Source organism: Pseudomonas sp. TWRC1-2 (assembly GCF_049896685.1).
Lineage (GTDB): Bacteria > Pseudomonadota > Gammaproteobacteria > Pseudomonadales > Pseudomonadaceae > Aquipseudomonas.
The window spans coordinates 853,268-910,938 of the sequence record NZ_JAFCUU010000001.1 but is presented as its reverse complement, the minus strand read 5'-3'; the positions used below and the strand labels follow the sequence as shown (position 1 = coordinate 910,938).

The following is a 57,671-nucleotide window of genomic DNA, read 5'->3' as shown; positions in this document are numbered from 1 at the left end:
TCTCGATTTTCTGCGTGCTGTGTGTGGAGCTGCCGATGGCGTATGTGCTCAATGCGCACTTCGGCCTGCAAGGTGTGTGGATGGCGTTTCCGGTGACCTACCTGGCGATGCTGGCGCTGCAGACTGCGTATTACCGGCTGGTGTGGCGGCATAAGCAGATCAAGCGGCTGGTGTAGCGCGGGCTTATTGCTTCAAGCCGCGCAGCAGTAACTCCAGACCCTGCAAGCCTTGCTCCAGACGGTCGCCCGGGTGTTCATCGCGGGCGATCCACAGCGCGGTGTTGACCAGGCTGCCATTGATCAACTGCGCCAGCGCGACGCTGGGGCCCTGTTCGATGGCACCGGCCTGCATCAAGCCCTCAAGCAACTGGCACAGCGACGCGACGCAGTGTTGCTGCGACCCGGTATCGCCGAGCACGGCTGGCGCATCCTGCAAAACGATGCGTTGGATTTCGTCGTCCTGGGCCATGCGCAAATACGTTCGGCAGCGTTCGCGAAAACCTTCCCACGGGTCCTGGGCCTGATCGGTGATGTGCTGCAGTCGCGCGTCCATTTCGCTGTCGAGTTGGGCGACCACGGCGGCCAACAGGCCTTTCTTGTCACCAAAGTGATGGTACAACGCACCACGGGTCAGGCCGGCGCGCGCGGTGAAGTCGTCCATCGACGTGTTGGCATAGCCCTGTGTGGCGAAGGCTTGGCGGGCGCTGGCGATCAGGCGGGCGCGGGTTTCTTCGATTATTTCGGCACGGGCTCGGCTCATGGGGTGGGCTCGCGAGGGTGTTTGAGGGTTTGACATACGCTGCGTATGTTACGCATGATTTGCCACATACGCACCGTATGTATATTGCCTTGATGCCTGCCGATAGCAAGCTTCAAGGTCTTGAGGAAGAGGTCAAGCAGGATGGCAAATCCCTACGCCGAGTTGTTCCACGCCCCTGGCAGCCGGGCTTTTGTACTGGCCGGCATGCTTGCGCGCATGCCGATATCGATGACCGGTATCGGCCTGATCACCATGCTGTCGCAAGTGCATGGCGGCTTTGGCCTGGCGGGCGCGGTGGCGGCGGTGTTTGCCTTGGCCACGGCGTTTTGTGCGCCGCAGGTTTCGCGGTTAGTGGACCGCTACAGCCAGGGCAGGGTGCTGCCGATAGCGGCGCTGATTGGCGGTGGGGCGTTGTTGCTGTTGCTGTTGTGCACCTGGTTGCAGGCGCCAAGCTGGACGTTGTTTGTGTTCGCCGGCCTGGCCGGTTGCATGCCCAATATGTCGGCCATGGTGCGGGCGCGCTGGACCGAGTTGTACCGCGGCCAGCCCAAGTTGCAGACCGCGTTTGCCCTTGAATCGGTGCTCGACGAGGTGTGTTTCATCATCGGCCCGCCGATCTCGGTGGGCCTGAGTGTGGTGCTGTTCCCGGAAGCCGGGCCCTTGGTGGCAGCGCTGCTGTTGGCGGTGGGGGTGACCACCTTCGTGCTGCAACGCGCAACTGAGCCGCCGGTGCATGAACATCAGGACCATCACGGCCGCTGGCTGATCGCCTCACCGTCGGTACTGATCCTGATGATCCTGTTGCTGGCCATGGGCGTGATTGTCGGCGTGGTGGACGTGGTCAGCGTCGCGTTCGCCCAGCATCAAGGCCAACCGGCGGCGGCGAGCATCGTGCTTTCGGTGTATGCCATTGGCTCGTGCCTGGCGGGGTTGGCGTTCGGCACGCTCAAGCTCAAGGCGCCGTTGCCCCGCCAGTTTCTGTTCTGCGGCGTGGCGACGGCGTTGACCACCTTGCCGTTGTTGCTGGTGACAAATATCCCCGGGCTGGCCGTGGCCATCTTCATCTCAGGCTTGTTCTTTGCCCCGACGCTGATCGTGTCCATGGCCCTGGTGGAGCGGATCGTCCCGCCCAGCCGCCTGACCGAAGGCATGACCTGGTTGATCACCGGCCTGAGTATCGGGGTGGCCATTGGGGCCGCCAGCTCGGGTTGGATGATCGACCATTTCGGCGCCACCAGCGGGTTCTGGGTGGCGCTGGTGGCGGGTGCGGTGGTGCTGGGCTCAGCGCTGCTGGGCTATCGAAGGTTGGGCTGATCAGCCGATCGCCGGAGAAGGTTCTGCGCAATGATGTTGCAAAAACTCATTCAGCGCCTGGCGCGTCAGGTCATTGAGCGTCACTTTCTTACGGGTCGCTGCCAGGGCTGCGGCCAGATGCAGGTCATGGCCGACCCGCACGTTGAAGGAACCCTTGCACGGTTTCTCCGGTGTTTGCCCGAGGGTGTGGCACGTCGCGAGGTAGTCTTCCACGGCCTCTCGAAAGGCCACGTCCAGCTCCGCGACGGTTTTGCCCTCATAGCTGACCAGCGCCTTGATAAACAGCACTTTGCCAAACAGGCAATTGTCTTCGAGGCTGGCTTCGATAGAGCCGATGTAGCCGTTGTGTTTCAGTTGGTTGTTCACTGAATCAGTTCTCCTGATTTCAATTGTTCGATGATCTGGCGCCGAATGTAGTGTTTCAGTTCGTTGCCGGGGTGAGGCTTGTGCAAGGTGATCATTGCACTGGGGTCGCCGATGTCGAATTTGACGCGGCTTCCAGCCCCTTCAATCTGTGTGTAGCCAAGACGCTTGAGTAGCGTTTCGAGCTCTGGCCAGGTAAAGGCCATGCGCTCGTTGAGCAGTTTGGCGAGCAGCTTTTCATTTTTGGACACGGCGTTCCCTGCGTGTAACTAAATGTAGTTGCAAAAAGTGGTGTTCGTCAATGCTAGCCCGGCTTCGTGTGTCTTTGCTGAGATTGATGTAACCCTTGATGACACCGCGCCTCACGCCCTTCATCCCCCGCTAATTTTTCCCCGCCCGGTTCGTTTTATAGGGACGACGTGCCTTTGTGCTTCCTGCCTATTGCTCCGGACTCCAAGAAATGAATGCTGAAGACTCCTTGAAACTTGCTCGCCGGTTTATCGGGTTGCCCCTGGAAAAACGCCAAGTATTCCTGCAGGCCTTGCAGAAAGAGGGCGTGGATTTTTCCCGGTTTCCGATTCCGGCGAGTGTGGAGGCAGAGGATCGCCAGGCGCTCTCGTACGCGCAGCAGCGCATGTGGTTTCTGTGGCAATTGGACCCGGCCAGCGGCGCCTACAACCTGCCCGGCGCGGTGCGGCTCAAGGGCGCGCTCAGCCTGCGTGCGCTGGAGCAAGCCTTCGCCAGCCTGGTGGCGCGGCATGAAACCTTGCGCACAGTCTTCCAGCGCCAGGCCGATGAACGCCTGACCCAGGTTTCGATAGAGCCCTCGCTTGTCGTCGAGCACCTGGACTTCAGCGCCATGGCCGCCGTTGAGCAGGAGCAGGCCGTCAACGACGCGGCGACGCGTCAATCGCTGTTGCCGTTCGATTTGGAACACGGCCCTTTGCTGCGCGTGCAGTTGCTCAAGCTCAACGCGCAGGAGCATGTGCTGCTGCTGACCCTGCACCACATCGTCTCCGACGGCTGGTCGATGAACGTGCTGATCGACGAGTTCATCCGCTGCTACGACGCCCATGAGCGCAACGAGGCGCCGCAATTGCCGGCGCTGCCGATCCAGTACAGCGACTACGCTCTGTGGCAGCGCCGCTGGTTGGAAGCAGGGGAGCAGGCACGTCAGCTCGCGTACTGGCAGGCGCGTCTGGGCGACGAGCATCCGGTGCTGGAACTGCCAACCGATCACCCGCGTCCAGCGATGCCGAGTTATCAGGGCACTCGCCATCATTTCGCGATTGACCCAAGCCTGGCCGCGCAACTGCGAACCTGCGCGCAAAAGCACAACGTCACGCTGTTCATGCTGTTGCTGGGTGCTTTCAATGTGCTGCTGCACCGTTACACCGGGCAGGCAGACATTCGCGTCGGCGTGCCGATCGCCAATCGCAACCGTACCGAAGTCGAAGGGCTGATCGGCTTTTTCGTCAACACGCAAGTCCTGCGCACCGAACTGACCGGGCAAACCCGCGTTGGCGAACTGCTGCAAGGCATCAAGGAACACGCGCTGGGCGCCCAGGCTCATCAGGAGTTGCCCTTTGAGCGCCTGGTGGAGGCCCTCAAGGTCGAGCGCAGCCTGAGCCATACGCCGCTGTTTCAGGTGATGTACAACCACCAGCCGGTGGTGGCCGACATCGCCAGCGTCAGCACCGCTTCAGGCCTTGAGCTTTCGCTGGTGGAATGGCAAGGGCGCACCACCCAATTCGACCTGACCCTCGATACCTATGAGAAGTCCGGCACCCTGCATGCTGCGCTGACCTATGCCAATGACCTGTTCGAGGCGCCTTCCATTGCGCGCATGGCCCGTCACTGGATCAGCCTGTTACAGGCCATGGTGGCCGACGGCGAACAGCGCATTGGCGAATTGCCGATGCTCGGAGCCGATGAGCAGCACGTACTGACCCATGCGTGGAACCAGACTGACGAAGCCTACCCAACCGAGCGCGGTATCCATCAACTGATCGAGGACCAGGTGCAGCGCACGCCGGATGCACCCGCGCTGGTATTCGGCGAAACCGCGTTGACCTACGCCCAACTCAACGCCCGCGCCAACCAACTGGCGCATGCTTTGCGCGAGCAGGGCGTAGGCCCGGACGTGCTGGTGGGGCTGTGCGTCGAGCGCTCCGTCGAAATGGTCGTGGGTCTGCTGGCGGTCCTCAAGGCCGGTGGCGCCTACGTGCCGCTGGACCCGGAATATCCTCAGGAACGCCTGGCCTACATGATCGAAGACAGTGGCATCACGCTGCTGCTCAGCCAGCAAAGCCTGCTGGCCATCTTGCCTGTCGAAGGTATTCAGGTGATTGCCCTCGACCAGCCGGCCAGTTGGCTGGATGGCTACAGCAGTGCCTCGCCCGACAGCGGCGTTCACGCACTCAACCTGGCCTACGTGATTTACACCTCCGGCTCGACCGGCAAGCCCAAGGGCGCAGGCAACAGCCATCGCGCCTTGGTCAACCGCTTGTGCTGGATGCAGCAAGCCTACGAATTGACGGCCAGTGATGCGGTGCTGCAGAAAACCCCGTTCAGTTTTGACGTGTCCGTGTGGGAATTTTTCTGGCCGCTGATGACCGGCGCGCGCCTGGTGGTCGCGGCCCCCGGCGAACACCGCGAGCCGGCCCGGCTGATCGAAACCATTGGCCGCCACGCCATCACCACGTTGCACTTCGTGCCGTCGATGTTGCAGGCGTTTATCCATGAGCCGGGCGTGCAAGCCTGTGCCAGCCTCACACGCATCGTGTGCAGCGGTGAAGCCTTGCCGCTGGATGCGCAACGGCAGGTCTTTGCCAAGCTGCCAGCAGCCGGGTTGTTCAACCTCTACGGCCCGACCGAAGCGGCCATCGACGTGACCCACTGGACCTGCATCGATGAAGGCGCCGACAGCGTGCCCATCGGGCGGCCCATCGCTAACCTCGCCACCTATGTGCTCGACGCTCAACTCAACCCGGTGCCCGCCGGTGTGTCCGGCGAGTTGTACCTGGGCGGCACTGGCCTGGCGCGCAGTTATCATCGGCGCCCGGCGCTGACTGCCGAGCGTTTTGTGCCGAGCCCGTTCGTCAACGGCGAGCGCCTTTATCGCACCGGCGACCGCGTGCGTCAGCGCACTGACGGCGTGATCGAATACCTCGGCCGTCTTGATCACCAGGTTAAATTGCGCGGCTTGCGCATTGAGCTGGGCGAAATCGAAACGCGCCTGCTCCAACACCCTTCGGTGCGCGAGGCGGTGGTGCTGGTGCAGGGTGGCAAGCAGTTGGTCGCCTACCTGGTGCTCGACAGCGAGGAGCCAGCGGACCTCAAGGCCTGGCTGCTCAGCAGCTTGCCGGAATACATGGTGCCGACCCATTTCGTCGTGCTCGCCCAGTTGCCGGTCACCGCCAACGGCAAGCTCGATCGCAAAGCCTTGCCACTGCCGGAGGCTGCGCCGCAACAGGCATTTATCGCGCCTTCGAGCGACCTGCAAAAAGCCCTTGCGGCGATCTGGAGTGATGTACTGGGCGTTCCACACGTGGGTGTGGACGACAACTTTTTCGAGCTGGGCGGCGATTCGATCATCTCCATCCAGGTGGTCAGCCGTGCCCGTCAGGCAGGCATTCGCCTGAGCCCGCGGGACTTGTTCCAATACCAGAGCGTGCGCAGCCTGGCGCTGGTGGCGAGCTTTGAGCAGGCAGTGGTTATGGATCAGGGGCCGGTCTCCGGTGAGGTGATTCTGACCCCGGTGCAACAGGCGTTTTTCAGCCAGGCAATTGCTGCGCGCCACCACTGGAACCAATCACTGTTGCTGACCCCGCGCGAGGCGCTGGAACCTGCGCAGTTGGACGCCGCCCTCACACAGTTGATCAACCACCACGACGCCCTGCGCCTGAGATTCACCCGGCAGGCCGATGGCTGGCAGCAAGCCCACGCCGCGCCGGCCGCTGAATCTGTGCTGTGGCAATTCAGCGTCGGCACCGAGGCTGAATTGGCCGCGTTGTGCGATGAAGCCCAGCGCAGCCTGAACCTGGAACAAGGCCCGATGCTGCGCGCAGCGTTGGTCACCCTGGCTGACGGCGCCCAGCGCCTGCTGCTGGTGGTCCATCACCTCGTGGTCGATGGCGTGTCCTGGCGCGTGCTGCTTGAGGATCTGCAACAGGCTTACCGCCAGGTCGCATTGCCCGCCAAAACCAGCAGCTACCAACAGTGGGCGCAGCAGTTGCAGGCTCACGCGCATACGCTGGAAGCGCAACTGCCTTTTTGGCTGGCGCAGTCCAGCGACGCCGAGCTGCCGTGCGACAACCCCCACGGCGGCCTGCAAAACCGCCTGGGCACGAAGCTCGAAACCCGCCTCGATGCCGAGCTGACCCGCCAACTGCTGCAAGACGCGCCAGCGGCTTATCGCACCCAGGTCAACGACCTGCTGCTGACGGCGCTGACGCGCGTGATCAGCCGCTGGAGCGGCCAGGCCGCCGCACTGATCCAGCTGGAGGGCCATGGTCGCGAAGACTTGTTCGACAGCCTCGATCTGAGCCGCACCGTCGGTTGGTTCACCAGCCTGTTTCCGGTGCGTTTACAGGCCGCAGGCGAACTGTCGGATGCAATCAAGTCGATCAAGGAGCAACTGCGCGCGGTTCCGCAAAAGGGCCTGGGCTACGGCCTGCTGCGCTATCTGGGCCAACCGCAATCGCGTGAAGCCCTGGCCGATTTGGCTGCGCCGCGTATCACCTTCAACTACCTGGGGCAGTTCGACCGCCAGTTCAACGAGGCAGCGCTTTTCGTCCCGGCCAGCGAAGGCGGCAGCCAGGCGCAGGACCCTCAAGCACCGTTGGCCAACTGGTTGACGGTGGAAGGGCAGGTGTATGGCGGTGAGTTGTCGCTGCAATGGGGTTTCAGTCGCGAGATGTTCAACGCTGCAACTATTCAGCGCCTGGCGGATGACTACGCTACGGAACTCAAGGCGTTGATCGAGCATTGCTGTGCAACGCCTGCCGGGCAGGTCACGCCATCGGACTTCCCGCTGGCGCGTATCACCCAGCAGCAACTGGATGCACTGCCCGTGGCCGGGCCGGACATCGCCGATCTCTACCCGCTGTCGCCGATGCAGCAGGGCATGTTGTTCCACACCCTGTACGCGCCCCAGGGCCAGGCCTATATCAACCAACTGCGCCTTGATATTGAAGGCCTTGACCTGCTGATTTTCGGCCGCGCCTGGCAAGCGGCACTGGACCGCCACGACATCTTGCGCAGCAGCTTCCACTGGCTGGGCCTGGACAGCGCCCATCAGGTAATCAGGCGTCAGGTCGACGTGCAGTTGCAGGTGATCGAAGACGTGAATGCCGACCTCGATGCGCTGGCCGATGCCGAGCGCTCACGCGGCTTTGAACTCAATGCCGCACCGCTGTTTCGCCTGATGCTGGTGCGCAGCACCGGTTCGGCCTGGCACTTCATCTTCACCAGCCACCACATCCTGATGGATGGCTGGAGTAACGCGCAGTTGCTCGGCGAAGTGCTTGCCCATTACGCAGGCCAGGCCGTGCCGGCGCCGCTGGGGCAGTTCCGCGATTACCTGGGCTGGCTGCAACAGCAATCGTCGGGCGAGGGCTACTGGAAAAATGCCCTGGCGCCGTTGCAAGCGCCAACCTTGCTGGCGCAGGCACTGCGTGCGCCGGTTGGCGGCGTGGGCATGGCTGACCATCAAGTGCTGCTGGACAACGACTTTACCCAGGCCCTCGGCGAATTTGCCCGCCAACAAAAAGTCACGCTCAATACTGTGCTGCAAGGCGCCTGGAGCCTGTTGCTGCAACGCTACAGCGGCCAGGCTTGCGTGGTGTTCGGCGCGACCGTCGCCGGGCGTTCAGCGCCGCTGCCGGGGATTGAGCAGCAGTTGGGCTTGTTCATCAACACCTTGCCGTTGATCAGTGCCGCGTCGCCCGCCCAATCGGCCGGCGCCTGGCTCAGCGAGCTGCAAGCCTTGAACCTCAGCTTGCGTGACCATGAACACGTGCCGCTGTACGACATCCAGGCGTGGGCCGGCCAGCAAGGTGCGGCGTTGTTCGACACCTTGCTGGTGTTCGAAAACTTCCCGGTGGCCGAAGCATTGAAGCAAGGTGCGCCCGCAGGCCTGACCTTCGGCCGCATGCACAACCATGAACGCACCAACTACCCGCTGACCCTGGGCGTCGAACTCGGTGCCGGCCTGCGCCTGGACTTCAGCTATGACCGCGCCCATTTCAGCGAGCAGCAGGTGAAGCGGCTGGGCGCCAACGTGCGTCACCTGTTGGCGCAAATGATGGCGGACGCCGGTGTGCCGCTGGGTAACCTGCAACTGCTTGACGCCGCCGCGCAGCACGAGGTACTCGCGCTCAGCCAGTCTGCCGGTGCCGCCCAGCGTCCTCAGCGCGTGCATGAGCGCATCGCTGCCCGGGCCCACGCCACACCTGATGCGCTGGCGGTTCAGGCTGGCAGTGAGCGGCTGAGCTACGCCCAGCTCAACGCCCGGGCCAACCGCTTGGCCCATCATCTGTTGGCGCTCGGCGTGGGGCCGGGCCAGCGTGTAGGCCTGGCCAGTCGGCGTGGTCCGCAGCTGATCGTCAGCCTGCTGGCGGTGCTCAAAAGCGGTGCTGCCTATGTGCCGCTGGACCCGAAATACCCGGCCGAACGTTTGGCCTACATGCTGGCAGACAGTCGTTTGAACGTGCTGCTCAGCGAAACCGGGTTGCTCGCGGATCTGCCGCTGCCGCAAGGTTTGGTCCGTGTGGATTTCAGTACGTCTGGTGAAGAACTGGACGGCTACCCGGCGACCAATCCGCCCAACACGGCGGCGGCGGCCGACCTGGCGTATGTGATCTACACCTCCGGTTCCACCGGCCTGCCCAAAGGCGTGGCCATCGATCATGCCGCGCTCGGCCAGTTCTGCGACAGCGCAGAGGCCTACAGCCGGCTCAGTGCGCAAGACCGCGTACTGCAATTTGCGACCTTCAGCTTCGACGGCTTTGTCGAGCAGTGCTACCCGCCGCTGTGCGTGGGTGCTGCCTTGATTATGCGTGGCGACGAGCTGTGGGACGCCGGCCAACTGGCGCGCGAGATCGTCGAACAGGGCGTGACCCTGGCCGACTTGCCGGCCGCTTACTGGTATTTGCTGGCCAAGGAGTGCGCCGTCGACCGCCGCACCTTGGGCAACCTGCGCCAGGTGCACGTGGGCGGTGAAGCCATGTCGGTGGAAGGCATCCGTGCCTGGCATGCGGCGGGGCTGGGCGCTGTGCGCCTGGTCAACACCTACGGGCCGACCGAGGCGACGGTGGTGTCCAGCGTGCACGATTGCCAACTGGCGGATGCCAGTGATGCGTTCGGCGTGCCGATTGGCCGCGCCATCGCAGGCCGTTCGTTGTATGTGCTCGACAGTGGTTTCGAACTGCTCGCCACCGACGGCGTCGGCGAACTGTGCATCGGCGCCGAAGCGGGCCTGGCCCAGCGCTATTTCGACCGCCCGGCCTTGACCGCCGAACGCTTCCTGCCGGACCCGTTTTCTGCTGTGCCCGGTGCACGCCTCTACCGCAGTGGCGACCTGGCGCGTTACAACGAAGCCGGTGCGTTGGAGTACGTCGGGCGTATCGACCATCAGGTAAAAATTCGTGGCTACCGCATCGAAATGGGCGAAATCGAGGCCGGCCTGCAAGCTTTGCCGCAGGTGCGTGAAGCCGCGGTGATCGCTCAGCCGAGTGCGGTTGGCATGCAACTGGTCGCCTATGTGGTACCCGCCCATGGTCACACCCTGGACGCTCAGGACCTGGCGGCCACCTTGCGCCAGTCTCTGCCCGATTACATGGTGCCGGGGCATTGGCTGGTACTTGACGCTCTGCCACTGAACAACAACGGCAAGCTTGACCGCCGTGCGCTGCCGGCGCCTGACCTGAACCTGCGTCAACAGGCGTATGTGGCCCCGCAAAGCCCGCTCCAAGTGCAATTGGCGGCGATCTGGCAAGCGGTGTTGCAGGTCGAGCAGGTCGGCCTGACGGATCACTTCTTCGAGCTGGGCGGCCATTCGTTGTTGGCCACCCAAGTGATTTCCCGCGTGCGTCATGAGTTGAAACTGGAAGTGCCGCTGCGCGCACTGTTTGAGCAGCCGACGCTGCAAGGGTTTGCCACCGCTTGCGTGGGCGCGCAGGGGCACACGGCGCTGCCGCTGACTGCCGTAGGGCGTGACCAGCCCTTGGCATTGTCTTACGCCCAGGAGCGCCAGTGGTTCCTCTGGCAACTGGACCCTGAGAGCGCCGCCTACCACGTGCCCACCGCATTACGCCTGAAGGGTCACCTGAACAAAGCGGCATTGCAGCGCGCCTTCGATACGTTGGTGGCGCGTCACGAAAGCCTGCGCACTCACCTGCACCAGGATGGCGAGCGTACCGTGCAAGTGATCAGCCCGCAGGCGCAGGTCGAGCTGACCTTGGCCGATACGGACGAGGCGGGCCTTAAAGCCCAGGTGGAAGCGCGGATCACCCAACCATTCGACTTGCGCAGGGGCCCGTTGATGCGTGTCAGCCTGCTGCGTCTGGCCGAGGATGAACACGTGTTGGTGCTGGTGCAGCACCACATCATCTCCGACGGTTGGTCGATGCAAGTGATGGTCGACGAGTTGGTCCAACTCTACGCCGCTTACAGTCAGGGCCAACTGCCGCAGCTGCCGGCCCTGCCGATTCAATACGCCGACTATGCCCAGTGGCAGCGCGATTGGATGGACGCCGGTGAGAAAAACCGACAGCTCGACTACTGGCGTGACGTGCTCGGCGGCGAGCAGCCGGTGCTTGAATTGCCGTTCGATCATCAGCGCCCAGCGGTGCCGACGCATCGCGGTGCGCGCCTGAGTATTGCATTGCCGGCGCCGTTGCTTGATGGCCTCAAGGGACTGGCGCAGCGTGAGGGCGTGACCTTGTTCATGCTGTTGTTGGCGTCTTACCAGGTCTTGCTGCACCGCTACAGTGGCCAGCAAGACATCCGCGTCGGCGTGCCGGTTGCCAACCGTCATCGAGTCGAGACCGAGCGTCTTATCGGTTTCTTCGTCAACACCCAGGTGCTCAAGGCCGAGATCGACGGGCACACCACCGTCAGCCAATTGCTCGCTCAGGTCAAACAGCGTGCCCTCCAGGCTCAGGCCCATCAGGACTTACCATTCGAACAGCTGGTTGAGGCACTGCACCCCGAGCGCAGCCTCAGTTTGAGCCCGTTGTTCCAGGTCGCGTTCAACCACCACATCAGCCTGTCAGGCCAGCACTTGCAGCGCCTGGGCGAGTTGCAAATGAGCCCGGTCAGCTGGGACGAAGCCGTTGCACAATTTGACCTGACCCTGGACATCGAGGAGTCGAAGGACCAACTGGGCGCATCGTTGAGTTACGCCACCGATCTATTTGATGCCAGCACCATTGAGCGCATGGCGCGTCACTGGCAAAACCTGTTGCAGGCGATGGTTGCCGATGTGCAGCAGAACATTGGCCAATTGAACCTGTTGGACAGCGACGAGCAGCAACACATTCTGAACCTGTGGGATCAGACCGATGCAGGCTTCGCGAACCAGCGGCTGGTGCATGAGTTGGTAGCTGACCGTGCGCGCGAAACTGCCGATGCCGTGGCAGTGAAATTTGATGCGCAAACCCTGACTTACGCTCAGCTCGATGCTCAGGCCAATCGCCTGGCGCATGCGCTGATCGCCCGCGGTGTCGGCCCGGAAGTGCGCGTGGCCATCGCCATGCCGCGCAGTGCCGAGATCATGGTCGCGTTCCTCGCGGTCATGAAAGCCGGTGGTGTGTATGTACCGCTGGATATCGAATACCCACGTGATCGCCTGCTGTACATGATGCAAGACAGCCGCGCGAAGTTGTTGCTGACGCACACCAGTGCCTTGCAGCAACTACCGATACCGCAAGGCCTGGACAGCCTGGCGATTGATCGCACCGAATTGTGGTGTGATTACAGCGATACCGCGCCCGAGGTGCAGTTGGACGGCGACAACCTCGCGTACGTGATCTACACCTCAGGCTCCACCGGCATGCCCAAGGGCGTTGCCGTTTCCCACGGCCCGTTGGTGGCGCATATCATCGCCACCGGCGAACGCTATGAAACGTCCCCCGCCGATTGCGAACTGCACTTCATGTCCTTCGCGTTCGACGGCGCCCACGAAGGCTGGATGCACCCGCTGATCAATGGCGCCAGTGTGCTGATCCGCGACGATAGCCTGTGGCTGCCGGAATACACCTACGCACAAATGCACCGCCATAACGTGACCATGGCCGTGTTCCCGCCGGTGTACCTGCAACAGCTGGCTGAACATGCCGAGCGCGACGGTAACCCACCGCCAGTGCGTGTTTACTGCTTCGGCGGTGACGCAGTGGCGCAGGCCAGCTACGACCTGGCGTGGCGTGCGCTGAAACCGACGTACCTGTTCAACGGCTACGGCCCGACGGAAACCGTGGTCACGCCGCTGCTATGGAAAGCCCATCGTGGCGACCCCTGCGGCGCCGTCTACGCACCGATTGGCACACTGCTGGGCAACCGCAGCGGCTATGTGCTGGATTCGCAACTGAACCTGCAACCGATCGGCGTGGCAGGTGAGTTGTACCTGGGCGGGGAGGGCGTGGCTCGCGGTTATCTGGAGCGTCCGGCACTGACTGCCGAGCGCTTTGTGCCGGACCCGTTCGGCAAACCTGGCAGCCGTGTGTATCGCAGCGGTGACCTCACCCGTGGTCGCCCTGATGGTGTGGTGGATTACCTCGGCCGCGTCGACCATCAGGTAAAAATCCGTGGGTTCCGTATCGAGCTGGGCGAAATCGAAGCACGTCTGCGCGAACAGGACAGCGTCGGTGAAACCGTGGTTGTGGCCCAGGACGGCCCGACCGGCAAACAGCTGGTGGCGTATGTCGTGCCGGCCGATGCAAGCCTGGCGAACGCAGCCGAGTTCCGCGACAGCTTGCGCCGTGCCCTGAAAACCCGCTTGCCGGACTACATGGTGCCCGCGCATTTCATGTTCCTGGCGCAGATGCCGCTGACCCCCAACGGCAAGCTTGACCGCAAGGGCTTGCCCGAACCGGATGCGAGCCAGATGCAGCAACAGTATGTGGCCCCCGAAACCGAACTGGAGCAGCAGATCGCCGCGATCTGGGCCCAAGTGTTGCGTCTGCCGCACGTGGGCTTGAACGACAACTTCTTCGAAGTCGGCGGCCATTCCCTGCTGGCGATCCAGATCACTTCACGGGTCCAGGCCGAACTGGGCCTGGAGGTGCCGCTGGTGGAAGTGTTCCAGACCGAATCGTTGCGCGCCTATGCCCAGGCGGCTGCCACCTTCCGCGCCGGCACGGCGGAAGACTTTGATGATCTTCGTGACTTTTTGAGCGAACTAGAGGCGATTTGAACCATGCTTTCCAACCCTAATATCGACCTGGTGTCGCGTTTTCTTCGCCTGCCTCTGGAACAGCGCCAGCAGTTTTACCAGCGCCTGCAAAGCCGGGGCATGAGTTTCGCTCAATTGCCGATTGCCTCGATTCGCGACGCCGGGCAACCCTTGCCGCTGTCTTACGCCCAAGAGCGGCAGTGGTTCCTCTGGCAACTGGACCCGCACAGCGCGGCCTATCACGTGCCAGGCGCCTTGCGCTTGAAAGGGCACCTGGACAAGCCGGCCCTGCAACGCAGTTTCGACACCCTGGTGGCGCGTCATGAAAGCCTGCGCACCCGTCTGCATTTGGACGACGAGCAGCGTACGCAGCAAGTGCTGGAGCACGCGGTGATTGAAATCGCCGAAAGCACCGTCGACGAAGCACACCTCAAAGCACGCGTGGAAGAGGAGATTGCGCGCCCCTTTGATTTGCAGCGAGGCCCGCTGCTGCGGGTCAGCCTGCTGGCACTGAGTGCGGATGAGCACGTGCTGGTGCTGGTGCAGCACCATATCGTCTCCGACGGCTGGTCGATGGCCGTGATGGTGCAGGAATTGATGCAGCTTTATGCCGCCTACAGCCAGGGTCAGGATTGCACGCTGGCGCCGCTGCCGATTCAGTACGCCGACTACGCGCTGTGGCAGCGCAGTTGGATGGAAGCCGGGGAGAAGGCGCGTCAGTTGGGCTACTGGCGTGAGCTGCTCGGTGGTACGCAACCGGTGCTGGAATTGCCGTTCGATCAGCCACGTCCGGCGCAGCAGAGTTTCCTTGGCGCCCGTCAGGATATTGCGTTGGAGCCGGCGCTGGTGGCGGGCTTGAAGGCCTTGGCCCAGCGTGAAGGTGTCACGCTGTTCATGCTTTTGCTGGCTTCGTTCCAGACATTTTTGTACCGCTACAGCGGCCAGCAGGACATTCGGGTCGGCGTGCCGATTGCCAACCGTAACCGGGTCGAAACCGAGTCGCTGATCGGTTTCTTTGTCAACACCCAAGTGCTCAAGGCCGACCTCGACGGGCAGATGACCTTTGTGCAGTTGCTCCAGCACACCAAGCGCCGTGCGCTGGAAGCTCAGGCCCATCAGGATTTGCCGTTCGAGCAACTGGTGGAAGCGTTGCAACCGGAGCGCAGCCTGAGCCATAACCCGTTGTTCCAAGTGATGTTCAACCACCAGGCGAGCGCGCAAAAAACGCAACAGCAATTGCCGGGGCTGGTGGTGGCCAATCTGGAGTGGGACACCCAAAGCGCTCAGTTCGATTTGAGCCTGGATACTCAGGAAACCGACGACGGTATCTGGGCATCCCTGACCTATGCCACCGACCTGTTCGGTGCTGCCACCGCGTCGCGCATGCTGGGGCAATGGTTGGGCCTGTTGCAGGCGGCGGTGGCCTACCCTGCATCGCCGTTGCAGGACCTGGCGATCATGTGCGCTGAAGAGCGCCAACGGCTCGTTTATCAATGCAATGCCACCGAGCGCGACTACCCGCAAGGGCAGTGGGTGCATCAACTGTTCGAAACACAGGTGCTGGCGCAACCGCAGGCCCTTGCTGTGTGCTTTGGCGATACGGCCTTAAGTTATGCCGAGCTGAACCGCCAAGCCAACCGCCTGGCCCATCGCTTGACGGAAGCGGGCGTCGGCCCCGACGTGCTGGTTGGCTTGGCCGTCGAGCGCTCCATAGAGATGGTCATCGGTTTGCTGGCAGTGCTCAAGGCCGGCGGGGCGTATGTACCGCTGGACCCGGAATACCCGCGTGAACGCCTGGCCTATATGCTCCAAGACAGCGGCGTGAAACTGCTGCTGACACAGGCGCACCTGCTCGGCCAACTGCCGGTTCCACAAGGTCTGGAAACGCTGGTGCTGGACGAGTCGCGGTTGGAAGGCTACAGCGAGGCGAACCCAGAGATCGTGCTGGACGGTGAAAACCTCGCCTACGTGATCTACACCTCGGGTTCCACCGGGCAGCCAAAAGGCGCCGGCAACCGGCACTCGGCGTTGCTCAACCGCCTGCAATGGATGCAGGAGGCCTATGGTCTGGACAGCGATGACACAGTGCTGCAGAAGACCCCCTTCAGTTTCGACGTGTCGGTGTGGGAGTTCTTCTGGCCGTTGATGAGCGGTTCGCGCCTGGTGGTCGCCGCGCCGGGTGATCATCGCGACCCTGCCAAGCTGATCAAGCTAATCAATCAGGAGAAAATCACCACACTGCACTTCGTACCGTCGATGTTGCAGGCGTTCCTGCAAGACCCGGCGGTGTCCACGTCCCACAGCCTGCAACGTATTGTGTGCAGCGGCGAAGCGTTGCCGGTGGATGCGCAGCAACAAGTGTTGGCCAAACTGCCGCAAGCCGGGCTTTACAACCTGTACGGCCCCACCGAAGCGGCCATCGACGTGACCCACTGGACCTGCATTGAGGAAGGCCGCGACGCAGTGCCGATCGGTCGTCCGATTGCCAACCTCGGCTGCTACATTCTCGACAGCAATTTTGAACCGGTGCCGGTTGGCGTGCTCGGTGAGTTGTACCTGGGCGGCATCGGCCTGGCGCGGGGTTATCACCGCCGCCCGGCGCTGACTGCCGAGCGTTTTATCGCTCACCCGTTTGTCACAGGCGAGCGCTTGTATCGCACCGGCGACCTGGCGCGTTATCGCGAAGACGGTGTGATCGAATACGCCGGGCGGATCGACCATCAGGTCAAGTTGCGCGGTTTGCGTATTGAGCTGGGTGAAATCGAAGCGCGCCTGCTGGAACACGAGCACGTTCGCGAAGCTGCGGTGGTGGCGGTGGAGGGCAAATACCTGGTTGGCTACGTGGTGTTGCACACCGCTGCCGAGGGCTGGCGCGAAGTGCTTGGTGCCCACCTCGCGCAGCATCTGCCGGATTACATGGTACCGGCGCAGTGGGTCCCGGTTGAGCAGATGCCGTTGAGCCCCAACGGCAAGCTGGACCGCAAGGCCCTGCCCAAGCCCGAAGCCGCACAGCACTATGAAGCCCCGCAAAGCGCGCTGGAACAACGGATCGCTGCGATTTGGGCCGACGTGCTCGGTATTGAGCAGGTGGGCCTGAACGACAACTTCTTCGAGCGCGGTGGCGACTCGATCATTTCGATCCAGGTGGTCAGTCGCGCCCGCGCCGCCGGTATTCACTTCACCGCCAAGGCGCTGTTCCAGCATCAGACCGTACGCAGCCTGGCGCGAGTGGCGCAGTTGCAGGCCGCCCGCGTGATCGATCAGGGGCCGGTGCAGGGCGAGACGCCGCTGCTGCCTTTCCAACAGCTATTTTTCGCGATGCCGTTGCCGGACCGGCATCACTGGAATCAGTCCTTGCTACTGAGGCCACGCCAACCGCTGCACGCAGACCGGTTGCAAGTGGCCCTGCAATTGCTCGTCCAGCATCATGATGTGCTGCGCTTGAGTTTCAGCCAGCAGGCCGACCGTTGGACCGCTCGCCATGACGCGCCAATGGCGACCTTGCTGTGGCAGGAGACCGTGCAAGACGATGCCGAACTGCTGGCCCTCTGCGAGCGCGCCCAGAGCAGTCTCGACCTGCAACAAGGTCAGTTGTTGCGTGCGGTACTTGCCGACTTGGCTGACGGTTCGCAGCGTCTGTTGCTGGTCATGCACCATCTGGTGGTGGACGGGGTTTCCTGGCGCGTATTTCTCGAAGACCTGCAGAGCCTGTATCGCCAACACGCACTGCCGGCGAAGACCTCATCGTTCAAAGCGTGGGCTGAACGCTTGCAGGCCCATGCACGCAGTGAAGCGATGACACGCGAGAAGCAATTCTGGCTGCAACAGCTTCAAGGCATAGACACCGACTTGCCATGCCGCGACCCGCACGCCGCGCGCCCCGGTCGTTTGGCGCAGACGGTGGTCAGCCAGCTGGATGCCGAACGCACCCGGCAGCTGCTGCAACAAGCGCCCACGGCTTATCGTACTCAGATCAACGACCTGCTGTTGACCGCCCTGGCGCGGGTGATCTGCCAATGGACCGGGCAGGCATCAAGCCTGATCCAGCTGGAAGGCCATGGCCGTGAAGACCTGTTTGACGACATCGACCTGACCCGCACCCTGGGCTGGTTCACCAGCCTGTTCCCGGTACGGCTGACGCCGACCGCAACCCTGGCCGGCTCGATCAAGCAGATCAAAGAGCAATTACGCGCCGTACCCGACAAAGGCTTGGGTTTTGGCGCGCTGCGCTACCTGGGCGATGACGCTACACGCCAAGCGTTGAGCCAGCTGCCGGTGCCGCGTATCACCTTCAACTACCTCGGCCAGCTCGACGCCAGCCTTGATCAGCCGGACGCCTTGTTCGCCTCCGCCACGGAAAGTACCGGTGCCGAACAAAGCCCCGACGCGCCGCTGGGCAACTGGTTGACGCTCAACGGTCAAGTGTATGGCGGTGAACTGCAGGTGAGCTGGACGTTCAGCCCGCTGATGTTCGACTCCCACGTCATCGAAGCCCTGGGCGCTGCCTTTACCCGCGAACTCAGCGACCTGGTGGAGCATTGCTGCACACCTGGCAACAGCGGGGTTACCGCTTCCGACTTCCCGTTGGCGCGCCTGAACCAGCAACAACTCGAATCGCTGCCGTTGGCCGCCGATGCCGTGGAAGACATCTACACCTTGTCGCCGATGCAGCAAGGCATGCTGTTCCACACCCTCTATGAGCACGCAGCGGGGGATTACATCAGCCAGATCCGCGTTACGGCTGAAGGCCTGGATGTGCCGCGCTTCGAGCAGGCGTGGCAGGCCACCGTGCAGGCCCATGAGGTATTGCGCAGCGGGTTCTTCTGGGAGGGCCAGCTGGAATGGCCGTGCCAGGTCGTTTACCGCGAGGCGCCGTTAATGGTCGAGGAGCTCGACTGGCGCGCCATGCCCGAGCGTGAGCTTGAGTTGCACCATTTGCAGTTGGCCCAGCGTCGCCAGGGTTTTGATGTGACCAAGGCGCCGTTGGTGCGGTTACTGCTGGTGCGCACCGAAGACCAGCGCCATGAGCTGATTTACACCAGCCACCACATTCTGATGGACGGCTGGAGCAACTCGCGGCTGTTTGGTGAAGTGCTGCAACGCTATGCCGGTGTGGCAGTACCGCCCGCCATCGGACGCTATCGCGACTACATTGGCTGGCTGCAACAGCGTGATGCGGGCGCGACCGAAGCGTTCTGGCGCGAGCAGTTGAGCGCATTGCAAACGCCGACTCGCTTGGGCAGCAACCTGGCGCAGGCCGGTGAAGGGTATGGCGAGTATCAGTACAGCCTCGACCGCCCGTTGACGGCGCAGCTGGAAGCCTGTGCGCGCAGCAATAAGGTCACCCTGAATACATTGGTCCAGGCCGCCTGGCTGGTTCTGTTGCAACGGCACAGCGGGCAGTCGGTGGTGTCCTTCGGTGCCACCGTGGCCGGGCGCCCGGCGGAACTGGTGGGAGTGGAGCAACAAATCGGCCTGTTCATCAATACCTTGCCGGTGATCTGTGCGGTAGACGGGCAGCAGTCGGTGGCGCACTGGTTGCAGGCGGTGCAGGCGCAGAACCTGGCCTTGCGCGAGCATGAACATACTGCCCTTTACGATATTCAACGCTGGGCCGGGCAGGGTGGTGCGGCGTTGTTCGACAACATCCTGGTGTTCGAGAACTACCCGGTATCCAAAGCCCTGGAGCAGAGCGGCGGCAGTGGCATTCGGTTTGGCGAGCCCAAGGCGCATGAACAAACCAGCTACCCGCTGACCGTGCTGGTGGATATGGGCGAGACGCTGTCGCTGCAATTGAGTTTCGCCCATGCGCACTTCAATGCCTTGACCGTGCAAGGTTATGCCCGTCATCTGGTCAACCTGCTGCAGGCCATGGCCAATGACCAGGGGCAACGCCTGGCTGATTTGCCAATGCTCGACGCCGCCGAGCATCAGCGGGTGGTCCATGACTGGAATGCCACGGCACGCGATTACCCGTTGCAGCGTTGCGTGCACGCATTAATCGAAGAACAGGTCGCCCGTACACCGCAGGCGCCGGCATTGGCCTTTGGTCAACAGCGCCTGAGCTACACCGAACTGAATTGCCGTGCCAACCGCTTGGCTCATCGCCTGATAGCGGCCGGTGTGGGCCCGGATGTACTGGTGGGCCTGGCTGTGGAGCGCTCAATCGAAATGGTCGTCGGCCTGCTGGCGGTACTCAAGGCCGGCGGCGCCTATGTGCCGCTGGACCCGGAGTACCCGCGCGAGCGCCTGGCCTACATGCTCGAAGACAGTGGCGTTAAGCTGTTGCTGACCCAGGCGCATCTGTTGGAGCAGTTGCCGGTTCCATCCGCACTGGACACCCTGGTCCTGGGCGAGTCCTGGTTCGAGGGCTATAGCGAAGCGAATCCCGGTGTCGCATTGGAGGGCGAAAACCTCGCCTATGTGATCTACACCTCGGGCTCCACCGGCCAGCCCAAAGGCGCCGGCAACCGCCATTCGGCCCTGACCAATCGCTTGCAATGGATGCAGGACGCTTATGCCCTGGATGTCAGTGACACCGTGCTGCAAAAGACTCCGTTCAGCTTTGACGTGTCGGTGTGGGAGTTCTTCTGGCCCCTGATGACTGGCTCACGCCTGGTGGTTGCCGCACCTGGGGATCACCGCGACCCTGCCAAGCTGGTCAAGCTGATCAATGCCGAGCAGATCACCACAGTGCACTTTGTGCCGTCGATGTTGCAGACGTTCCTGCAAGACCCCATGGTTGCAACCTGTCATACCTTGCACCGCATCGTGTGCAGCGGCGAGGCGCTTGCAGTGGACGCGCAGCAGCAAGTGTTCGCCAAGCTGCCGCAGGCCGGGCTCTACAATTTGTACGGCCCGACCGAAGCGGCTATTGATGTGACCCACTGGACCTGCGTCGATGAAGGCCGCGATGCGGTGCCGATCGGGCGCCCGATCGCCAACCTGGGTTGCTACATTCTCGACAGCCACTTCGAACCCGTCCCGGTGGGCGTGTTGGGCGAGTTGTACCTGGGTGGCGTCGGCCTGGCCCGCGGTTACCACCGTCGCCCCGGCTTGACTGCCGAGCGCTTTATTGCCCATCCGTTTGTCGCCGGTGAGCGGCTGTACCGCACCGGCGACCTGGCCCGCTATCGTGCGGACGGCGTGATCGAATACGCCGGCCGCATCGATCATCAGGTCAAGTTGCGCGGTCTGCGTATTGAGCTGGGTGAAATCGAGGCGCGCCTGCTGGAACACGAGGCGGTGCGTGAAGCCGCGGTGTTGGCCGTTGATGGCAACTACCTGGTGGGCTACCTGGTGCTGCAACACGCCACTGACGACTGGCGTGACGTACTCAGCGCGCATCTGGCCCAACACCTGCCGGACTACATGGTGCCCGCACAGTGGATGCTGCTCGACCACATGCCCCTGAGCCCCAACGGCAAACTGGATCGTAAAGCCTTGCCCAAAGCGGATGCTCACCTGCAGGTGCGCGAATACGTCGCGCCGTCCAGCGAACTGGAACGGCAGATCGCCGCGATCTGGGCCGAGGTGCTGGACATGGAGCGAGTGGGTTTGAACGACAACTTCTTCGAGTTGGGCGGGCATTCGTTGCTGGCGACGCAGGTGGTTGTGCGGCTGCGCGAGCAATTGCACGCCGAATTCGACGTCAAATCGATTTTCACCACGCCCACCTTGGCAGACTTCAGCGCCTACGTGGCGGCCCAACAGGCAAATAATTCGCCTGTGCAGGACGCATTGGCTAAATCCTTGGAGGCCCTCAAACGTCTATCAGCAGAAGATTTGGATAAATTGATTTCCTGAGGGGCGTGGCGTGCAAGCATTAATCGAGTCGGTAGGTTCACTTTCGGCGCAACAAAAGAAAGCGTTGGCGGTAATGCTCAAGCAACAAGGCATCAACCTGTTTGAGATTGCCCCGGTTTTCAAGCGTCAGGAAGGCGAGCCGCTGCGACTCTCTTATGCCCAGGAACGGCAGTGGTTTTTGTGGCAACTGGAGCCGCAGAGCCCTGCCTACCATTTGCCACGGGCGCTGCGTTTGAAAGGCCAACTTGATCGGGCGGCCTTGCAGCGCAGCTTCGATGCCTTGGTTGCCCGCCATGAAAGCCTGCGCACCCATCTGTATCAGGATGTTGACCGAGTGTTGCAGGTGGTCCGCCCGGAACTTCACGTTGACGTTGCTTACGAAACCGCCGATGCGTTGCCGCTTGAGGCATGGGTGCAAGCGCAGGTCGCCCAACCTTTCGACCTGGAGCAAGGCCCCTTGCTGCGGGTGAAGGTCCTGCAATTGGCACCGGATGAGCACGTGCTGGTACTGGTGCTGCACCATATCGTGTCTGATGGCTGGTCGATGCAGGTTATGGTCGATGAGCTGGTGCAGTTGTACGTTGCCTACAGTCAGGGCAAAGACGTGCGGCTGCCCGAGTTGCCGATTCAATACCCGGACTACGCGCTGTGGCAGCGCAGTTGGATGGAGGCAGGGGAGAAGGAGCGCCAGCTGGGTTACTGGCGTGAGCGCTTGGGCGGTGAGCAGCCAGTGCTGGAGTTGCCGTTGGACCACCCACGGCCGGCGGTTCAGAGCTACCGTGGCGCGCGTCTGGATATCAGCCTGAATGCGGCGCTGGTCAATGGTCTCAAGGCGTTGGCGCAGCGCGAGGGGGTGACCCTGTTCATGCTGTTGCTGGCGTCGTTTCAGACGCTGTTGTATCGCTACAGCGGCCAGTCGGATATCCGTGTTGGTGTGCCGATCGCCAACCGCAACCGCGCAGAAACCGAACGTCTGATCGGGTTTTTCGTCAACACCCAGGTTTTGAAGGCTGATATCGACGGGCAAATGACCTTCAGCCAAGTGCTGGCCCAGGTCAAGCAGCGAGCTCTGGAAGCCCAGAGTCATCAGGACTTGCCCTTTGAACAATTGGTCGAGGCTTTGCAGCCCGAGCGCAGCCTGAGCCACAACCCGCTGTTTCAAGTGATGTTCAACCACCAGACCGAAGGCCATAAAGCGCAGGCCGCACAGCAATTGCCGGGGCTTGCGTTGGAGGCGTTGGCGTGGGGCGATCAGAGCGCGCAGTTTGACCTCAGCCTGGATACTCAGGAGACACCCGAAGGCCTGGCGGCGTCGTTGACCTATGCCACCGACCTGTTCAACGCGGCCACTGTTGAGCGCATGGCGCAGCATTGGCAGGCACTGTTGCGGGCCGTAGTTGCAGGCGCTGGCGATCGCGTCGCGCAACTGCCGATGTTGACCGATGATGAGCAGTGCGGCCTCTTGCAGGACTGGAATCACAGTGCTGCGGCGTTCGTGGAACCCGCAGGCGTGCACGGCCTGTTTGAGGCGCAGGCGCGGCAACAGCCTGAGGCTATCGCCTTGTGCCTGGGCGAGCAGTCCATCAGCTATGCCGAGCTGAACCGGCAAGCGAACCGCCTGGCCCATTACCTGATCAACCAGGGCGTTGGCGCCGAGGTGATGGTGGGCGTGGCGGTGGAGCGCTCGTTTGCCATGGTGGTCAGCCTGCTGGCGGTGCTCAAGGCCGGGGGCGCTTATGTGCCCCTGGATCCGCAATACCCGCGCGAACGCCTGTTGCACATGCTTGAAGACAGCGCCGTGCGCCTGGTGCTGTGTCAATCGTCAGTGCCATTGCCGCTTCCGGAGCAGATTGCGCGGCTGGATATCGATCGCATCGATGGCGTGCTGCACGGCACCTCCGAGGTCAACCCCCGGGTCTGGGTCGATCCACAGAGCCTGGCCTACGTGATCTACACCTCCGGTTCCACCGGCAAGCCCAAGGGCGTGGCGATCAACCACGCGGCACTCACGGAATTCTCGAGTATTGCCGCCGGCTATTCGCAGTTGTCCCCAGCGGATCGCGTGTTGCAGTTTGCAACCCTGAACTTCGATGGGTTCGTGGAGCAGTTGTACCCGGCGCTGACCCACGGCGCCACGGTAATCCTGCGTGGCCCCGAGTTGTGGGACAGTGCTCGGTTGTATGAGGAAATTATCAAGCAGGGCATTACCCTGGCCGACTTGCCGACCGCCTACTGGAACCTGTTTCTGCTCGATTGCCTGGCGGCCGGGCCGCGCGCTTACGGCGCGCTTCGCCAGGTCCATATCGGCGGTGAAGCCATGCCGCTGGAGGGGCCGGCGCAATGGCTGAAAGCCGGCCTGGGCCATGTACGATTGCTCAATACCTACGGGCCGACCGAAGCGACGGTGGTGTCGAGTGTGCTGGACTGCACCTGCAGCAGTGAAGTCATCGGTGCCACGGCCAGCCCCATTGGCAGCTCATTGCCGGGCCGCGCTTTGTACGTGTTGGACCGCGACCTGAACCTGGCGCCGTTGGGGGCGGTCGGCGAACTGTACATCGCCAGCCGCTGTGGCTTGGCACGTGCCTATTTGAACCGCGCACTGCTTACGGCTGAGCGCTTTGTGCCGGACCCGTTCGGTGCAGTCGGCGAGCGTCTCTACCGCACCGGCGACTTGGCACGCTACCGCGCCGACGGCGTGATTGAGTATGTGGGGCGGGTCGACCACCAGGTCAAAATCCGCGGTTTCCGTATCGAACTGGGCGAAATCGAAGCGCTGTTGCTCGCCCAGCACGGGGTGCGCGAAACATTGGTGCTGGCGGCCGACAATCAACTGGTTGCCTACCTGGTCGCCGAGCAGCACGACGCCGAAGCGCTCAAGGCCAGGCTGCGTGAACAGCTGCCGGACTACATGGTGCCGGCCCACCTGGTCTTCCTTGACCGCATGCCGTTGAACCCTAATGGCAAGCTGGACCGTCAGGCGCTGCCCAAACCCGACGCCAGCCAATCGCTGCAGGCCTGGGTTGCACCGGTCACCGAGCTGGAGCAGCAGATAGCCGCCGTGTGGGCGCAAATCCTCGGCGCAGAGCGGGTCGGGCTGACCGACCACTTCTTTGAAATGGGTGGCCATTCGTTGTTGGCGATGCAGGTGGTTTCACGCCTGCGCCATGAATTGGGACGTGAAGTGCCACTCAAACTGGTATTCGAACAACCGCGTCTTGAAGGCTTCGCCGCAGCGTTGCACGCATTGGAAGCGGTCGAGGGTGAACAGGCGCCGGCACTTGTGCAGGTCGGACGCGATCAACCGTTACCGCTGTCTTATGCCCAGGAGCGCCAGTGGTTCCTCTGGCAGCTGGACCCAGGCAGTGCCGCGTACCATATCCCCAGTGCCCTGCGCCTCAAGGGGCCGCTGGATACGTCGGCGTTGCAGCGCAGTTTCGATGTGCTGGTCGCTCGCCATGAAAGCCTACGCACTTACGTCGAACCGCAACCGGACGGTGCACGGCAAGCTATTCGCCCGCAGATGGCGTTGCCCATCCAGTGCGTAGACGTGCACGAGCACGACGTGCAGGCGCAGGTAGAAGCCGAAATCGCGCGTCCGTTCGACCTGCAAGCAGGGCCTTTGCTGCGCGTGACGTTGCTGCGTGTGGCACAGGATGACCACGTACTGGTGCTGGTGCAGCACCATATCGTCTCCGACGGTTGGTCGATGCAGGTAATGGTTGATGAGCTGGTGCAGCTCTACCAGGCGTTCAGTCAGGGGCAATTGTTGCAATTGCCGGCGATGCCGATTCAATACGCCGACTTTGCCGTATGGCAGCGTAACTGGATGGACGCTGGTGAGAGGGCGCGCCAACTGGCCTACTGGCGCGAACTGCTGGGTGGCGAGCAACCGGTATTGGAATTGCCGTTCGACCACCAACGCCCCGCGCAACAGAGCCATCGCGGCGCGCGCCTCGATGTGCCGTTGCCCGCCGGCCTGGTCGACAGTCTTAAAGCCCTGGCCCAGGCTCAGGGCGTGACGATGTTTATGCTATTGCTGGCCTCGTTCCAGGCGTTGCTGCACCGCTACAGCGGCCAGCAAGACATCCGCGTCGGTGTGCCGATTGCCAACCGCAACCGCGTTGAAACCGAGCGCCTGATTGGCTTCTTCGTCAACACTCAGGTACTCAAGGTCGACCTCGACGGGCCTATCACTGTTGCCGAGCTTCTGGCCCAGGTCAAACAGCGTGCGCTAGATGCCCAGGCCCACCAGGACCTGCCGTTCGAACAGCTGGTGGAGGCCCTGCAGCCGGAACGCAGCCTGAGCCTCAACCCGTTATTCCAAGTGATGTTCAACTATCAAAGCGAAGGGCGCTTGGGCGCGCAGTCGCAGACGCTGTCCAATTTGCGCATTGAAGGCCTGGAGTGGGAGCGCCGTACCGCGCACTTTGACCTCGATCTAGATGTGCATGAAAGCTCCGAGGGGCTGTGGGCTTCGCTGGGCTACGCTACCGACTTGTTCGAGCCTGCGACCCTCGAGCGCATGGCGCGTCACTGGCAAAACCTGTTGCAGGCGATGGTTGCCGATGTGCAGCAGAACATTGGCCAATTGAACCTGTTGGACAGCGACGAGCAGCAACACATTCTGAACCTGTGGGATCAGACCGATGCAGGCTTCTCGGCCGAGCGTCTGGTGCATGAGTTGTTCGCTGATCACGCGCGGGGAAACCCGCATGCAGTGGCGGTCAAGTTCGACGCGCAGACCTTGTCCTATGGGGAATTGGACCGCCAAGCCAACCGCCTGGCTCACGCGCTGATCGCCCGTGGTGTCGGCCCGGAAGTGCGCGTGGCCATCGCCATGCCGCGCAGTGCCGAGATCATGGTCGCGTTTCTCGCGGTCATGAAAGCCGGTGGTGTGTATGTACCGCTGGATATTGAATACCCACGTGATCGGCTGCTGTACATGATGCAAGACAGCCGCGCGAAGTTGTTGCTGACGCACACCAGTGCCTTGCAGCAACTACCGATACCGCAAGGCCTGGACAGCCTGGCGATTGATCGCACCGAATTGTGGTGTGATTACAGCGATACCGCGCCCGAGGTGCAGTTGGACGGCGACAACCTTGCGTACGTGATCTACACCTCAGGCTCTACCGGCATGCCCAAGGGCGTTGCCGTTTCCCACGGCCCGTTGGTGGCGCATATCATCGCCACCGGCGAACGCTATGAAACGTCCCCCGCCGATTGCGAACTGCACTTCATGTCCTTCGCGTTCGACGGCGCCCACGAAGGCTGGATGCACCCGCTGATCAATGGCGCCAGTGTGCTGATACGCGACGATAGCCTGTGGCTGCCGGAATACACCTACGCGCAAATGCACCGCCATAACGTGACCATGGCCGTGTTCCCGCCGGTGTATCTGCAACAGCTGGCTGAACATGCCGAGCGCGACGGTAACCCACCACCAGTGCGTGTTTACTGCTTCGGCGGTGACGCAGTGGCGCAGGCCAGCTACGACCTGGCGTGGCGTGCGCTCAAGCCGACCTACCTGTTCAACGGCTACGGCCCGACGGAAACCGTGGTTACGCCGTTGCTATGGAAAGCCCATCGTGGCGACCCCTGCGGCGCCGTCTACGCACCGATTGGCACACTGCTGGGCAACCGCAGCGGCTATGTACTGGATTCGCAACTGAACCTGCAACCGATCGGCGTGGCAGGTGAGTTGTACCTGGGCGGGGAGGGCGTGGCTCGCGGTTATCTGGAGCGTCCGGCACTGACCGCCGAGCGCTTTGTGCCGGACCCGTTCGGCAAACCTGGCAGCCGTGTGTATCGCAGCGGCGACCTCACCCGTGGTCGCCCTGATGGTGTGGTGAATTACCTCGGCCGTGTCGATCATCAAGTAAAAATCCGTGGGTTCCGTATCGAGCTGGGCGAAATCGAAGCACGTCTGCGCGAACAGGACAGCGTCGGTGAAACCGTGGTTGTGGCCCAGGACGGTCCGACCGGCAAACAGCTGGTGGCGTATGTGGTCCCCGCTGACCCTGCGTTGATCAACGCGGTCGAATTTCGCGAAGCCCTGCGCAGAGCGCTCAAAGCCTGCCTGCCGGACTACATGGTCCCGGCGCACTTTGTGTTTTTGACGCAAATGCCATTGACCCCCAACGGCAAGCTTGATCGCAAAGGCCTGCCGCAGCCGGATACAGCGCAGTCGCAGGGCGTGTGGATTGAACCGGTCACGCCATTGCAGCAGCAGGTGGCGGCGATCTGGGCTCAGGTGTTGGGGGCCGAGCGTATTGGTCTGACGGACCACTTTTTCGAGCTGGGCGGGCACTCGTTGCTGGCCATGCAGGTGATCTCCCGAGTGCGTCAACTGCTTGAGCGCGAAGTGGCGCTGCGTACCTTGTTTGAACAGCCGCAACTGGAAGGGTTTGTGCTGGCACTGCAGGCCGCTGATCGTGACTTGGCGCCGCCGATGGTGGCGATCGAGCGGGACCAGCCGTTGGTGCTGTCATTTGCGCAGGAGCGCCAGTGGTTCCTATGGCAACTGGACCCTCACAGCGCTGCCTACCATATTCCGAGTATTTTGCGCCTGAGCGGTCAGCTTGATCAGCAGGCCTTGCAATGCAGTTTTGACGCGCTGGTCGCACGGCATGAGAGCTTGCGCACCCGTATCGACCAGCAGCATGAGGCTGTGGTGCAAGTGATTCACCCGGCCGAACCGGTGCTGATTACGCGTGTAGATGCCCTTCAAAGCACGCTGCAGCAACAGGTGGAGGCCGAAATTGCCCGGCCTTTCGACCTGCAGCAAGGGCCACTGCTGCGCGTCACGCTGATGCGTCTGGCCGAAGACCTGCATGTGCTGGTATTGGTGCAGCACCATATCGTCTGCGATGGTTGGTCGATGCAGGTTATGGTCGATGAACTGGTGCAGTTGTATGGTGCTTATCGCCAGGGCGAGGTGGCGCAGTTACCGGCGTTGCCGTTGCAGTATGCCGATTACGCGCACTGGCAACGCCAGTGGATGGCGGCCGGGGAGCGTGAGCGCCAATTGACCTATTGGCGCGAGCTGCTGGGTGGCGAGCAACCCGTATTGGAGCTGCCGACGGCGCGTGCGCGCCCGGCGGTGCAAAGCTATCGTGGCGCGAGCCTGGACGTCGAGTTGCCAGCGCAACTGGCCGCCGGGCTCAACGCCTTGGCGCAGCGCGAAGGTGTGACGGTGTTTATGCTGTTGCTCGCGTCATTCCAGAGCCTGTTGTATCGCTACAGCGGCCAGCAGGACATTCGCGTGGGTGTGCCGATTGCCAACCGCAACCGTGTCGACGTCGAACGTCTAGTGGGTTTTTTCGTCAATACCCAGGTGCTCAAGGCCGACCTCGACGAGCAAATCACCGTTCGCCAGTTGCTGCAGCAGGTCAAGCGCCGCAGCCTGGATGCCCAGAGCCACCAGGACCTGCCGCTCGAGCAATTGGTCGAAGCGCTGCAGCCGGAGCGCAACCTGAGCCATAACCCTTTGTTCCAAGTATTGTTCAACCACCAGAGCGATGCAGGCCTGGCCACTCAAGGCCGATACTTGCCTGACTTGCGTGTGGAAGGCCTGGACTGGGGCAGCCAGACCGCGCAGTTCGACCTGAGCCTGGACACCCAGGCATCGGCGGATGGCATCTGGGCCACACTTACTTATGCAACTGACTTGTTCGAGCCTGCCATGCTTCAGCGCATGCTTAAGCATTGGCAGAATATCCTGCAAGGCATGCTCGACGACCCGCAGCAGCGGGTCAGCCAGCTGCCGTTGCTGGACCGCACAGAGCAACGGGTGGCGCTGCAAGACTGGAACGCTACCGAGCAGGACTATACGCAGCAGCCCGTTCATCAATTGATCGAAGCACAGGTCGAGCGTGCCCCGCATGCACCGGCTTTGATCTTTGCCGAACAACGCCTGACCTACGCCGAGCTCAACCGCCGTGCCAACCGCCTGGCCCATCGTTTGATGGAGGCGGGTGTCGGACCGGATGTATTGGTTGGGGTAGCCGTAGAGCGTTCGATTGAAATGGTCGTCAGCCTGCTGGCGGTGCTCAAGGCCGGTGGCGCTTACGTACCGCTCGACCCTGAATACCCGCGCGAGCGTTTGGCCTACATGCTGCAAGACAGTGGCGTGAAGCTGTTACTCACGCAGGCGCATCTTTTGGAACAGCTGCCGATTTCCCCAGGGCTGGACTGCCTGGTGGTAGGGGAATCCTGGTTCGAGGGTTACAGCGATGCCAACCCTGGCATCGCGCTGTATGACGAAAACCTCGCTTATATGATTTACACCTCAGGCTCCACCGGCCAGCCCAAAGGCGCTGGTAACCGTCACTCGGCGCTGACCAACCGCTTGTGCTGGATGCAGGACGCGTACGCGTTGAGTGCCAGTGACACAGTCTTGCAAAAGACGCCGTTCAGCTTTGATGTATCGGTGTGGGAGTTCTTCTGGCCGCTGATGACTGGCGCGCGCCTGGTGGTGGCCGCACCCGGTGATCATCGCGACCCCGCCAGGTTGGTGGCGTTGATTAACGCCGAACGCGTCACCACGCTGCACTTCGTGCCGTCGATGTTGCAGGCTTTTCTGCAAGACACCGCGGTTGACACCTGCCATACCTTGCAGCGCATCGTGTGCAGTGGCGAAGCGTTGCCGGTGGACGCGCAACAGCAGGTTTTCTCCAAACTGCCGCAGGCCGCGTTGTATAACCTGTATGGGCCAACTGAAGCGGCTATCGACGTGACCCACTGGGTGTGCGTCGACGAAGGGCGTGACACGGTGCCCATTGGACAGCCAATCGCCAACCTGCGTACCTACGTGCTGGACGCGGATCTGCAGGCGGTTGCCGTGGGCGTGGCGGGCGAGCTGTACTTGGGCGGTGTCGGGTTGGCGCGCGGTTACCATCGACGTGCGGGGCTCACGGCTGAGCGGTTTGTCGCTTCGCCTTTCCAGCCGGGTGAGCGTTTGTACCGCACCGGCGACCGCGTGTGCCAACGAGCCGACGGGGTTATCGAATACCTTGGGCGACTGGATCATCAGGTCAAGCTGCGAGGCCTGCGTATCGAGTTGGGCGAGATTGAGGCGCGCATCCTCGAACACCCACAAGTGCAAGAGGCCTCGGTGCAGGTCATCGACGGCAAGCAGCTTGTGGGCTATCTGGTGTTGCAGGCCCCGAGCGAGCGCTGGCGCGAATCCCTCAGTGCGTATCTTCTGGCGCATTTGCCTGACTACATGGTGCCGGCGCAATGGGTGCTGCTGGCGCAGATGCCTCTGAGCCCGAATGGCAAGCTGGATCGCAAGGCATTGCCGGCGCCCGGTGCGGATCAGCATGATCGCGTCTACCAGGCGCCGCAGACTCCACTGGAACAACGCCTCGCGGTTATCTGGCGCGAGGTACTGGGCGTTGAGCGAGTGGGGTTGAATGACAACTTCTTTGAACTGGGTGGGCACTCGTTGCTGGTGCTGATGCTCAAGGAGCGCATTCGCAAGGCCACCGGAACAGTGCTGTCAGTCAGCCAATTGATGCTCAACCCGACAGTGGCGGGGCAGGTGGCTTGCCTGGGAGGCGAGACCCGCCACTCGCTGATCGTCAACCTCAACAGTCAGACCCAAGGCACGCCATTGTTTCTGTTCCACCCCAGCTACGGTTCGGTGCATTGCTATAAGGCCATTGGCCTGGCGCTGCGCGATCAGCGGCCGGTGCTTGGTGTGATCAGTCGGGCCTTGGTTGAAGAGGGCAGTGACGTGCCCGGCTGGCAGGCCATGGTTGAGGACTACACCGCCCAGCTGCTCGACGCCGTGCCGCAAGGCCCGTATCGCCTGGCCGGCTGGTCGCTGGGCGGCAATCTGGCCATGGAGGTCGCGTATGCGCTGGAGCAGGCCGGGCGCGTGGTGGAGGTTGTTGGTTGGATCGACGCATCGCCGCCGTATTGGCTCAAGGCGTATTGGGAAACGGCGGTGGTGGCTGATGACAGTGAGTTGCCGGTAAATCAGCGGCGTGTCGAGCTGTTACAGGTCATGTTCCCGGAGTCGAGCCAATCGATCCAGGCTGCCTGGTTGCAAAGCCAGACGCTTGCGGGCGAAGAGACTCAGCAATGGCAGGCCTTCAGTACCTGGGCCGAAGGTGCGCTGGGTGACACTTTCCTGGAGATCAAGAGCACCTTGCTTGAAGGGGATGAAGCGCAGATCTCCTGGGAGCTGGACCGCACTTTGGGCCAGCGTCTCAAGGACGCTGATTTCAAGCCGATCAACGCGCCGATCAGTTGCTGGTGGGCTGCCGCAAGCCGGGCTGGCCAGCATCGTCAGTTGATAGAGGCAAGCATGGAGCAGGTCATGGGCCGGCCGTGCATTCAGCAGTCAATACTGATCGACTCTACCCATGATCGAATCATCGATAACGCCGCGTTCGTGCAGAGCTTTGCTGATGCAATGAAGTAACGCTCTGGACAAAAAGCAACGCCCCTGGACCTTTGCCCAGGGGCGTTTTTTATGGGCGTTATTCAACACAGCGTCTTTTTCAACGGGCAATAAAAAACCCCTGGTCATCGGCGATGACCAGGGGCTCGTGCTGGATCAGAAGTTCCAGCGGGTACTGAGCATCACATTACGCGGGTCACCGTAGTAAGCCGAGTTATAGAAGCCGATGTTGGTGTAGTACTTCTTGTCGAAGATGTTGTTGACGTTGAGGGTTGCCGACACGTTCTCGGTCACCTGGTAGCGGGCCATCGCGTCCACTACCCATAGCGGGTCCTGGGAGAAGTTTTCCTGGGTGCCTTTAGCGTAGTTGTTCAGCAACTTCCAGCCGGTACCCTGCCAACGTACGCCGCTGCCCAGGGTCAGCTTGTCCAGTGGGCCGGTGAGCTTGTAACTGGTGTAGAGATTGACCTGGTCTTCCGGTTCCCAGGTGGAGAGCTTCTCACCCTGTTTGTCGCGCATGATCTTGTGGGTATAACCCGCTTGCAACTGCCAGCCTGGCGCCAGTTCGCCGGAGATTTCCGCTTCGTAGCCCTTGGTTTTGGCTTCGGTACCTTTGGACGCGTAATCCAGCCCAGGGTAGCTGTTGGGGATGTAGTCGTCGTCATCGATTGCGCGGTTTTTCTCATGGACTTCGAAATAAGCCAGGCTCGAATTCAGGCGGCCATCGAAGAACTCACCTTTGATGCCGATCTCGTAGTTCTTGCCTTCGTCCGGTTCGAGCGGCTTGTCGTTGCGGTCGCGGTAGTCGTCTTGCGGCAGGTAAATCTCGGTGAAGCTGGCATAGGCCGAGAAGTTGTCGTTGAGGTCGTAAGTGATACCCGCGTAAGGCACGACCTTGCCGGTGTCCTTGACCTGGCTGGTGCCGCTGACTTCGTAGTTGTTGACCCGGGTGCCGAGGATCAGGTGCAGGTCATCCGCCAGACTGAAACGCCCGGTGATGTAGCCGGCGCTCTGGCGGGTCAGCTCGTCGTTCTTTTTGGTTCGGGGGCCACGGTCCGGTTTGGGCGCGTCGCCGTCCCAGTTGAAGTAGTCGTGGCTGTTGTTGTAGTTGGTGGCGTTGGTGTAGTCGTTGCCCAGCCAGCGCGAGCGCGAGACCGAGGTGCCGACGACCAGCTCGTGTTCACGCCCGAACAGGCTGAACGGGCCAGTGGCATACAGGTCGCCGGTGTCACTGGTGGTTTCACCGATGTAGGTGCGGGTCAGCAGTGAGGCTTTGCCCGTAACTGCGTCTGGCGACAGCAGGGCCGACAGCGGTGCTTTATAGCCGTTGATCTGGTGGTTGTACTGCGCCTTTCCGACCCAGCCGTTGTCGAACGTGTGTTCCAGGGTTGCGAAGCCCGTGCGTGTGTACTGCTTCCACTTGCTGTACTTGGCGCCGTTGTTGAAGGAGCGAGGCGTGCTGATACGATTACCGGCTGAGTCAAATAACGAGGCCGCACCGGACCAGCTGGAACCCTGCGGGTCGCTGTCCTGATAGTCGCCACCGATGGTCAGCAACGTGTCCGGCGCCAGGTCGAATTCGAGGATGCCGTAGTAGACGTTGGTCTGGCGCTGATAGTGATCGAGGAACGTATGTTTGTCCTGGTAGGCCGCGACAGCGCGGCCGCGCACATTGCCGGACTCGGTCAACGGGCCGCTGACATCGATTTCGGAACGATAGTTATCCCAGGAGCCCGCCCCCAGGTCGACATAGCCTTTGAATTCCGATGTCGGTTTTTTACGCACCATATTGATGGTGCCACCCGGGCCGCCGGCGCCGGTGAGCAGGCCGGTGGCGCCCTTGAGAATTTCGACGCGGTCGTAGATCACAGTGTCGGTCAGGGTGTGACCCGACGAGTATTGGGCATCCTGCAGGATCGGGATGCCGTCGTACTGAAAGTTCTGGATGGCGAAGCCACGCGAGAAGTAGCTGGTGCGCTCGCTGTCGTAGGTCGACACGGTGATGCCCGGCGTGTGTCGCATGACGTCGTCGATCGACTTGAGGTTGAAGTCGTCCATGGCCTGACGGGTCACCACGGAGATCGACTGCGGCGTCTCGCGCGGGCTCAATACCATGCGGGTCGCGGTGGCAATGGTGCCGGGGGTGTAGGAGCCGGAACCTTCAGTGATGGTCCCCAACTGGTTGGCCGTGACCTGGGTCGCGCCCAGCTCCAGCGCCGACGTTTTCGCAGCGCTGATGGTAAACGAGTTGCCTTGCAGGTCGTAACTGACGCCCGTGCCCGTCAGCAAGGTGGTCATGGCCTGATTGGGTTGCAACTTACCCTTGATCGGGTGGCTTTGTTTGCCTTCTACGTCGGTCGGGCTGTACAGCACCTGCAAATTGGTCTGACGGCCGAATTCCTGAAGCGCGCTCCCCAGCGGCTGCGCAGGTACGTTCAGTTCGATTTCCTGAGCCTGCACGTAACCCGCGACCGGCAATGCCATTGCAAAGGCAATGGTGCTTGGCAGGATAGGGATGTTCAAGAGGCGGCGCATGGAGAGTGCCTTGCTCAAGGGACTCAGACCGAACGTTGCTGGCATGGATGCATTCTCTTCTAGATTTTAAGTGGGCAGTTCTAAGTGTTTATTGAGGTCAATTCTCATTACCACTAGTGAGACGTTCCTATCCCAAGAAACCGGAAAAAAACTTCATGCCGGTTCCAGCTCGGGCACCACTTTGCCCGCGCGCAGGCGCACCAACTGGTCGGCGACGTCGAAATAGCGGTCGTCGTGGCTGATCACAATGATGGTTTTTCCCAGGCGTTTGAGGTCTGGCAGCAGCTCGGTGTAGAACACGCGACGGAACGCCGGGTCTTGATCGGCAGCCCATTCGTCGAACACCAGCACAGGGCGCTCTTCGAGCCAGGCATTGACCAGCGCCAGCCGTTTGCGCTGGCCGGTAGAAAGGTCGGTGGTACTGAATACGCCGTCTTTGACGCTGACCTTGTGCGCGATTTCCAGGCGCTCCAGGTACTTGGCCGCGCTGTCCAGCGATTGAGTAGCGCTGCCCTGAACCAGATCGTCGAACAGGTAATAATCGGCAAACACGGTGGTGAACAATTGGCGATAGTCATCGCGCACGGGGTCGGTCACGGTTTCGCCGTTGAGCCGGATTTCCCCTGTCTGCGGTTGATACAGGCCTAGTAACAGCTTGATCAGTGTGGTCTTGCCGCAGCCGTTCTCGCCGACGATAAACACGATATCGCCCTGCTTGATGCTCAGGTTGATCGGCCCCAGGTGGAACGGCTCGCTGCCTTCCACCGGCGGTGGGCTGTAGCTGACGCCGCGCAGTTCTAGGCTGTTGACCACCGGTGTTGGCGCCTCGCTGCCGTCCATCAGCAAGTGCGGTTCGGGGGACGAGAAGCGATCAGACAGCTCGGTAATTCGCGCAAAGGCAATCCGCGCCTTGCCGATGATCGGCAGGTACCCGACCACGTGTTCGAGCGGGCCTTTCATGTACAGCAACACCAGCACGAAGCCGGTGATCACCGCAGGGTCAGGGTTGGGGCTGTAGGCTTGCATGGCTAGGGCCAGGCCGATGACCACGAAAAACAGCATCGAGCCGAAGGTTTTCGCCACGATGTAAATATTCACGGAGCGCACCTGGATATCGCTGATCTGGTCGGCGGTTTCCTGAATGCGGTGGGTGTTCATGCGGTAGCGTCGCGGCCGGTGGATGCGCAGCTCTTTGGCGCCCGAGGCAATTGCCGAATAGTAGCGTTGCAGTTCGTCTTCCAGATCACGGGCTTCGTCGAAGCCGCGTATGCCTTTGTGGCCGGCAATGAACTGCACGCTGCTGCCGATGACAATGGCAACGATCATCATCAGGAACATCGGCACCGACAGATAGGCCAGGTAACCCAGGCAGCCAAGGGTCACCGTGGTAGCGATGGCCAGCGGCGTGAACGCAAAGGAGAAATCGCTGATGGTGTCGACGTCGTGGGTGAGTACCGGAATCAGGCGGTGGGCTCGGTAGCGCTCGATCTGCTCGATGGGTGCCGACAGCACTTTCTCGCCCAGATCCTTGCGCAACGCGGCGATGATCCGTTGGCCCACATAGTTGGTGCCGATATCCGAGACGATAGAGCTGGTCAGCGCCAACAGGCACAGCGCAGCAAAGGTCAGGATCACGCCCTGGGTCATGCCGGTGGTGGAGTGCAGGGCATTATTGATAGTCGCCAGCAGCAACGTGATGGCCAGCCCCCCCGCCATGCCGAGGGCGACGGAGACCGTCACGATAGTGCGAAAAGGCCTGAGCAATGCGAGCAAACCGTTGAAGGCGCCGCGCTTGGGGTCGGTCATAAGTACTTCCCGGAAAGTGAAAAAAGGGGGGCTGGGCACACAGACCCTTACCCGTGACAAACGAAGTTCCGTCGCGACTATTTAGCTCGGCAGGCCGGGCGATGACGCGGTGGGATAAATCGGCCGTGTCCTGGTTCGTTCTTGTTCTGTAGGCGCACGTGCATCGACGCCGCGCGCAGTCCATTCAGCGAGAGCGAAACAATGACGAAAAAGAACCTGGTGTATGTGTGGTCCCTGCGAAATGCCGCAGCCGACAAGGCCGGGCAGCCGGTGGCCTACAAGGACCACGAGCGCTACATGAAGTCGGTGCTGGAGTTTTTGGTGGGCTCGTTGAACGACACCCCATTGGGCGAGGCGTACAACCTGGTTGGCGTGGTGTACGACGATGACGAACAGAACCCGCGCGACCAGCAACTGGTCAGCGATTACGGCTTTGCCTACAAACCAGGCCGCCAGTGGCTGTACCCGGTTGATTTGCGGGTGCAGGGCCGGTTGGTTAACGATTTGTTGCTGAGCGTGCCGTCCACCTATCGCCGTCTGCCACGCGGCAGCGCCGAGCACATCGCCGGCAAGCAGGATTTCGAGCGCCGCCTGCACGACACGCTGGTGGAATTGAAAGCCGATATCGTCGTGCTGGATGGTTTGCTGGTGATTCTGGATGAGTTGGTGCGGCCAGGCGCGCCGTTTGCGCGGCGCATCATGAACATTCACCCAGGCATTACGCGCATCGAATCGCCTTACGAACGCCGCGGCGCGTACGCCACCTGGAATGCGTTGTATGGTGCGCGCGGGCAAACCGTGGTGGATTGGGCGACCAAGGCCACCACGCCGTCCGAGCCGCTGTACCTCACCGGCGCGTCGTTCCACTACGTGGATAACGGCATTGATTCGGGTGAAGTGTTTCACGACGTGCTGAAAACCGAGATTTCGCCCGAGGACACCATCCTCGAACTGCGCTGGAACAACTTCAACAACAGCCTGTTCCCGGCGTTGCACGAAGGCTTGGAGTTGTTGGCCAAGCAGGCCTGAACACAGCCCTATGGGTACCTGCAGAACCAAAATGTGGGAGCGGGCTTGCCCGCGAAGGCGGCGGTCCCGTCGATACAGGGGTGACTGACACACCGCTATCGCAGGCAAGCCAGCTCCCACATTTGAATGGTGGCGGTCTTGACGGCTTGCGCACGACCCTAAGCCCAGTCGCCCCAACAGGTACCGCGAATTTTTACCTGATGTACGCAAAGCAAAATGTGGGAGCGGGCTTGCCCGCGAAGGCGGCGGCCCCGTCGATACAGGGGTGACTGACACACCGCTATCGCAGGCAAGCCAGCTCCCACATTTGAATGGTGGTGGTCTTGACGGCTTGCGCACGACCCTAAGCCCAGCCGCCCCCAACAGGTATCGCGAATTTCTACCTGATGTACGCAAGGCAAAATGTGGGAGCGGGCTTGCCCGCGAAGGCGGCGGCCCTGTCGATACAGGGGTGACTGACACACCGCTATCGCAGGCAAGCCAGCTCCCACATTTGAATGGTGGCGGTCTTGACGGCTTGCGCACGACCCTAAGCCCAGCCGCTCCCAGCCATTGCCGCGAAATGTTGCCTGACATATGCAAGGCAAAATGTGGGAGCGGGCTTGCCCGCGAAGGCGGCGGCTCTGTCGATAAAGGGATGATTGACACACCGCTATCTCAGGCAAACCAGCTCCCACATTTTGAACGGCGCCGCGCTTAAAGCTCGCGCACTACCCGAAAGCCAATCCAGTCGCCGCGCGTTTGCGGGTAAATATTGTTGCGGTTGCCCGAGCGTGAAAACACGGGCGCTTCGCCCCAGTCATTGCCGCGGATCTGGTAGCTCTCGCAGTTCGGTTCGACCCAGGCGCTGCCGTCGGTGGGCGCACCGACGTAGTTGGGGTGCTCGCAGTCGGCAACCCGCTCATAGACATTGCCATGCATGTCGTACATGCCAAACGCATTCGGCGGGTAGCTGCCCACCGGCGAGGAATAGCTGTAGCCATCCGCCGGGCCGTAGGTGTTGGCATGTTCGGCGATGCTGTAACCCTTGCCCTCATCGAAAGGAAACGGAAACGGCCCGGTGGTGCCCGCACGCGCCGCATATTCACGTTGCGCTTCGCTGACCATCTGGTACTTCTGCCCGGTCTTTTTCGACAGCCAGGCCACATAGTTCTTGATGTCGTCCATGTCCATGCACACCGCCGGCTGGCGCGGGCCTTGTGGGTAGCGTGGCTTGCTGGCGATGCATTCGCGCCCTGGGCGGGTGTCGCCGTCGGCGATCTTGACGCCGGTCTGGCGGATATAGCTGTCCCATTCACCGGCGGTGATATGGAAGCGGCTCATGGCAAAGGGTTTGGCGAAGGTCACCTCATGCATCGGGCCTTCGTCGGGCTCGCGGCCGACTTCGTCTTCCGGGGTGCCCATGGTAAAGGTGCCGGCCGGCAGCACGACCATTTCCGGGCAGTCCTTGCAGTCTTTGAATACTTTGCCCGGTTGCGCGGTGGCGGCCTGGGCCAGGCCTGGCAACAGCGCGCCGCACAGGGCGGTCAGCGCCAGGGCAGTGAGGGGCTTGAGTCGGGATGGAGTCATGTGGGCATCTCGTTCAAAGGAAAAAGGGTTCACAGCCGTTGGCTCAGCAAGCCCATGAAGCGCTGGATTTCATCCGAGCTGTTAAGCAGGCCGGGGGAGGTGCGAATCACGGGGCCGACATCGCGGTCTACCGCATCGATCACCACGCGGTTTTTCATCATGTGGGCGACCACGGCCTCGCTGTCCTGGCCCTTGACGCGGAAGAAGGTAAAACCGGCGGAGAGATCAGGGCTGCGCGGCGTCACCAGTTCGATCTGCGAGTGAGCCAGCAAACGGCTTTTCAATTCGCTGTTGAGCGCGTGAATGCGCGCCTGCACTTGCGGCTTGCCCAACTGCAAATGCAGCTTGAAGGCTTCGTCCACCGCCCAGCGATGCTCAAAAGCGTGGTAACCGCCGGGCGTCATGGTGGTGGCGAAATTGGTGTCTTCGGAGAAGGTCGGCACCATCGGCGTCACATATTTGTTTTCGGCGTCACGGGCGCACACCAGGCCGGTACCGCGCGGGCCGAACATCCATTTATGTGTGCCGGCGATAAAGAAGTCGCAGTGCATGTCGGGGAAGTCGAGGTTTTCCACGCCAAAGCCATGCACGCCGTCCACCACGTAGAGAATGCGGTCGTTTTCATCGCGGTGACGGTTGAGTGCGTCCACCAGCCTGCCGATCTCGCCAATCGGTAGTTTCACGCCGCTGCCCGACTGCACCCAGGTCATGCCCAGCACGCGGGTGTTGGGGCGGATACTGCGCTGGATATTGCCAAGGATTTCGTCGGCAGACACGCGATTGGCGTCTTCGAACAGCCTGAACCGGCGCACCTGCGTGCCTTGCTTGAGCACGCGAAAATCCAGGACGTTCTGGGTGGCGTAATGCTCGTGCACGGTGGTGAGGATTTCCTGGTCGGGCCGCAGCTTTATCCCGCCGTAGATCATCGCCAGCCCTTCGGAGGTGCTGCCGGTGAGGGCAATTTGCGCCGGCTTGGCATTCAAGTAGCGACCGGCCCATTCCCGTACCTGGCCTTCGCGTTTCCAGGTTTCCTCAAGACCCCAATCCATCGCCAGCCCTGGGTTGCGGTCGATCTGCTGGCGGTAACGGTCGATCGCCTCGCGCACCGGCCTGGGGTGCGAGGCCACCAGGAAGTTGGAGAAGTGCAGGTAGTTCGGGTCCTGGTTGAACAGCTGTTTCAATCCCGTCCATGGGTCGTTCGCAGCGGGTGCCGGGTTGTCGGCCAATGCTTGAGGTATCAGCGCAGCGCCCAGCGGCAGGCTGGCGGCGAAGACACCGGCCTGTTTGAGAAATGTACGGCGATCAGTCATGGACGTGCTTCTAGGTGGTTAGCGGTTGGCCAAGGGCTTGGCGGCTTTTTGTACCTGGTCCCACACCCGAAGGAAGTTGCCTCCCCACAGCTTGGCGATGTCGGCTTCGGAGTAGCCACGCTGGATCAGCTCAGCGGTGACGTTGCGCACCTCGCCGACGTTCTCCCAGCCCTGGATGCCGCCGCCGTCGTTGAAGTCCGACGAGATGCCGACGTGATCGATGCCGATCTTGCGCACGGTGTAGTCGATGGCGTCGCCCCAATCCTTGAGGGTGGCCTTGGGTTCTTCTTCGAGAATGCCGTACAGGCCTTGGGCGTACTGGCCGAACTTCTGCTCGGGCCAGGCGGCAATGATTGCGTCGCCGGGCATCAGGGCCATGGCCAGGTTGGGCAGCGGCGGCAGGTCGAACCGCGCGCGCAGGGCGTTGAGTTTGTCCTGGGTTGGCTGGCTCAGCGGACGCAAATAGGCCGGGAAGCCCACCACTTGAACCACGCCGCCGCTGTTCTTGATCAGTTGCAACTCCTTGTCGCTGAGGTTGCGCGGGATATCCACCGAGGCGCGCGGCGCCGAGTGGGACGCCACCATCGGCGTGCGGCTCAATTGCGCCACCTGCTCCAGGGCTTTGGTCGACATTTGCGACACGTCGATGATCACGCCCAGGTCATTGAGGCGATGCACTGCCTGTTGGCCGATGGGCGACAGCCCTTCGAGGGCGTCGGTCGAATCATTGAAAAACGGCAGTGGGCGCGACGAGTCGGACCAGGCGTTATTGCCGATATAACTGAAGCCGAACATGCGCATGCCGCGCGCCGCCCACAGGTCCAGTTGGTTCAGGTCATCGCCCAGCGGGTAGGCGTTGAGCATGCTGATAAACACCGCAAATTTGCCCTCACCGTGCAGGCGGCGCAAATCGTCCGGGGTGTAGGCGATACCAACCTGGTTGGGAAAGTCGCGCACCATGCCGGAGATGATCTTGTAGCGCACCTCTTGCTCGTGGCGAGCCTCCTCGACAAAACCGTCGGTGGGCTTATGCGGCGCGTTAGGGCCGTTCCAGATTTCCGGCCAGCCGAAAATCGTCAGGGCTGCGCCCGACAAGCGCCCGCGCGCCGCCTTGGCCAGGTCGAACTGGCCGCTGCCATCTTTGTCGGCCTCATTGCCGGCCGTGCCGAAATCCATCGGCACCGTGATGTGGCTGTCGAACGACAGCAAGCGGTCCTGCATTTCATTGGCTTGCTTGATCACCTCCAGCGGGTAACCGGCATTGCCGCGAAACCAGTGGTCCCAGACCAGAAAGCCGGCCCCGGCGCCGATGGCCAATGCCAGCGGCAGGCCGATCAACAGCGCCTTTTTCGAACGTGGTTTTGTCATTGCCATCTCAGTCAGTTGAGGCCTTTGCTATCAGGGAAGAACGAGCCATCGCCGGGGAAATTTAGGCCCGCTTCGCGCGGCGGTAAATTTGCGAAGGCTGCAAACGTTCTAGCTCTGATTAAGCCGTTTCCTAAGGTAGACAATGACGATCTCTCGACGTGGGTTCATCGCAGGCCTGGCGCTGACGGGCGCTGCCGTGCCGGCGGCCTTTTATGCCCATCGCGAGCTGACGCGTGAAGAAGAATTCCCCATTACCCCGGGCGAGGCCACGGTGGATTTGGCCGACACCGAAGGCCAGCATTTGGCGAACATTTTGCGCGGTGTGTGGAGCCTGCGCCTGGAAGGCCGCGACGCCGGGCTAAAGGGCTTGCCACTGCAAGGCCTGGAACTGCTGCTGGACATCGCCCCGCGTGGCCGTGGCCTGCGCGGCTACCTGGACACCGCTGAAGCCCTGCGCGCCGAAGGTGAGCCGCGTTACCGCGTACTCGGTGACGTGCTGACAGGCGAGGGCGCCTTGCTTTACTGGCGCCTGATCGACCGCGAGGCGGCCGACGGCGCACCGGCCTATGAATTCAAGATGACCCTCGATGAAGTCTGGGCCGACTTCGCTAATGCCGGCAGCAGCACCCTCAGCGGGCAGATCCTCAACCTTGATCGCCCCTTGGCATTGACCGAGCGTGACAACCGCTTTATCGCCCACAAACAGCTGTTTCCCGAAGCCCGCCAACGCATCGGCCTGAACCCGACGCTGCTGGCCTGGCTGATTTCGCCGGAGCACCGCCTGTTTCACCAACTCTGGCACGCCACCCGCGACCAGTGGCACAAGCTCTCGGAAGAAAAGCGCGACGCCTTGCGCGGCATCGGCTGGCAGCCCGGCCCGCGCGGCCAGGAACGCGACGCACGTGGCAAACGCAAAGATCGCAACGGCTCGGGCATCGACTTCTTTTTCATGCACCGCCATATGCTCGGCACTGCGCGTTCCATGCAAGATTTGCCGTCGTGGCCGCAATTCCCCGAGCCACAGCCGGCGCTGGAACGTGACCGTCTGGGCTTTGTGCGTTACTTCGATAACCACGACGGCTTCGCGCTGCCGCCCTGTTGGTCGGCGCCGGATGACAGCGAATACACCCAGTGGGTCAGCGATATCAAGGCGGCCCAGACTTACCACAGCAACTTTCAGGTCTGGGAATCCCAATACCGCGACCCACGTTACCTGGCAAAGCTGACCCTAGGCCAGTTGGGTTCGGAAATGGAGCTGGGCCTGCACGACTGGTTGCACATGCGCTGGGCCTCGGTGCCGCGTGACCCGTCCAACGGCGCGCCGGTGCCGTTCGCCCGCGACCCGTCGGACTTTGCCGCGCGTTGGTATGCGGCGGAGAACGATTTTCTCGGTGATCCGTTTTCATCCCATGTAAACCCGGTGTTCTGGCATTTTCACGGCTGGATCGATGACCGCATCGAGGATTGGTTTCGCGCCCACGAGCGCTTCAACCCCGGTGAGGTCAGCCGGCTTGAGGTCAATGGCGTGAACTGGTTCGCGCAGGGGCGTTGGGTGGAAGTGGGCGATCCGTGGCTGGGGCCGGACACTCACGGCTGCAGCACCACGCCGGGGTTGCAGATGGGCAGGTCGATGGAGATGGACCCGGAGACCATGAAGCTGGCGCTGCGTATTACCTTTGCCGCTGAGGACGAAGGCTTGCAGGCATTGTTCAAGCGTGTGCCGAGGCGGCCCTGGTACGCACGGCACTTGAAGGTCAAGTAACGCCTGGGACGTTGGGCCAGAGGTCGGCCACCAGGAACAGGCGTTCGGCTTCTTCCCAATCCTCGCCATTTTGCACAAGGCGCACCAACAACTGCGCGGGTGCCATCGGGTCCAGTGCTGCCAGCCAGCCTTGCATCTGCTGCTCACTCCACACCTCGTCCTGCGGGTAATGCGCCGGCGCAAGCCAGGCATGCCTGGGCAGCGGTTGCCAGCGCCCCGGCGGGCTGGCACTGACCAGCGCCGGCCAATCGCGCTGATGCAGCCAGCGCCCCCGCAGATGCTGCGGATGGGCACCGTGAGGGGGTTCGGCCTGGCCGGGCCAGGGATAGAGCAAATACCCGCCGAGCCACAAATGCGCATCGAACTGCTGGATATCCAGCGCCGCCAATGCCTCGCGGCTTTCCGCACGCGCTGAAATCGGCAGTTGATGCTGAGCGAGGTGTGCCAGTTTGCGGTCCAGCCGATCATGGCACCCCGGCCCCAGCCATTGCGCGGCGTCCAGGCCGTTGCCGTCCTGCGGCCCGAGATACAGTTTGATCGCCAGTTCCAGGTGGTGCACGCCATCGCGGTCGCGCAGCAGCATGTCCAGCTCGCCCAAGGTATGCCCGGCGCGGCGGATCGGCAGGTTGGCGGCGAGCAATTCCACGCCCGGCGCATGCTGCACGGCAAATTGCCATAGGCGCTCGTAGTAAAGGCCCAGGCGCCGTGTGCGGGCAAGGCTTAGCCAGTGCTGCAAGGCGCTGCTGTCTTGATCGAGCGCGCGTAACCATCGCTCCAGCAGATGCGGTGCCTGCACCCACTCGCTGCCCGCCAGCGGGTGGCGCTGCGGCCAGGGTGTTTGCGCGAGCATCGGCGGGGCAAGCATCACCCACGCCAAATCGCGCACTTCGGGGTGGCGCAGTTGGCGGGGCAGGTTGTGCAAATCCGGGAACACAGTCATGGTCCGAGCATAGCCGTTTAACGTCTGTACAGGTGGCTGAGAACCATTGTCATCAAGGGTTCACGGCGACAAAGGATTTTGCCTGACGCGGCCTTTCGCCCATAATCGTTGTTTTTCGCCACACCCCAAACCCCGCAGGAGCCCCATGGAGCAATTTCGCAATATCGGCATTATCGGTCGCTTGGGCAGTACCCAGGTGCTGGACACCGTCCGCCGACTGAAAAAGTTTCTGCTCGAGCGCCACCTGCACGTGATCCTCGAAGACACCATCGCCGAAATCCTGCCGGGCCATGGCCTGCAAACCTCGTCGCGCAAAATGCTCGGCGAAGTCTGCGACATGGTGATTGTGGTCGGCGGTGACGGCAGCCTGCTCGGCGCAGCCCGGGCGTTGGCGCGGCATAACGTGCCGGTGCTGGGGATCAACCGCGGCAGTTTGGGGTTCCTGACCGATATCCGCCCCGATGACCTGGAAGTCGAAGTGGCCAAGGTGCTCGATGGCCATTACTTGGTCGAAAACCGCTTCCTGCTGCAGGCCGAAGTACGCCGCCACGGCGAAGCCATCGGCCAGGGCGACGCGCTCAACGACGTGGTGCTGCACCCCGGCAAGTCGACGCGGATGATCGAGTTCGAGCTGTATATCGACGGCCAGTTCGTGTGCAGCCAGAAGGCCGACGGCCTGATCGTGGCCACGCCGACCGGTTCCACGGCGTATGCGCTGTCGGCCGGCGGGCCGATCATGCACCCCAAGCTGGATGCCATTGTGATCGTGCCGATGTACCCCCATATGTTGTCCAGCCGGCCAATTGTGGTCGATGGCAACAGTGAGCTGAAAATCGTGGTGTCCAAAGACATGCAGATCTACCCGCAAGTCTCCTGTGACGGGCAGAACCATTTCACCTGCGCCCCCGGTGACACCATCACCGTGAGCAAGAAGGCGCAGAAGTTGCGGTTGATCCACCCGCTGGACCACAACTATTACGAAGTGTGCCGGACCAAGTTGGGCTGGGGCAGCCGCTTGGGGGGTGGAGGCGACTGATGCTCGATCCCGCGCGTAGCTACGACCTGATTGGTGACGTGCACGGTTGCGCTCATACTCTTGAGCATTTGCTCGACCGGTTGGGCTACCACAAACAGGGCGGCACCTGGCGCCATCCGACGCGAATGGCGGTGTTCCTCGGCGATATCATCGACCGTGGCCCACGCATTCGCGAGGCGCTGCATATTGTCCACGACATGGCCGAGGCCGGTCAGGCGCTGTGCATCATGGGCAACCACGAGTTCAACGCGCTGGGCTGGAGCACACCCGCGCCGCCGGGCAGCGGCAAGCAGTTCGTGCGCGAGCACAACCCACGCCACGCGCGGTTGATCCACGAGACCCTGACCCAGTTCGAGCACCACCCGGCCGACTGGCACGACTTTCTCGGCTGGTTCTATGACATGCCGCTGTTTGTCGACGCCGGGCGTTTCCGTGTGGTGCACGCGTGTTGGGACGAGGGCTTTATCCAGCCGCTGCGCGCGACGTTCCCGGATGGCTGCATCGACCAGCACTTTCTGCAGGCCGCCGCCGTACCGGGCAGTTTTGCCTGCAACGCCTTCGACCGCCTGCTGCGCGGCACCGACATGCGCCTGCCGGATGGCCTGACGCTGACCGGTGGCGATGGGCTGACGCGCTCGTTCTTTCGCACCAAATTCTGGGAAGACGACCCGAAAACCTATGGCGACATCGTGTTCCAGCCCGATGCGCTGCCGGAGCCGGTGGCGCGTACGCCGCTGTCGTCCAGTGAAAAAAATTCGCTGCTGCGTTATGGCGTCGACGAGCCTTTGCTGTTCGTCGGGCATTACTGGCGCAGCGGCAAACCGGCACCGATCCGCCCGAACCTGGCCTGCCTGGATTACAGCGCTGTGCTGTACGGCAAGCTGGTGGCGTATCGGCTGGACCAGGAAACCCAGCTGGATCCGCGTAAATTTGTCTGGGTCGACGTTGAGCGCCCTGAGGTTATTTCATGAGCACCGTAGCTGTTTTGCGCTTGCCGCTGAGTGTCGACCTGGCGGGTTTCGTCAAGTTGCTGCAACGCATGCAAGTGCCCCATCGTGTCAGCGAAGAGGCCGGCGAGCAGGTGCTGTGGGTGCCCGAAACCATCAGCGACGACGTGCGCGTGTTGTACCAACGCTTTCCCGACGGTGATCCGGACCAGCAACTGGACATCCCCGAGCGGGCGCCCGTTACGCGTCCCAGCTTTGTTCAGCAGGTACGCCACAGCCCGGTGACGGCGCTGGTGCTGCTGGCGAGCATCATTGTCGGCGCGGTGACGTTGCTGGGTGAAAACCTGCAAACCATGAGCTGGCTGACGTTTCTGCCGTTCCATGTGACGGGCGAGTACCTTCAGTTCACGCCCTTTGCCGAGACCATGGCGTCGGGGCAATGGTGGCGGTTGGTCACGCCGATGCTGATCCACTTCGGCATCCTGCATTTGGCCATGAACGGCATGTGGTACTGGGAACTCGGCCGTCGCATTGAAGTGCGCCAGGGCAGTATCAACCTGCTGGGCCTGACCCTGCTGTTCAGCCTGGTTTCCAATTACGCGCAATACGCCTATGGCGGCCCGAGCCTGTTTGGCGGCCTGTCCGGCGTGTTGTATGGCTTGCTCGGGCATTGCTGGATTTTCCAGTTGCTGTCGCCCAACCCGGCTTATCGCCTGCCTCGCGGGGTGCTGGCGATGATGCTGATATGGCTGGTGCTCTGCATGTCGGGGCTGATCTCGATGATCGGCTTCGGCGAAATCGCCAACGCGGCTCATCTGAGCGGCTTGGTCATCGGTTGCCTGACGGGCTTGCTGGGTGGGTTGTACAACCGCCGCAAAGCCTCCATTTGATAAGGAAGAGCCTTATGTCCTCTTTTGCTGAAATGATCGAAAACATCACCCCGGACATTTACGAGAGCCTCAAGCTCGCCGTGGAAATCGGCAAGTGGTCCGACGGCCGCAAGCTCACCGCCGAGCAGCGTGAGCTGTCGCTGCAAGCGGTGATCGCCTGGGAAATCCAGAACCTGCCCGAAGAGCAGCGCACCGGCTACATGGGCCCGCAGGAATGCGCGTCGAAATCGACACCGGTGCCGAACATTCTGTTCAAGTCGGATGCGATCCATTGATTGAAATTGGTCGCGGTGCAGTCAGCAAAATGTCGGCGCAACTCGGTGAGCCGATCGTTCAATACGCGTTTCGCCTGGGCGATACCGAGGTGCCGGTCAATCCGTTGATCGGCACGCACGTGCGCCTGGAATACCTCGGCGCCATCCATTGCAGCCATTGCGGCCGCAAGACCAAAACCAGTTTCAGCCAGGGTTATTGCTACCCGTGCATGACCAAACTGGCGCAGTGCGACCTGTGCATCATGAGCCCCGAGCGTTGCCATTACGACGCCGGCACCTGCCGTGATCCGGGCTGGGGCGAGCAATTCTGCATGACCGACCACGTGGTCTACCTGGCCAATTCGTCAGGCATCAAGGTCGGCATCACCCGCGCCACCCAGCTGCCGACACGCTGGCTGGACCAGGGCGCCAGCCAGGCGCTGCCGATCATGCGCGTGGCGACCCGCCAGCAATCGGGCTTCGTCGAAGACCTGTTTCGCAGCCAGGTGGCCGACAAGACCAACTGGCGCGCACTGCTCAAGGGCGATGCGGTGGCGGTGAACCTGACCGAAGTGCGCGATGCGCTGTTTGCCTCGTGCGCCGAAGGCCTGCTGAGTTTGCAGGAACGCTTTGGCCTGCAGGCCATCCAAACGATTGCCGACATTGAGCCGATCGAAATCCGCTACCCGGTCGAGCAGTATCCGACCAAGATCGTCAGCTTCAACCTGGACAAGAACCCGATTGCCGAAGGCACGTTGTTGGGGATCAAGGGCCAATACCTGATCTTCGACACCGGCGTTATCAACATTCGTAAGTACACGGCCTACCAGCTCGCCGTGCATCAGTAAAAGGATGCCACCCATGCGCACCGAACAACCGAAGATGATTTACCTGAAGGACTATCAGGCGCCGGACTACCTGATCGAAGAGACGCACCTGACCTTCGAGTTGTTCGAGGACCACAGCCTGGTCCACGCGCAGCTGGTGATGCGCCGCAACCCCGAGCGTGGTGCGGGCCTGCCGCCGCTGGTGCTCGATGGCCAGCAGCTTGAACTGCTGACCGTCAACCTGGGCGACCGTGAGCTGAGCGAAGCCGACTACCAGTTGACCGACAGCCACCTGACCCTGCACCCGACCAGCGAGACCTTCACGGTCGACACCAGCGTGCGCATCCACCCGGAAACCAACACCGCGCTGGAAGGCCTGTACAAATCCAGCGGCATGTTCTGCACCCAGTGCGAGGCCGAAGGCTTCCGCAAGATCACTTACTACCTCGACCGCCCGGACGTGATGAGCACCTTCACCACCACGGTGATCGCCGAGCAACACAGCTACCCGGTGCTGCTGTCGAACGGCAACCCGATTGCCAGCGGCCCGGGTGAAGACGGGCGCCACTGGGCGACCTGGGAAGACCCGTTCAAGAAACCGGCCTACCTGTTCGCGCTGGTGGCCGGTGATTTGTGGTGCGTCGAAGACACCTTCACCACCATGACCAGCCGTGAAGTGGCGCTGCGCATCTACGTCGAGCCGGAAAACATCGACAAATGCCAGCACGCCATGAACAGCCTGAAAAAATCCATGCGCTGGGACGAAGAGACCTACGGCCGCGAGTACGACCTCGACATTTTCATGATCGTGGCGGTCAACGACTTCAACATGGGCGCCATGGAGAACAAGGGCCTCAATATCTTCAACTCCAGCGCCGTGCTGGCGCGTGCCGAAACCGCCACTGACGCCGCGCACCAGCGGGTTGAGGCGATCGTGGCCCACGAATACTTCCACAACTGGTCGGGTAACCGCGTGACCTGCCGCGACTGGTTCCAGCTGTCGTTGAAGGAAGGCTTCACGGTGTTCCGTGATTCCGGCTTCTCCGCCGACATGAACTCGGCCACGGTCAAGCGCATCCAGGACGTGGCGTACCTGCGCACTCACCAGTTCGCTGAAGACGCAGGCCCCATGGCCCACGCCGTGCGCCCGGACAGCTTCATCGAAATCTCCAACTTCTACACCCTGACCGTGTACGAAAAGGGCTCGGAAGTGGTCGGCATGATCCACACCTTGCTCGGCGCTGAAGGCTTCCGTAAGGGCAGTGACCTCTATTTCGAGCGCCACGACGGCCAGGCCGTGACGTGCGACGACTTCATCAAGGCCATGGAAGACGCCAACGGCGCGGACCTGAGCCAGTTCAAACGCTGGTACAGCCAGGCCGGTACACCGCGTCTGGCGGTGAGCGAGTCCTACGACGCCGCTGCCAAGACCTACAGCCTGACCTTCCGTCAAAGCTGCCCGCAAACCCCGGACAAAGTTGAAAAACTGCCGTTCGTGATCCCGGTGGCGCTGGGCCTGCTGGACGCCAACGGCGCCGGTATTGCTTTGCGCCTGGCCGGTGAGGCCAGCGCTGGCGCTACGTCCCGAGTGATTTCGGTGACCGAAGCCGAGCAGACCTTCACCTTCGTCGATATCGCCGAACAGCCGCTGCCGTCGTTGCTGCGCGGCTTCTCGGCGCCGGTGAAACTGAGCTTCCCGTACAACCGCGACCAGCTGATGTTCCTGATGCAGCACGACAGCGACGGGTTCAATCGCTGGGATGCCGGCCAGCAACTGTCGGTGCAAGTGTTGCAGGAGCTGATCGGTCAGCATCAAGCGGGTCAGCCGCTGAAGCTGGATCAACGGCTGATCGACGCGCTGCGCACGGTGTTGAGCGATGAAAGCCTGGACCAGGCGATGGTCGCCGAGATGCTCTCGCTGCCAAGCGAGGCCTACCTGACTGAAATCAGTGAAGTGGCGGATGTGGACGCGATTCACGCCGCCCGTGAGTATGCGCGCAAGCAGCTGGCCGACAACCTCTACGAATCGCTGTGGCTGCGCTACCAGGCGAACCGTGAGCTGTCCAAGCAGACACCTTACGTGGCCGCGGCCGAGCACTTTGCCCGTCGCGCCCTGCAGAACATTGCGCTGTCGTACCTGATGCTCAGCGGCAAGCAGGAAGTGCTGGCGGCAACGCTGGACCAGTTCGACACCAGCGACAACATGACGGAGCGCCTGACGGCGCTGGCCGTGTTGGTCAACTCGCCGTTCGAGGCGGAAAAGGCGCAGGCGTTGGCGGTGTTTGCCGAGAACTTCAAGGACAACCCGCTGGTCATGGACCAGTGGTTCAGCGTGCAGGCCGGCAGCACCTTGCCGGGCGGCTTGGCGCGCGTCAGGGCGTTGATGGAGCACCCGGCGTTCACCCTCAAGAACCCGAACAAGGTGCGGGCGCTGGTCGGCGCGTTTGCCGGGCAGAACCTGATCAACTTCCACGCCGCCGATGGCTCGGGCTATCGTTTCCTGGCCGATTTGGTGATCCAGTTGAACGGGTTCAACCCGCAAATCGCTTCGCGCCAGTTGGCGCCGCTGACCCGCTGGCGCAAATACGACGGCGCGCGCCAGGCGCTGATGAAGGCGGAGCTGGAGCGCATTCGTGCCTCCGGTGAGCTGTCCAGCGACGTATTCGAGGTGGTCAGCAAGAGCCTTGCGTAAGGTCTGCGATTAAAAAAAACGGCCTAAGCAGGCCGTTTTTTTTCGCCTCAGATAACGGGTGGGCGAGGGGCGTCCAAGCCGGTGTCGGTAGGGAAACGCTCGGCAATAATTGCGTGCGGAACGCCCAGCGGTAGGGCGCTGGCGCCATCCAGGCGGGTCACTTGTTCGGCCGAAAGTTGCACGTTCAGCGCACCCAGGGTTGCATCGAGCTGCGCGCGGGTGCGAGAGCCGAGGATCGGGATCAGCGCGGTGGTCGAGCGTCGGGCTTTTTCGCGCAGCCAGGCAATGGCGACGTGGGTTGGGCTGGCGTTGAGTTCGCCGGCGACTGCCAGCAGGGTGTCGAGTACGGCGGTTTCGCGGGCGCTCTTTTCCGAGTGGATCAGCATGCCCAGTTTGTTGGCGCGGTTGTCGTCCTGCGTTTCACGGTATTTGCCGGTGAGGAAACCACCGCCCAACGGCGACCACAGCGTGGCGCCCAGGCCCAACGCTTCGGCCATCGGCAGCAACTCGCGGTCGGCGCTGCGCTCGGCCAGGCTGTATTCCACCTGGACGCCGATGATCGGCGCGAAGCTGCGCACTTCGGCCAACAGATCCGCGCGGGCGATACGCCAGGCGGGAAAGTTGGAGAGGCCGGCGTAGTGGATCTTGCCGGCACGCACCAAGTCATCGAAGCCGCGCAGGATCTCTTCCATCGGCGTGACGTTATCGCTCATGTGCGCCCAGAGCAGGTCGATGCGGTCGGTGTTCAAGCGCTTGAGACTCTCCTCGACGGCACGCACCATGTTTTTGCGGTTGTTACCGAGCTTGAGCGTGCCTTCATCGGACGGCTGGGTGCGCAGGCTGTATTTGGTGGCGACCACCAGGTTGTCGCGCTCGGCGGCGATAAATTCCCCCAGCAGCTTTTCGGCCTGGCCGAACTGGTAGCCGTTGGCGGTATCCAGGAAGTTGCCTCCTGCTTCGAGGTAGCCATCGAAGATCTGCCTGGCTTCTTCGCGCTCGGCGCCATGGCCCCAACCTGTGCCGAAATTACCGGTGCCCAGGGCCAGTTCCGATACCTGCAGGCCGCTGCGGCGACCAAAGACTTTACTGCGCATACAAAGACTCCTGTGGGGTGATTTTTACATGTTCTGAAACATGTATTTAATATGATCTTCGTAATTTATTCGGTCAAGGGGCTTTTTTACTGCTGACGTTTTCTGACAGGAGGCTCTGTTAAGCTTCGGTACTTGTTCCTTTCTCGATGGGTTTGACGTGTCGCGTACCACACGATTGCTGACCTTGTTGCAGGCCCTGCGGGGCAAGAAACGCCCGGTGACGGCCGCCGTACTGGCGGCGCAACTGGAGGTGTCCGAGCGCACGCTGTATCGCGATATCGCTGAATTGACAGCGCTGGGGGCACCGATTTTTGGCGAGGCCGGAGTAGGGTACGTGTTGCGCAGCGGGCTGTTTCTGCCGCCATTAATGCTGAACGCCGAGGAAACCGAAGCGATCGTGCTGGGCCTGCGTTATGTCGATCAACGTGGCGACGACGTGCTGAGCCGCGCCGCGGCCAATGCGTTGGCGAAAATCGCCGATGTGCTTGATCCCGCCGCCCAGGAAGCATTGCGCAACCCCACGCTGTTGCCCGGCCCTCCGGGGTTCGGTTACCCGGAAAATCGCGTGCCGCTGAACGTGTTTCGCGAGGCGATCCGCAACCAGGCCAAGCTGCAAATCGATTACGCCGACGCCAGCCAAACCCAGAGCCAGCGCCTGATCTGGCCGCTGGCCCTGGGTTTTCTCAATGACGTGCGCGTGATTGTGGCGTGGTGCGAGTTGCGCGGCGCTTATCGCACCTTTCGCACTGACCGAGTGGCCGCAGCCGAAGCTCAGGGTGATCGCTACCCTGGCCGACGCAGTGACCTGTTGCGAGCCTGGCGCAAGCTGATGGAGCAGAACGAGTCCGCGCCGTTTACTCCTGACAAAAACTGACACAACCCTGGCTTAGCATGGCGTCATAAATCATTAAAAAGGAGCTGCGCCATGTCCATTCCTGAGTTGGCACCCGCGATTGTGGCCTACATCGCCGCGACCAATACTCGCAACACCTCAACCATTGCCGAATGTTTTGCCGACGATGCCAATGTGTTTGATGAGGGTGAGCATCAAGTCGGCACCGCCGCGATTGCGCGCTGGATGGAAGACACCGGGCGTCGTTATCAGCCTCGGGTTGAAGTGCTGAACGTGCAGCATCGCACCGGCAAAGTGTTGGTCAGCAATGTGGTTTCCGGTAATTTCCCCGGCAGCCCGCTGGAGCTGCGCTACACCTTTCGACTGAACGAGCAGGGCAAGATTTCGCGGCTGGATATCTCTGTGTAAGTCATACTGGCGCGCATGACTTTCGACTCGCCTCTCGCCGCTTATCAATACGCCACTACCCAGCCCGGTTTCGTGCCAGACGAGGCCCAGCGCCGGGCGGTTGAAGCCCTGCAACACTGCCACGAAGCCCTGCACCAGGGCCGCTCGCCAGTGACCGGTGTGTACCTATGGGGGCCGGTGGGGCGGGGCAAGACCTGGTTGATGGACCAGTTCTATCAAAGCTTGCGGGTGCCAGCACGCCGTCAGCATTTTCATCATTTCATGGGGTGGGTGCATCAGCGTCTGTTTCAACTCACGGGTATCCAGGACCCTCTGCAGGCGTTGGCCCGCGAGCTCAGTCAGCAAGTGCGCGTGCTGTGTTTTGACGAACTGTTCGTCAATGACATTGGCGATGCGATCATTCTCGGCCGTTTGTTCCAGGTCATGTTTGATCAGGGTGTGGTGATGGTCAGCACGTCCAATCAGCCGCCCGATCAGCTCTACGCCGACGGCTTCAACCGCGAGCGGTTTGTGCCCGGCATCGAGGCGATCAAACAGCACATGCAGGTGGTAGCGGTAGACGGTGGCGAAGATCATCGTTTGCATCCCGGCGTGGGGCTGCAGCGCTACTGGGTGAACCAGCCGGATGCGCTCGCGACGCTGTTCAAGCAATTAAGCGCAGGGCAGGCGGTGCGCAGCGGGCCAATCAGTGTCGGCTTGCGCTCGATTGTGGCGGTGCAATCCTGCGACACGGTGCTCTGGTGTCGTTACGCCGAGCTGTGCGAGCGGCCGCTGGCCGCCATGGACTTCATGCTGCTGTGTGATCGCTTCACGGCCATCCTGTTGGGTGACGTCCCCTGCTTGAGCGCGCAACAACGCCCGGCCCGAATCGCCCGTGGCACCGAAGACGCAGCCCAACGTGTGGTGGCCGGTGACCGCGAGCTGCCGCAGTTGTCGGTGCACGATGACAGTGTGCGACGTTTTATCGCCCTGGTGGACGAGTGCTATGACCGCAAGGTGCCCTTGTACATCGAAGCCCAGGTGCCGCTGGAAAGCCTCTACACCGAAGGCTACCTGGAGTTTCCGTTCCGCCGCACGCTCAGTCGCTTGCAGGAGATGCAACTGCAGCGCTTCGGGACCTAGGAGTTTTTTCGGAGTCTTTTCGCGCACGGCGCATCATCGAGGAAGCAAACGGACATCCCAGACACGCTGGTGCTGCAAGCCAGCTACACCAATGCGGTGCACGCCGACGCCTGGGCCTGAGTCAGAAAATGCTGCGAAAGGTCAGGGAAATCGCCCGGCAGCGTGGTTGCTGCAAGATCACCCTTGAAGTGCTCGAGGGTAATGACGTGGAACAGGCGGCGTATCGCAAGTTTGGTTTTGATGAATCGGATCTTTGATCCGGCACAGGGGCGCAGGCTGTTGTGGAACAAAGCGCTTTGATAAATAACGTGCAAAAAAAAGGCGCCATTAAATGGCGCCAAGTTAACCTTTGCCAACGGAGCGGGATGGCACAGGGCAATGCGGATTAACTAAGTATTAAATCAGCTATTGGGTTGCGGCTCTTCACTGGATTGTTCAACCGTGTGGGTCTTTACATTCTTGCCATCGGCAATCGCTGTTTGGTCTGTGGTGCCATGAGTCTTCTGTTGCATGAAGGTGAAGTTGTTATAGAACTCCTTCGATCGCTCTGAACCGCCTTCTGCGAAGGCTGCTACGGAAGTCAGGGTCATCAGGCTGGCAAGCATCAAGGTCGAAAGTTTCATAAGAGGTATCCCCATTAAGTGTGATCGGTATCCGCCTCGTCCGTGATCAGATTCATGGGGCGATTGTGGGGCGATCTTATTAAGTGGGAATTAACGGCTTGGGGCCCCGAAGTTAACGATTTTGTTAACTTCGGGTCAGCGATTTAAAGCTTCCAGTCCAGTGCAAGCGTGACGGATCGCGGGTCGCCCCAATACACACCATTATAAAAGCCGACACGTTCGTAATACTTTTTATCAAATAGATTGTTAATGTTAAGCGACGCTGAAACATGTTCGTCAAATTGGTAGCGCGACATCAGGTTGACCACGGTGTAGGCCTGTTGGGTGATTTTGGTGCTCTCAGTGTTCAGGTAGCCGTTCTCGTCGCGGCCGCCTGTTGGTCGGTCAGCGAAATCGTAAAAATCGCTCTGCCAATTAACCGCGCCGCCCACCGTCAACCCGCGCCACTCACCCGGCAGGCGATAGGCCGTCGAGATTTTCAGCAGATTGAGCGGCAGGTTGGTGTTGTTGCGCTGCTTGTCACCATTCGTCGAGTGGGTATAGGTATAACCCGCAGACAGATTCCAGTCCGGCATGACTTCACCTGACACCTCAACTTCAAAGCCCTGCACCTTGTTGCCTTTGCCGCTGGCGGTGTAGAACTGCTCGCGGCTGATCGGGTCCGGCGCGGCGTTGTTGTCCAGTTCGGCCACGTTATCCTGGGTGCTCCAGAAATACGCCGTCGCCAGGTTCAGGCGTTCGTTCAACAGGCTGCCTTTGAGGCCTATTTCATAGTTGCTGCCCACCACCGGCTCCAAATACTTCTTGCTGGAATCCCGCGCGGTTTGCGGGTTGAAAATATCGGTGTAGCTGGCGTACACGGTGTATTCGGGTGTGAGGTCGTAAAGCAGGCCAGCGTAAGGCGTCCACATGTCGTTGTGGGTCTGGCGGGTTTTAGTGGATTGGGTCAGTTGGTTATCGGTGTTGTATTCAGGTGAGACGCTTTCGATTTCCCAACTCCCATAGCGGCTGCCCAATACGGCATGCAGCCGGTCGGTCAGGCTCAGGCGTGTGGCGAGGTAACCCGCCTTCTGTTTTCGGCTGCTGTGCTCGCCCTTGAGGTCAGTGGTGCGGTCCGGGAACTTGGCGATGCCACTCATGTGTCGCCAATCTTTGATGTCCGTGTAGCCCTGGGGATTATTGACGCGCTGAAAAGGCGCCGTATCGCGCTGTTCGGATTCGCCGTACCCAACCATCAATTCATGCTCGCGCCCCAGCAGTGAATAAGAACCGGCGATATTCAAATCCACCACGTCCATTTTCGATGTGCCGACCATCTGGTTGGTCCAGGCCGTCATGCCGCTGCCATCCGGATTGGGAAAGCCGGCGCCGCCGTAATACACCTTGCCGTCCGTGTCGCTTTGGCGATGGGTGTAGGCAGCTTTCAGGTGCCAGTCTGCAGACAGCTTATGCTCGATGGAGGCAAAGGTGGTTTTGTCTTTAAGCGGCCAGGAGCTCCAGTCGGTCGCCAGGTTGGCGGAGCGCGACAGCCGAGCCTTGCTGCCATCGCTGTTCCAATAGGGCAGGGTGCCCCAGGAGCTGCCCTGCACATGCTTGTTCTGGTAGTCCAAACCCACGGCGACAACGGTGTTGTCCGTCAGGTCGGCTTCGAGGATGCCGTAGCCCACTTCCCGTTGCATCGCATAGCTGTCGCGAAAGGACTGGCTGTCACGGTACGCCAGCACGGTGCGGCCACGCAGTCGCCCGTCAAACGCCAGTGGGCCGCCTACATCGATATAGCTGTAGTAGTTGTCATGGCTGGCACCGCTGACGCCGGTTTTGGCTTGCCACTCAGTGGTGGGGCGCTTGCGGATCATGTTCACGGTGGCAGAAGGGTCGCCCGCCCCGGTCGTCAGGCCGGTGGCGCCGCGCACAACCTCGATGCGGTCGTAGATGATGGTGTCGGCGTCGGACTTCATGCGGCCAAAGGTATTGAGCATGCCGTCGATCTGGAAGTTACTGATCGAGTAGCCGCGGGAAGAGTAACTCGCCCGGTCCGAATCCAGGTGCTGCACCGTAACGCCGGTGGTCTGGCGCAAGGCATCGGTGAGGGTATTGAGATTGAAGTCATCCATCTGCTGGCGGCTGATCACCGAAATGGATTGCGGGGTTTCCTTGATGGACAGGTTCAGCTTGGTGGCGGTGCTCATCGAGCCGGTGGTGTAAGCCCCGGTGTGCTCGGTAGTGGTGCCCAGGCCTTCGGCGGTAATGCTGGTCGCACCCAGTTCGTAGGCTTTGGCCGGCAGGTGTTCGGGGTCGGTATCAGCCATCAGCTCCGGGCTTGCAACGGCGCCGAACAGGCCAAAGGTGAGGGTCATGGAACGGGTAAAAGGCGCGAACATCGCAGCAGACTCCTTGTCGTCTTCGATGCCACCCCGGAAAGGGAAGGCATGGCTCAAAGACGAAAGGAGCGGGGGAACTTTAGGCTCAAACGAGAATGATTGTTATCTTTGTGTTACAAAGCCGGTGACTACTTGACCACCACTTCGGCGGCATCGACCTTCTTCGGCTTGATCAAG

General features: G+C 61.6%; 29 protein-coding genes and 1 pseudogene (2 of these 30 running past the window's edge). 17 read left to right on the top strand and 13 right to left on the bottom strand.

Annotation, left to right across the window (positions count from 1 at the left end; translation table 11 throughout):
- A protein-coding gene (locus ACP7B3_RS03975) for an MATE family efflux transporter (RefSeq protein WP_242198400.1) crosses the window boundary here: on the top strand, positions 1 to 176 show its 3' portion. Its footprint begins 1,180 nt before the window's first position; only the last 176 of its 1,356 coding nucleotides appear in the window; its start codon lies beyond the left edge, outside the window; it ends in the stop codon at positions 174 to 176.
- A gap of 7 nt (positions 177 to 183) precedes the next feature.
- Here ACP7B3_RS03975 and ACP7B3_RS03970 read toward each other — a convergent pair whose 3' ends face one another.
- A complete protein-coding gene (locus ACP7B3_RS03970; RefSeq protein WP_262206137.1) occupies positions 184 to 759 on the bottom strand; it encodes a TetR/AcrR family transcriptional regulator in 576 nt (191 codons plus the stop codon).
- Positions 760 to 900: 141 nt separating this feature from the next.
- Between ACP7B3_RS03970 and ACP7B3_RS03965 the strand changes: the two genes are divergently transcribed.
- Positions 901 to 2,073, top strand: a complete 1,173-nt coding sequence (locus tag ACP7B3_RS03965) for an MFS transporter (RefSeq protein ID WP_242198397.1) — start codon at positions 901 to 903, stop codon at positions 2,071 to 2,073.
- Here the strand turns inward: ACP7B3_RS03965 and ACP7B3_RS03960 are convergent, their stop codons facing one another.
- Together ACP7B3_RS03960 and ACP7B3_RS03955 are read right to left on the bottom strand one after the other, a co-directional pair.
- Positions 2,074 to 2,439: a type II toxin-antitoxin system HicB family antitoxin gene (locus ACP7B3_RS03960; RefSeq protein ID WP_145165728.1), complete on the bottom strand. Its 366-nt coding sequence runs from the start codon at positions 2,437 to 2,439 to the stop codon at positions 2,074 to 2,076.
- The gene (locus tag ACP7B3_RS03955; protein WP_262206135.1) at positions 2,436 to 2,687 is read right to left on the bottom strand and encodes a type II toxin-antitoxin system HicA family toxin; all 252 of its coding nucleotides are present in this window, start codon (positions 2,685 to 2,687) and stop codon (positions 2,436 to 2,438) included. Before ACP7B3_RS03955 ends, ACP7B3_RS03960 begins: the two co-directional genes overlap by 4 nt.
- A gap of 209 nt (positions 2,688 to 2,896) precedes the next feature.
- Between ACP7B3_RS03955 and ACP7B3_RS03950 the strand changes: the two genes are divergently transcribed.
- The 3 genes from ACP7B3_RS03950 to ACP7B3_RS03940 are packed head-to-tail and all read left to right on the top strand — an operon-like array spanning position 2,897 to position 32,069.
- Complete coding sequence (locus ACP7B3_RS03950; protein ID WP_426177989.1) at positions 2,897 to 13,852, top strand: amino acid adenylation domain-containing protein; 10,956 nt, start codon at positions 2,897 to 2,899, stop codon at positions 13,850 to 13,852.
- Positions 13,853 to 13,855: 3 nt separating this feature from the next.
- Positions 13,856 to 21,637: an amino acid adenylation domain-containing protein gene (locus ACP7B3_RS03945; protein ID WP_426177987.1), complete on the top strand. Its 7,782-nt coding sequence runs from the start codon at positions 13,856 to 13,858 to the stop codon at positions 21,635 to 21,637.
- 10 nt (positions 21,638 to 21,647) lie between these two features.
- Entirely contained in the window at positions 21,648 to 32,069 is a 10,422-nt protein-coding gene (locus ACP7B3_RS03940) for an amino acid adenylation domain-containing protein (protein ID WP_426177985.1), read from the top strand.
- A 135-nt stretch (positions 32,070 to 32,204) separates the two neighbouring features.
- On the opposite strand, the gene ACP7B3_RS03935 is transcribed toward ACP7B3_RS03940, so the two are convergent.
- Both ACP7B3_RS03935 and ACP7B3_RS03930 read right to left on the bottom strand, forming a co-directional pair.
- Positions 32,205 to 34,583 (bottom strand): TonB-dependent siderophore receptor, encoded by a 2,379-nt coding sequence (locus tag ACP7B3_RS03935; RefSeq protein WP_426177983.1) that lies wholly within the window; start codon positions 34,581 to 34,583, stop codon positions 32,205 to 32,207.
- Between the two features lie 153 nt (positions 34,584 to 34,736).
- Entirely contained in the window at positions 34,737 to 36,389 is a 1,653-nt protein-coding gene (locus tag ACP7B3_RS03930) for a cyclic peptide export ABC transporter (RefSeq protein ID WP_145165723.1), read from the bottom strand.
- Between the two features lie 201 nt (positions 36,390 to 36,590).
- On the opposite strand from ACP7B3_RS03930, the gene ACP7B3_RS03925 reads away from it, so the two are divergent.
- Positions 36,591 to 37,418, top strand: coding sequence for a N(5)-hydroxyornithine transformylase PvdF (locus ACP7B3_RS03925; RefSeq protein ID WP_416363290.1), 828 nt, complete (start codon positions 36,591 to 36,593; stop codon positions 37,416 to 37,418).
- Between the two features lie 696 nt (positions 37,419 to 38,114).
- Here ACP7B3_RS03925 and ACP7B3_RS03920 read toward each other — a convergent pair.
- Genes ACP7B3_RS03920 through pvdM form a run of 3 tightly spaced genes read right to left on the bottom strand, consistent with a single transcriptional unit; the run spans position 38,115 to position 41,665 of the window.
- A complete protein-coding gene (locus ACP7B3_RS03920) occupies positions 38,115 to 38,987 on the bottom strand; it encodes a formylglycine-generating enzyme family protein (protein ID WP_145165722.1) in 873 nt (290 codons plus the stop codon).
- Between the two features lie 29 nt (positions 38,988 to 39,016).
- Positions 39,017 to 40,297, bottom strand: a complete 1,281-nt coding sequence (locus ACP7B3_RS03915) for an aminotransferase class V-fold PLP-dependent enzyme (protein ID WP_426177979.1) — start codon at positions 40,295 to 40,297, stop codon at positions 39,017 to 39,019.
- A gap of 18 nt (positions 40,298 to 40,315) precedes the next feature.
- Positions 40,316 to 41,665, bottom strand: a complete 1,350-nt coding sequence (pvdM, locus tag ACP7B3_RS03910; RefSeq protein ID WP_242198368.1) for a pyoverdine-tailoring dipeptidase-like protein PvdM — start codon at positions 41,663 to 41,665, stop codon at positions 40,316 to 40,318.
- Positions 41,666 to 41,807: 142 nt separating this feature from the next.
- Here pvdM and ACP7B3_RS03905 point away from each other — a divergent pair, with 142 nt between their 5' ends.
- Complete coding sequence (locus ACP7B3_RS03905) at positions 41,808 to 43,427, top strand: PvdJ/PvdD/PvdP-like protein (protein WP_426177977.1); 1,620 nt, start codon at positions 41,808 to 41,810, stop codon at positions 43,425 to 43,427.
- On the opposite strand, the gene ACP7B3_RS03900 is transcribed toward ACP7B3_RS03905, so the two are convergent.
- Positions 43,420 to 44,367, bottom strand: coding sequence for a DUF1853 family protein (locus ACP7B3_RS03900; RefSeq protein ID WP_426177975.1), 948 nt, complete (start codon positions 44,365 to 44,367; stop codon positions 43,420 to 43,422). The two genes, ACP7B3_RS03905 and ACP7B3_RS03900, sit on opposite strands and share 8 nt — an antisense overlap.
- Positions 44,368 to 44,512: 145 nt before the next feature.
- On the opposite strand from ACP7B3_RS03900, the gene ACP7B3_RS03895 reads away from it, so the two are divergent.
- The 6 genes from ACP7B3_RS03895 to pepN are packed head-to-tail and all read left to right on the top strand — an operon-like array spanning position 44,513 to position 51,013.
- Positions 44,513 to 45,403, top strand: coding sequence for an NAD(+) kinase (locus ACP7B3_RS03895; RefSeq protein WP_010210870.1), 891 nt, complete (start codon positions 44,513 to 44,515; stop codon positions 45,401 to 45,403).
- Positions 45,400 to 46,374, top strand: coding sequence for a metallophosphoesterase (locus ACP7B3_RS03890; RefSeq protein ID WP_178119752.1), 975 nt, complete (start codon positions 45,400 to 45,402; stop codon positions 46,372 to 46,374). The genes ACP7B3_RS03895 and ACP7B3_RS03890 overlap by 4 nt, the downstream gene beginning before the upstream one ends.
- A complete protein-coding gene (locus ACP7B3_RS03885; protein WP_242198358.1) occupies positions 46,371 to 47,240 on the top strand; it encodes a rhomboid family intramembrane serine protease in 870 nt (289 codons plus the stop codon). The genes ACP7B3_RS03890 and ACP7B3_RS03885 overlap by 4 nt, the downstream gene beginning before the upstream one ends.
- A gap of 14 nt (positions 47,241 to 47,254) precedes the next feature.
- Positions 47,255 to 47,515, top strand: coding sequence for a YeaC family protein (locus ACP7B3_RS03880; protein WP_426177972.1), 261 nt, complete (start codon positions 47,255 to 47,257; stop codon positions 47,513 to 47,515).
- Positions 47,512 to 48,342: a DUF2797 domain-containing protein gene (locus ACP7B3_RS03875; protein ID WP_426178109.1), complete on the top strand. Its 831-nt coding sequence runs from the start codon at positions 47,512 to 47,514 to the stop codon at positions 48,340 to 48,342. The genes ACP7B3_RS03880 and ACP7B3_RS03875 overlap by 4 nt, the downstream gene beginning before the upstream one ends.
- A 13-nt stretch (positions 48,343 to 48,355) precedes the next feature.
- Positions 48,356 to 51,013 carry an aminopeptidase N gene (gene pepN, locus ACP7B3_RS03870; RefSeq protein ID WP_426177970.1) on the top strand — a complete coding sequence of 886 codons (2,658 nt, stop codon included), beginning with the start codon at positions 48,356 to 48,358 and terminating at the stop codon, positions 51,011 to 51,013.
- Positions 51,014 to 51,060: 47 nt separating this feature from the next.
- On the opposite strand, the gene ACP7B3_RS03865 is transcribed toward pepN, so the two are convergent.
- The gene (locus ACP7B3_RS03865; protein ID WP_426177968.1) at positions 51,061 to 52,107 is read right to left on the bottom strand and encodes an aldo/keto reductase; all 1,047 of its coding nucleotides are present in this window, start codon (positions 52,105 to 52,107) and stop codon (positions 51,061 to 51,063) included.
- A 157-nt stretch (positions 52,108 to 52,264) separates the two neighbouring features.
- Here ACP7B3_RS03865 and ACP7B3_RS03860 point away from each other — a divergent pair, with 157 nt between their 5' ends.
- From ACP7B3_RS03860 to ACP7B3_RS03845, 4 genes and pseudogenes are all read left to right on the top strand, one after another.
- Positions 52,265 to 52,981, top strand: coding sequence for a helix-turn-helix transcriptional regulator (locus ACP7B3_RS03860; RefSeq protein ID WP_145165712.1), 717 nt, complete (start codon positions 52,265 to 52,267; stop codon positions 52,979 to 52,981).
- 51 nt (positions 52,982 to 53,032) lie between these two features.
- Positions 53,033 to 53,368, top strand: a complete 336-nt coding sequence (locus ACP7B3_RS03855; protein WP_404483108.1) for a nuclear transport factor 2 family protein — start codon at positions 53,033 to 53,035, stop codon at positions 53,366 to 53,368.
- Between the two features lie 15 nt (positions 53,369 to 53,383).
- Positions 53,384 to 54,490 carry a cell division protein ZapE gene (zapE, locus tag ACP7B3_RS03850; protein ID WP_426177966.1) on the top strand — a complete coding sequence of 369 codons (1,107 nt, stop codon included), beginning with the start codon at positions 53,384 to 53,386 and terminating at the stop codon, positions 54,488 to 54,490.
- A gap of 104 nt (positions 54,491 to 54,594) precedes the next feature.
- Positions 54,595 to 54,790 (top strand): annotated as a pseudogene (locus ACP7B3_RS03845) (GNAT family N-acetyltransferase); the annotation flags it as partial.
- Positions 54,791 to 54,891: 101 nt separating this feature from the next.
- Here ACP7B3_RS03845 and ACP7B3_RS03840 read toward each other — a convergent pair.
- From ACP7B3_RS03840 to ACP7B3_RS03830, 3 genes are all read right to left on the bottom strand, one after another.
- Positions 54,892 to 55,113, bottom strand: a complete 222-nt coding sequence (locus ACP7B3_RS03840) for a hypothetical protein (protein ID WP_145165709.1) — start codon at positions 55,111 to 55,113, stop codon at positions 54,892 to 54,894.
- A 143-nt stretch (positions 55,114 to 55,256) separates the two neighbouring features.
- Complete coding sequence (locus ACP7B3_RS03835; RefSeq protein WP_426177963.1) at positions 55,257 to 57,494, bottom strand: TonB-dependent siderophore receptor; 2,238 nt, start codon at positions 57,492 to 57,494, stop codon at positions 55,257 to 55,259.
- 128 nt (positions 57,495 to 57,622) lie between these two features.
- A protein-coding gene (locus tag ACP7B3_RS03830) for a phosphoethanolamine transferase CptA (protein ID WP_426177961.1) crosses the window boundary here: on the bottom strand, positions 57,623 to 57,671 show its end. It continues 1,694 nt past the right edge of the window; the window shows 49 of its 1,743 coding nt (coding positions 1,695-1,743); its start codon lies beyond the right edge, outside the window — the gene reads right to left on this strand; its stop codon occupies positions 57,623 to 57,625.

Bases quoted from the DNA above. Each gene is read 5' to 3' on its own strand.
- ACP7B3_RS03970 (WP_262206137.1), bottom strand. From the start codon at position 759: ATGAGCCGAGCCCGTGCCGAAATAATCGAAGAAACCCGCGCCCGCCTG.
- ACP7B3_RS03965 (WP_242198397.1), top strand. From the start codon at position 901: ATGGCAAATCCCTACGCCGAGTTGTTCCACGCCCCTGGCAGCCGGGCT.
- ACP7B3_RS03950 (WP_426177989.1), top strand. From the start codon at position 2,897: ATGAATGCTGAAGACTCCTTGAAACTTGCTCGCCGGTTTATCGGGTTG.
- ACP7B3_RS03945 (WP_426177987.1), top strand. From the start codon at position 13,856: ATGCTTTCCAACCCTAATATCGACCTGGTGTCGCGTTTTCTTCGCCTG.
- ACP7B3_RS03935 (WP_426177983.1), bottom strand. From the start codon at position 34,583: ATGCGCCGCCTCTTGAACATCCCTATCCTGCCAAGCACCATTGCCTTT.
- ACP7B3_RS03930 (WP_145165723.1), bottom strand. From the start codon at position 36,389: ATGACCGACCCCAAGCGCGGCGCCTTCAACGGTTTGCTCGCATTGCTC.
- ACP7B3_RS03925 (WP_416363290.1), top strand. From the start codon at position 36,591: ATGACGAAAAAGAACCTGGTGTATGTGTGGTCCCTGCGAAATGCCGCA.
- ACP7B3_RS03920 (WP_145165722.1), bottom strand. From the start codon at position 38,987: ATGACTCCATCCCGACTCAAGCCCCTCACTGCCCTGGCGCTGACCGCC.
- ACP7B3_RS03915 (WP_426177979.1), bottom strand. From the start codon at position 40,297: ATGACTGATCGCCGTACATTTCTCAAACAGGCCGGTGTCTTCGCCGCC.
- pvdM (WP_242198368.1), bottom strand. From the start codon at position 41,665: ATGACAAAACCACGTTCGAAAAAGGCGCTGTTGATCGGCCTGCCGCTG.
- ACP7B3_RS03905 (WP_426177977.1), top strand. From the start codon at position 41,808: ATGACGATCTCTCGACGTGGGTTCATCGCAGGCCTGGCGCTGACGGGC.
- ACP7B3_RS03900 (WP_426177975.1), bottom strand. From the start codon at position 44,367: ATGACTGTGTTCCCGGATTTGCACAACCTGCCCCGCCAACTGCGCCAC.
- ACP7B3_RS03895 (WP_010210870.1), top strand. From the start codon at position 44,513: ATGGAGCAATTTCGCAATATCGGCATTATCGGTCGCTTGGGCAGTACC.
- ACP7B3_RS03885 (WP_242198358.1), top strand. From the start codon at position 46,371: ATGAGCACCGTAGCTGTTTTGCGCTTGCCGCTGAGTGTCGACCTGGCG.
- ACP7B3_RS03880 (WP_426177972.1), top strand. From the start codon at position 47,255: ATGTCCTCTTTTGCTGAAATGATCGAAAACATCACCCCGGACATTTAC.
- pepN (WP_426177970.1), top strand. From the start codon at position 48,356: ATGCGCACCGAACAACCGAAGATGATTTACCTGAAGGACTATCAGGCG.
- ACP7B3_RS03865 (WP_426177968.1), bottom strand. From the start codon at position 52,107: ATGCGCAGTAAAGTCTTTGGTCGCCGCAGCGGCCTGCAGGTATCGGAA.
- ACP7B3_RS03855 (WP_404483108.1), top strand. From the start codon at position 53,033: ATGTCCATTCCTGAGTTGGCACCCGCGATTGTGGCCTACATCGCCGCG.
- zapE (WP_426177966.1), top strand. From the start codon at position 53,384: ATGACTTTCGACTCGCCTCTCGCCGCTTATCAATACGCCACTACCCAG.
- ACP7B3_RS03840 (WP_145165709.1), bottom strand. From the start codon at position 55,113: ATGAAACTTTCGACCTTGATGCTTGCCAGCCTGATGACCCTGACTTCC.
- ACP7B3_RS03835 (WP_426177963.1), bottom strand. From the start codon at position 57,494: ATGTTCGCGCCTTTTACCCGTTCCATGACCCTCACCTTTGGCCTGTTC.